General features: G+C 64.0%; 58 protein-coding genes and 1 tRNA gene (2 of these 59 running past the window's edge). 30 read left to right on the forward strand and 29 right to left on the reverse strand.

Annotation, left to right across the window (positions count from 1 at the left end; all coding sequences use genetic code 11):
* The 4 genes from ABIB95_RS29065 to ABIB95_RS29080 form a co-directional block, all read left to right on the forward strand.
* A protein-coding gene (locus ABIB95_RS29065) for an RluA family pseudouridine synthase (RefSeq protein WP_354244380.1) crosses the window boundary here: on the forward strand, positions 1-894 show its 3' portion. The gene continues 114 nt to the left of window position 1, outside the view; 894 of the gene's 1,008 nt are visible here — the last part of the coding sequence; its start codon lies off the left edge, out of view; its stop codon occupies positions 892-894.
* Positions 895-1,110: 216 nt separating this feature from the next.
* The gene (gene rpoH, locus ABIB95_RS29070) at positions 1,111-2,010 is read left to right on the forward strand and encodes an RNA polymerase sigma factor RpoH (RefSeq protein ID WP_254123162.1); all 900 of its coding nucleotides are present in this window, start codon (positions 1,111-1,113) and stop codon (positions 2,008-2,010) included.
* A gap of 390 nt (positions 2,011-2,400) precedes the next feature.
* Entirely contained in the window at positions 2,401-2,742 is a 342-nt protein-coding gene (locus ABIB95_RS29075) for a hypothetical protein (RefSeq protein ID WP_063985480.1), read from the forward strand.
* 288 nt (positions 2,743-3,030) lie between these two features.
* Positions 3,031-3,423, forward strand: coding sequence for a hypothetical protein (locus tag ABIB95_RS29080; RefSeq protein ID WP_028150707.1), 393 nt, complete (start codon positions 3,031-3,033; stop codon positions 3,421-3,423).
* Between the two features lie 87 nt (positions 3,424-3,510).
* On the opposite strand, the gene ABIB95_RS29085 is transcribed toward ABIB95_RS29080, so the two are convergent.
* The 4 genes from ABIB95_RS29085 to ABIB95_RS29100 form a co-directional block, all read right to left on the reverse strand.
* The gene (locus ABIB95_RS29085; protein WP_354244384.1) at positions 3,511-4,137 is read right to left on the reverse strand and encodes a peptidoglycan recognition protein family protein; all 627 of its coding nucleotides are present in this window, start codon (positions 4,135-4,137) and stop codon (positions 3,511-3,513) included.
* 34 nt (positions 4,138-4,171) lie between these two features.
* On the reverse strand, positions 4,172-5,383 hold the full coding sequence (locus tag ABIB95_RS29090; protein ID WP_354244387.1) for a GGDEF domain-containing protein: 1,212 nt from the start codon (positions 5,381-5,383) through the stop codon (positions 4,172-4,174).
* Positions 5,384-6,026: 643 nt separating this feature from the next.
* Positions 6,027-6,638: a LysE family translocator gene (locus ABIB95_RS29095; RefSeq protein WP_354244390.1), complete on the reverse strand. Its 612-nt coding sequence runs from the start codon at positions 6,636-6,638 to the stop codon at positions 6,027-6,029.
* Between the two features lie 55 nt (positions 6,639-6,693).
* The gene (locus tag ABIB95_RS29100; RefSeq protein WP_028150703.1) at positions 6,694-7,068 is read right to left on the reverse strand and encodes a response regulator; all 375 of its coding nucleotides are present in this window, start codon (positions 7,066-7,068) and stop codon (positions 6,694-6,696) included.
* 120 nt (positions 7,069-7,188) lie between these two features.
* On the opposite strand from ABIB95_RS29100, the gene ABIB95_RS29105 reads away from it, so the two are divergent.
* Entirely contained in the window at positions 7,189-8,019 is an 831-nt protein-coding gene (locus ABIB95_RS29105) for an SDR family NAD(P)-dependent oxidoreductase (RefSeq protein ID WP_247315319.1), read from the forward strand.
* A 111-nt stretch (positions 8,020-8,130) separates the two neighbouring features.
* On the opposite strand, the gene ABIB95_RS29110 is transcribed toward ABIB95_RS29105, so the two are convergent.
* Positions 8,131-8,937 carry a lytic murein transglycosylase gene (locus ABIB95_RS29110; RefSeq protein WP_354244393.1) on the reverse strand — a complete coding sequence of 269 codons (807 nt, stop codon included), beginning with the start codon at positions 8,935-8,937 and terminating at the stop codon, positions 8,131-8,133.
* Between the two features lie 167 nt (positions 8,938-9,104).
* Between ABIB95_RS29110 and ABIB95_RS29115 the strand changes: the two genes are divergently transcribed.
* The gene (locus tag ABIB95_RS29115; RefSeq protein ID WP_502917883.1) at positions 9,105-10,037 is read left to right on the forward strand and encodes an OmpA family protein; all 933 of its coding nucleotides are present in this window, start codon (positions 9,105-9,107) and stop codon (positions 10,035-10,037) included.
* 633 nt (positions 10,038-10,670) lie between these two features.
* On the forward strand, positions 10,671-10,907 hold the full coding sequence (locus tag ABIB95_RS29120; protein ID WP_028150700.1) for a hypothetical protein: 237 nt from the start codon (positions 10,671-10,673) through the stop codon (positions 10,905-10,907).
* Positions 10,908-11,016: 109 nt separating this feature from the next.
* Here the strand turns inward: ABIB95_RS29120 and rpoD are convergent, their stop codons facing one another.
* Positions 11,017-13,176 carry an RNA polymerase sigma factor RpoD gene (gene rpoD / locus ABIB95_RS29125; RefSeq protein WP_166349407.1) on the reverse strand — a complete coding sequence of 720 codons (2,160 nt, stop codon included), beginning with the start codon at positions 13,174-13,176 and terminating at the stop codon, positions 11,017-11,019.
* Positions 13,177-13,555: 379 nt separating this feature from the next.
* Positions 13,556-15,574: a DNA primase gene (gene dnaG / locus ABIB95_RS29130; RefSeq protein ID WP_247315324.1), complete on the reverse strand. Its 2,019-nt coding sequence runs from the start codon at positions 15,572-15,574 to the stop codon at positions 13,556-13,558.
* A gap of 203 nt (positions 15,575-15,777) precedes the next feature.
* Here dnaG and ABIB95_RS29135 point away from each other — a divergent pair, with 203 nt between their 5' ends.
* The gene (locus ABIB95_RS29135; protein WP_028150697.1) at positions 15,778-16,341 is read left to right on the forward strand and encodes a chlorite dismutase family protein; all 564 of its coding nucleotides are present in this window, start codon (positions 15,778-15,780) and stop codon (positions 16,339-16,341) included.
* A gap of 76 nt (positions 16,342-16,417) precedes the next feature.
* On the opposite strand, the gene ABIB95_RS29140 is transcribed toward ABIB95_RS29135, so the two are convergent.
* Positions 16,418-16,816, reverse strand: coding sequence for a gamma-glutamylcyclotransferase family protein (locus ABIB95_RS29140; protein WP_028150696.1), 399 nt, complete (start codon positions 16,814-16,816; stop codon positions 16,418-16,420).
* A gap of 205 nt (positions 16,817-17,021) precedes the next feature.
* Here ABIB95_RS29140 and ABIB95_RS29145 point away from each other — a divergent pair, with 205 nt between their 5' ends.
* Positions 17,022-17,828 (forward strand): N-formylglutamate amidohydrolase, encoded by an 807-nt coding sequence (locus tag ABIB95_RS29145; RefSeq protein ID WP_354244399.1) that lies wholly within the window; start codon positions 17,022-17,024, stop codon positions 17,826-17,828.
* On the opposite strand, the gene ABIB95_RS29150 is transcribed toward ABIB95_RS29145, so the two are convergent.
* The 4 genes from ABIB95_RS29150 to ABIB95_RS29165 all read right to left on the reverse strand — a co-directional run bounded on the left by ABIB95_RS29150 (position 17,825) and on the right by ABIB95_RS29165 (position 21,551).
* Positions 17,825-18,808 (reverse strand): DUF3592 domain-containing protein, encoded by a 984-nt coding sequence (locus ABIB95_RS29150; protein ID WP_354244402.1) that lies wholly within the window; start codon positions 18,806-18,808, stop codon positions 17,825-17,827. The genes ABIB95_RS29145 and ABIB95_RS29150 overlap by 4 nt on opposite strands.
* 84 nt (positions 18,809-18,892) lie before the next feature.
* Positions 18,893-19,513 (reverse strand): LysE family translocator, encoded by a 621-nt coding sequence (locus ABIB95_RS29155; protein WP_080586526.1) that lies wholly within the window; start codon positions 19,511-19,513, stop codon positions 18,893-18,895.
* Between the two features lie 45 nt (positions 19,514-19,558).
* Positions 19,559-20,101, reverse strand: a complete 543-nt coding sequence (locus ABIB95_RS29160) for a hypothetical protein (protein ID WP_354244405.1) — start codon at positions 20,099-20,101, stop codon at positions 19,559-19,561.
* Between the two features lies 1 nt (position 20,102).
* Positions 20,103-21,551 carry an LVIVD repeat-containing protein gene (locus ABIB95_RS29165; protein ID WP_354244407.1) on the reverse strand — a complete coding sequence of 483 codons (1,449 nt, stop codon included), beginning with the start codon at positions 21,549-21,551 and terminating at the stop codon, positions 20,103-20,105.
* 116 nt (positions 21,552-21,667) lie between these two features.
* Here ABIB95_RS29165 and ABIB95_RS29170 point away from each other — a divergent pair, with 116 nt between their 5' ends.
* From ABIB95_RS29170 to ABIB95_RS29180, 3 genes are read left to right on the forward strand one after another with little or no spacing between them, the layout of a single operon-like run.
* Positions 21,668-21,982, forward strand: a complete 315-nt coding sequence (locus ABIB95_RS29170; protein WP_354244410.1) for an ArsR/SmtB family transcription factor — start codon at positions 21,668-21,670, stop codon at positions 21,980-21,982.
* Positions 21,975-22,445, forward strand: coding sequence for an SRPBCC family protein (locus ABIB95_RS29175; protein ID WP_085400444.1), 471 nt, complete (start codon positions 21,975-21,977; stop codon positions 22,443-22,445). Before ABIB95_RS29170 ends, ABIB95_RS29175 begins: the two co-directional genes overlap by 8 nt.
* Positions 22,442-22,954, forward strand: coding sequence for an SRPBCC family protein (locus ABIB95_RS29180; protein ID WP_166103299.1), 513 nt, complete (start codon positions 22,442-22,444; stop codon positions 22,952-22,954). Before ABIB95_RS29175 ends, ABIB95_RS29180 begins: the two co-directional genes overlap by 4 nt.
* Before the next feature lie 18 nt (positions 22,955-22,972).
* Here the strand turns inward: ABIB95_RS29180 and ABIB95_RS29185 are convergent, their stop codons facing one another.
* Positions 22,973-23,149 carry a hypothetical protein gene (locus tag ABIB95_RS29185; RefSeq protein ID WP_354121157.1) on the reverse strand — a complete coding sequence of 59 codons (177 nt, stop codon included), beginning with the start codon at positions 23,147-23,149 and terminating at the stop codon, positions 22,973-22,975.
* Between the two features lie 397 nt (positions 23,150-23,546).
* Here ABIB95_RS29185 and ABIB95_RS29190 point away from each other — a divergent pair, with 397 nt between their 5' ends.
* Positions 23,547-24,353, forward strand: a complete 807-nt coding sequence (locus tag ABIB95_RS29190) for a transglutaminase-like domain-containing protein (protein WP_354244414.1) — start codon at positions 23,547-23,549, stop codon at positions 24,351-24,353.
* Positions 24,353-24,538: a hypothetical protein gene (locus tag ABIB95_RS29195; RefSeq protein ID WP_208084766.1), complete on the forward strand. Its 186-nt coding sequence runs from the start codon at positions 24,353-24,355 to the stop codon at positions 24,536-24,538. The genes ABIB95_RS29190 and ABIB95_RS29195 overlap by 1 nt, the downstream gene beginning before the upstream one ends.
* A gap of 28 nt (positions 24,539-24,566) precedes the next feature.
* Here the strand turns inward: ABIB95_RS29195 and ABIB95_RS29200 are convergent, their stop codons facing one another.
* Positions 24,567-25,340, reverse strand: a complete 774-nt coding sequence (locus tag ABIB95_RS29200) for a DUF2189 domain-containing protein (RefSeq protein WP_354244417.1) — start codon at positions 25,338-25,340, stop codon at positions 24,567-24,569.
* 300 nt (positions 25,341-25,640) lie between these two features.
* Here ABIB95_RS29200 and ABIB95_RS29205 point away from each other — a divergent pair, with 300 nt between their 5' ends.
* Positions 25,641-27,872, forward strand: a complete 2,232-nt coding sequence (locus ABIB95_RS29205) for an ATP-binding protein (protein WP_354244419.1) — start codon at positions 25,641-25,643, stop codon at positions 27,870-27,872.
* A gap of 2 nt (positions 27,873-27,874) precedes the next feature.
* Here the strand turns inward: ABIB95_RS29205 and ABIB95_RS29210 are convergent, their stop codons facing one another.
* From ABIB95_RS29210 to ABIB95_RS29240, 7 genes are all read right to left on the reverse strand, one after another.
* Positions 27,875-28,318 carry a hypothetical protein gene (locus tag ABIB95_RS29210; RefSeq protein WP_028159430.1) on the reverse strand — a complete coding sequence of 148 codons (444 nt, stop codon included), beginning with the start codon at positions 28,316-28,318 and terminating at the stop codon, positions 27,875-27,877.
* 2 nt (positions 28,319-28,320) lie between these two features.
* Positions 28,321-28,689, reverse strand: coding sequence for a YybH family protein (locus ABIB95_RS29215; protein WP_354244421.1), 369 nt, complete (start codon positions 28,687-28,689; stop codon positions 28,321-28,323).
* 80 nt (positions 28,690-28,769) lie between these two features.
* Positions 28,770-29,237, reverse strand: a complete 468-nt coding sequence (locus tag ABIB95_RS29220) for a MarR family winged helix-turn-helix transcriptional regulator (RefSeq protein WP_028159428.1) — start codon at positions 29,235-29,237, stop codon at positions 28,770-28,772.
* A 13-nt stretch (positions 29,238-29,250) separates the two neighbouring features.
* Positions 29,251-30,861 carry an acyl-CoA synthetase gene (locus ABIB95_RS29225; RefSeq protein WP_354244424.1) on the reverse strand — a complete coding sequence of 537 codons (1,611 nt, stop codon included), beginning with the start codon at positions 30,859-30,861 and terminating at the stop codon, positions 29,251-29,253.
* A 124-nt stretch (positions 30,862-30,985) separates the two neighbouring features.
* Positions 30,986-32,128, reverse strand: a complete 1,143-nt coding sequence (locus tag ABIB95_RS29230; protein WP_354244427.1) for an epoxide hydrolase family protein — start codon at positions 32,126-32,128, stop codon at positions 30,986-30,988.
* A 228-nt stretch (positions 32,129-32,356) separates the two neighbouring features.
* A complete protein-coding gene (locus tag ABIB95_RS29235; protein ID WP_354244430.1) occupies positions 32,357-32,812 on the reverse strand; it encodes a GatB/YqeY domain-containing protein in 456 nt (151 codons plus the stop codon).
* A gap of 33 nt (positions 32,813-32,845) precedes the next feature.
* Positions 32,846-33,574 carry an alpha/beta fold hydrolase gene (locus ABIB95_RS29240; protein ID WP_354244433.1) on the reverse strand — a complete coding sequence of 243 codons (729 nt, stop codon included), beginning with the start codon at positions 33,572-33,574 and terminating at the stop codon, positions 32,846-32,848.
* Positions 33,575-33,720: 146 nt separating this feature from the next.
* Here ABIB95_RS29240 and carA point away from each other — a divergent pair, with 146 nt between their 5' ends.
* Both carA and ABIB95_RS29250 read left to right on the forward strand, forming a co-directional pair.
* Entirely contained in the window at positions 33,721-34,911 is a 1,191-nt protein-coding gene (gene carA / locus ABIB95_RS29245) for a glutamine-hydrolyzing carbamoyl-phosphate synthase small subunit (RefSeq protein ID WP_354121146.1), read from the forward strand.
* 155 nt (positions 34,912-35,066) lie between these two features.
* On the forward strand, positions 35,067-35,594 hold the full coding sequence (locus ABIB95_RS29250) for a cupin domain-containing protein (protein WP_354244437.1): 528 nt from the start codon (positions 35,067-35,069) through the stop codon (positions 35,592-35,594).
* Between the two features lie 116 nt (positions 35,595-35,710).
* Here ABIB95_RS29250 and ABIB95_RS29255 read toward each other — a convergent pair whose 3' ends face one another.
* Entirely contained in the window at positions 35,711-36,235 is a 525-nt protein-coding gene (locus tag ABIB95_RS29255) for a Dps family protein (protein WP_063985503.1), read from the reverse strand.
* A 115-nt stretch (positions 36,236-36,350) separates the two neighbouring features.
* Here ABIB95_RS29255 and ABIB95_RS29260 point away from each other — a divergent pair, with 115 nt between their 5' ends.
* Positions 36,351-37,052 carry a class I SAM-dependent methyltransferase gene (locus ABIB95_RS29260; RefSeq protein WP_085400422.1) on the forward strand — a complete coding sequence of 234 codons (702 nt, stop codon included), beginning with the start codon at positions 36,351-36,353 and terminating at the stop codon, positions 37,050-37,052.
* Between the two features lie 54 nt (positions 37,053-37,106).
* Positions 37,107-37,182 (forward strand) — tRNA-OTHER (locus ABIB95_RS29265).
* A 136-nt stretch (positions 37,183-37,318) separates the two neighbouring features.
* On the opposite strand, the gene ABIB95_RS29270 is transcribed toward ABIB95_RS29265, so the two are convergent.
* Complete coding sequence (locus ABIB95_RS29270; RefSeq protein WP_354244441.1) at positions 37,319-37,690, reverse strand: ArsR/SmtB family transcription factor; 372 nt, start codon at positions 37,688-37,690, stop codon at positions 37,319-37,321.
* A 112-nt stretch (positions 37,691-37,802) separates the two neighbouring features.
* Here ABIB95_RS29270 and ABIB95_RS29275 point away from each other — a divergent pair, with 112 nt between their 5' ends.
* The 3 genes from ABIB95_RS29275 to greA all read left to right on the forward strand — a co-directional run bounded on the left by ABIB95_RS29275 (position 37,803) and on the right by greA (position 43,264).
* Positions 37,803-38,972 carry an MFS transporter gene (locus tag ABIB95_RS29275; RefSeq protein ID WP_354244444.1) on the forward strand — a complete coding sequence of 390 codons (1,170 nt, stop codon included), beginning with the start codon at positions 37,803-37,805 and terminating at the stop codon, positions 38,970-38,972.
* Positions 38,973-39,116: 144 nt separating this feature from the next.
* Positions 39,117-42,581, forward strand: a complete 3,465-nt coding sequence (carB, locus tag ABIB95_RS29280) for a carbamoyl-phosphate synthase large subunit (RefSeq protein ID WP_038942752.1) — start codon at positions 39,117-39,119, stop codon at positions 42,579-42,581.
* A 209-nt stretch (positions 42,582-42,790) separates the two neighbouring features.
* Positions 42,791-43,264 carry a transcription elongation factor GreA gene (greA, locus tag ABIB95_RS29285; RefSeq protein ID WP_007596674.1) on the forward strand — a complete coding sequence of 158 codons (474 nt, stop codon included), beginning with the start codon at positions 42,791-42,793 and terminating at the stop codon, positions 43,262-43,264.
* A gap of 119 nt (positions 43,265-43,383) precedes the next feature.
* Here greA and ABIB95_RS29290 read toward each other — a convergent pair whose 3' ends face one another.
* Positions 43,384-43,863, reverse strand: a complete 480-nt coding sequence (locus ABIB95_RS29290; protein WP_028150670.1) for an Lrp/AsnC family transcriptional regulator — start codon at positions 43,861-43,863, stop codon at positions 43,384-43,386.
* Between the two features lie 265 nt (positions 43,864-44,128).
* Between ABIB95_RS29290 and trxB the strand changes: the two genes are divergently transcribed.
* From trxB to ABIB95_RS29315, 5 genes are all read left to right on the forward strand, one after another.
* Positions 44,129-45,094, forward strand: coding sequence for a thioredoxin-disulfide reductase (trxB, locus tag ABIB95_RS29295; RefSeq protein ID WP_063985507.1), 966 nt, complete (start codon positions 44,129-44,131; stop codon positions 45,092-45,094).
* Positions 45,095-45,099: 5 nt separating this feature from the next.
* A complete protein-coding gene (locus tag ABIB95_RS29300) occupies positions 45,100-46,023 on the forward strand; it encodes a LysR family transcriptional regulator (RefSeq protein WP_027534296.1) in 924 nt (307 codons plus the stop codon).
* 464 nt (positions 46,024-46,487) lie between these two features.
* Positions 46,488-47,396 (forward strand): 4-hydroxy-tetrahydrodipicolinate synthase family protein, encoded by a 909-nt coding sequence (locus tag ABIB95_RS29305; RefSeq protein ID WP_354244448.1) that lies wholly within the window; start codon positions 46,488-46,490, stop codon positions 47,394-47,396.
* A gap of 115 nt (positions 47,397-47,511) precedes the next feature.
* Complete coding sequence (locus ABIB95_RS29310; RefSeq protein WP_155257868.1) at positions 47,512-47,682, forward strand: hypothetical protein; 171 nt, start codon at positions 47,512-47,514, stop codon at positions 47,680-47,682.
* 343 nt (positions 47,683-48,025) lie between these two features.
* Complete coding sequence (locus ABIB95_RS29315; RefSeq protein ID WP_014492080.1) at positions 48,026-48,172, forward strand: hypothetical protein; 147 nt, start codon at positions 48,026-48,028, stop codon at positions 48,170-48,172.
* Between the two features lie 75 nt (positions 48,173-48,247).
* On the opposite strand, the gene ABIB95_RS29320 is transcribed toward ABIB95_RS29315, so the two are convergent.
* Positions 48,248-48,925, reverse strand: a complete 678-nt coding sequence (locus tag ABIB95_RS29320) for an AAA family ATPase (protein WP_028150667.1) — start codon at positions 48,923-48,925, stop codon at positions 48,248-48,250.
* Between the two features lie 432 nt (positions 48,926-49,357).
* Positions 49,358-49,693: a hypothetical protein gene (locus ABIB95_RS29325; RefSeq protein ID WP_354244451.1), complete on the reverse strand. Its 336-nt coding sequence runs from the start codon at positions 49,691-49,693 to the stop codon at positions 49,358-49,360.
* Between the two features lie 371 nt (positions 49,694-50,064).
* Here ABIB95_RS29325 and ABIB95_RS29330 point away from each other — a divergent pair, with 371 nt between their 5' ends.
* Entirely contained in the window at positions 50,065-51,009 is a 945-nt protein-coding gene (locus ABIB95_RS29330) for an AEC family transporter (RefSeq protein ID WP_354244454.1), read from the forward strand.
* A gap of 20 nt (positions 51,010-51,029) precedes the next feature.
* Here ABIB95_RS29330 and ABIB95_RS29335 read toward each other — a convergent pair whose 3' ends face one another.
* Entirely contained in the window at positions 51,030-51,617 is a 588-nt protein-coding gene (locus ABIB95_RS29335) for a DUF4126 domain-containing protein (RefSeq protein WP_166349334.1), read from the reverse strand.
* Between the two features lie 71 nt (positions 51,618-51,688).
* Between ABIB95_RS29335 and ABIB95_RS29340 the strand changes: the two genes are divergently transcribed.
* Positions 51,689-51,976 carry a hypothetical protein gene (locus tag ABIB95_RS29340; protein ID WP_224516925.1) on the forward strand — a complete coding sequence of 96 codons (288 nt, stop codon included), beginning with the start codon at positions 51,689-51,691 and terminating at the stop codon, positions 51,974-51,976.
* Between the two features lie 229 nt (positions 51,977-52,205).
* A complete protein-coding gene (locus tag ABIB95_RS29345) occupies positions 52,206-52,745 on the forward strand; it encodes a hypothetical protein (protein ID WP_354244458.1) in 540 nt (179 codons plus the stop codon).
* A 76-nt stretch (positions 52,746-52,821) separates the two neighbouring features.
* On the opposite strand, the gene ABIB95_RS29350 is transcribed toward ABIB95_RS29345, so the two are convergent.
* Positions 52,822-54,288 (reverse strand): tetratricopeptide repeat protein, encoded by a 1,467-nt coding sequence (locus tag ABIB95_RS29350; protein WP_354244460.1) that lies wholly within the window; start codon positions 54,286-54,288, stop codon positions 52,822-52,824.
* A gap of 36 nt (positions 54,289-54,324) precedes the next feature.
* Positions 54,325-54,489, reverse strand: partial view of a hypothetical protein gene (locus ABIB95_RS29355; protein WP_135216032.1) — the 3' end only. It continues 273 nt past the right edge of the window; 165 of the gene's 438 nt are visible here — the last part of the coding sequence; its start codon lies beyond the right edge, outside the window — the gene reads right to left on this strand; it ends in the stop codon at positions 54,325-54,327.

Raw genomic sequence — 54,489 nt, forward strand, 5'->3', positions numbered from 1 at the left:
CTGAAAGCCCTGATTTTGGCGGGCGCGGTGAGCCTCAAGGACGCCGCGATCCGCGACCCCGCTTATCACGTCACATCCGGCGATACGATCACAATCGACGTGCCGGAGGCGGCCCCGCCCGAGCCCAAGGGCGAGGATATCGCCCTCGATATCGTGTTCGAGGACGACGACATCGTCGTCCTCAACAAGCCGAAGGGCCTCGTCGTCCACCCCGCGGCCGGCCATGAGACCGGCACGCTGGTCAACGCGCTGATCGCCCATTGCGGCGGCTCGCTCTCCGGCATCGGCGGGGTACGCCGGCCCGGCATCGTGCACCGGCTCGACAAGGACACGACCGGGCTGATGGTAGTCGCCAAGAACGACCTCGCCCATGCCTCGCTCACCGCGCAATTCGCCGACCACGGCCGGACGGGTGCGATGCGCCGCGGCTACATGGCCTTCGCCTGGGGGCTGCCGGGACGCCACCGCGGCACCGTCGATGCGCCGATCGACCGCCACCCGTATGCGCGCGAGAAGATGGCGGTGCGCCAGGGCGGCCGCGAGGCAGTGACGCATTGGGAGCTTCTGGAGAGTTTTGCGGGGCGTGACGGCAAGCCAATCGCCTCGCTGCTCGCCTGCGAGCTCGAGACCGGACGCACCCATCAGATCCGCGTCCACCTCGCCCATATCGGCCACCCCCTGATGGGGGACGCCGTCTATGGCCCGCACTTCAAGACCAAGGCGAGCCACCTCGGCCCGGAGTCGCAGGCGACTCTCGCCACGCTTGGGCGGCAGGCCCTGCATGCCTATTTGCTGGTATTGGAGCACCCGAGAACCGGAGAATTACTCCACTGGGAAGCGCCGCTGCCGAAGGATTTGCTTCTCCTTCAGGGTGCCCTGAAAGCGGCGCTATGACGCAGGCCGCCTTGGAAAAGCGTTACATTACAAAAAGTTATAGCTGCCACACGGGGACGTGACGTCAGCAATCCTTCCCTTTTTGACCCCCCTTGGGGTATATTGCGCTTGCGTTGGAAATGACCAACGGAACATCGCAGCTACGGCCGGCTTTAACACAGCGGTCGTCTGCCTGGCCCGCCGCTATCGGGGGCCTGAACCTTGGAGGGCTTCATCATGGCCCGTACCGCTGCTTTGCCGGTCCTCAATGGAGAATCCGGCCTTTCTCGCTACCTCGCCGAGATCCGCAAGTTCCCGATGCTGGAACCCCAGCAGGAATACATGCTCGCCAAGCGTTGGCGTGAGCATGACGATCGCGACGCGGCGCACCAACTCGTCACCAGCCATCTCCGCCTCGTGGCCAAGATCGCCATGGGCTATCGCGGCTACGGCCTGCCGATCTCCGAGGTCGTCTCGGAAGGCAATGTCGGCCTCATGCAGGCGGTGAAGCGTTTCGAACCCGAAAAGGGGTTCCGTCTCGCCACCTACGCGATGTGGTGGATCAAGGCGTCGATTCAAGAGTACATCCTGCGTTCCTGGTCGCTCGTGAAGATGGGCACCACCGCGAACCAGAAGAAGCTGTTCTTCAACCTGCGCAAGGCGAAGAGCAAGATCAACGCGCTGGACGAGGGCGATCTCCGCCCCGACCAGGTGAAGATCATTGCCAAGCGCCTCGGCGTCACCGATCAGGACGTGATCGACATGAACCGCCGCCTCGGTGGCGACGCGTCGCTCAACGCACCGATCCGCGATGACGGCGAAGCCGGCGAATGGCAGGACTGGCTGGTCGACAACACGCCCAACCAGGAAGCCATGCTGGCCGAGCACGAGGAGTATGATCATCGCCGTGACGCGCTGAACGGCGCCATGGGCGTGCTCAACCCGCGCGAACGCCGCATCTTCGAGGCGCGCCGCCTCGCCGATGAGCCGATGACGCTGGAAGACCTCGCCGCCGAGTTCGGCGTGTCGCGCGAGCGCGTCCGCCAGATCGAAGTCCGCGCCTTCGAAAAGGTGCAGGCCGCGGTCAAGGGCACGATCGCACGGGCGGAACAGGCCGCACTGGAGGCCGCGCATTAAGCGGGCTTTCGCGGTAGATATTGGCGGATCGACAAGAGACAGAAAGCCGGCGGCAACGCCGGCTTTTTTGTTTGTGGCGATGCTCTGTTTGAGTGATCCGCCGTGCCTTCTCTGCGCGATGCGACGCGCGCCGCACTCGCTGTCATGCCCCGGCTTGAACCGGTACCGGCAGCGAGATCTCGAACGCAGGCCTCTGGAATACTGGATCGCCCGGTTGAACCGGGCGATGACAGCGGGGGTTGTGGCGGAGAGCCCTGCCAAGTGAGACCGACCGCCATCACGGTCTCCTTCCCGCGGCCGACGTAGAACCGAGCTTGCCTTGAACCCGCGCGGCCGGTCAACCGACCCAGAATGATCGGGCCGGCGGCCTCAACTGAACGGACACCAACCGTGTCGATCATCCTGCAATCTACCGTCGGCGGCTTCTCCGCCCAGTTCATGCGCAAGCTGCCGCTGGTCGAGCAGGCGATGCGCGAGCACGGGCTCGACCCCGCGGAGTTCGTCATCTCCAAGGACTATGCCTCGACCGCGACGATCCCGCTCATGGGCCCGTTCTTCTATAATTACAGCGTGTTCTTCGGCGACGAGCAATTCACCGTCACCGAGCCGAACGACATGGTGTTCCTGGATTACTTCTTCAAACGCGTGCTGGCGTCGGACGGCCCGCCGGAATTGCCACGGCGGCCGGGATTGATGCGGCGGCTGTTCGGCTGGATGGCGCAGCCGGTTTAGCTCGTCATTCCGGAGCGCGTCATGAATGCTTCCCGCTCAATCGTCCTTGTCGATCACGCTTGCCGCAGGACGCTTGCTGATGTATGTGCTGCCGCCCGGCGCGATATCGCGCCTTTGTTGTTCAGCGCAACCAAGGGAGGCGGCATGAAAAGTAGATCGATACATTCTGACCGCCGACCTCTTTGATCGGCAATCGGTCATAAGCTGAACGCCGCTTCGCGGCTGTTCTCCATTCATTGCATCTGGCTGCGAGGGGCGCGACGCAACAAGGCGTCGCGCCGTGTCGTCATGTATTTGCGGTTCGTTACACCGCTCATCCACCCGCACAGTCGCGTGGAGAGCGGCTTCTTTCGTGCGTCCTGGTATGTCCAGCGAAACAACTGTCCGGACTGGATCCGGCATGAGCTCTCGGACCAGTTCAATTGGTTCGCGCAGCATCTGCCGCTTCCTGGACGCATCGCGCGTCACTTCAAGCGGCGCGATTCGATCTGGGGCATTTGCTGGTTCGATCCTCAAGCCCGCGAGGCTGTCAGCCGCGCGCGCTACTGCGCTTGGCTGCTCGAGGAGGGTGGCCTGCCGGTGCGCACGATTACAACCTCGCGCCAGCGCGAAGTGATCTGGCGCGACGCGCACCAGATCGTCACGAAGCCTTCCGCCGATCTTCCCAAGGCATTCCCCTGAGCCTGGGAAGACCCGGTGGACTTACACTCTCGATGGCCGTCCGGCACCGGAGGTTTCGGCCTTCGGTTTGCCGGACGCGCCTGCCCGTCACTCCCCCCAAATCCGCGCCAGCGTCGCGAGCCAGCAGCCTTCGCAATAGCGGGCGTCCTTGTAGTCGATCCAGTTGTGCGCATAGACGTGGTCGAGCGGGATGCCGTAGCGCGCGCGCAGCACCTTCACGAGGATCTTCCATGCCGCGACCTGCGCCTCGGTCGGGCCCGTGGTGACATCCGGATAGTTGCCGGCGAACTCGACGCCGATCGAGTTGTCGCGCACCACCTGGCGATAGGTCGATCTGTTGTCGATATACTTGTTGTCGTTGCGGTTGGCGCCGTCGCCATGGGTCGGCACCAGGTTCTCGGCGACCGCCCAATAGACCGTGCCGTCGGTCTCGACCCACACGGTGACGCCGCGGCGGGTCGGGTTCTTCGACTGCTCCGCCGCGCCGCCGCGCGCCGAGCCTGTCGGCCCCTCGGTCTGGTGCACGATGATGTTGCGCCAGGGATGGGCGTCGCGGACATCGCCCCATGGCGCGAGCCAGACCATTTTCAGGCCGGGAATGTCAGGCGTGCCGGAGACGCGCGCGATCTTTGCGAGCTCGGCGTCCGTTGCAGCGGCTGGGGTGAGCAGAACAAGGGCGGCGAGAGAAGCGGCGAGCAGGCGGAGGATCATCATACGGGTCCAAGGCGGGCCCAAATCCTAGCAGGCTTCATGCGAATTTGCGCGTGGCCTCGCCGAGCCCGGGCCGCTCAGGCGAGAGCGGCGGAGCCGGATCGTAGACGGCAAAGTCGTTCTTGCCGTTTTTCTTGGCGGCATAGAGGGCGTGGTCGGCATGGGCGATGAGGCGGTCCGGAAACTGGCCGATGCCGCGGTCCCATTCGGCAACGCCGATCGAGATCGCGATCGGGATGTCCCTGGTTGTACAGGCCGCGGCGTCCTGACGGCAGACCTCGAGCACGCGGCGGGCGATCGCGGCAGCCTCGCGCAAGGACGAGGACGGCAGCACGACGCAGAACTCGTCGCCGCCGGTGCGGGCCAGCATGTCGCCCGGCCGCAGCCGCGTTTGCGCCATCAGGGTGAAGTGCCGCAGACAGGCATCGCCCGCGGCATGACCATGGGTGTCGTTGATGGCCTTGAAGCCGTCGAGATCGATCACCATCAGCGAGAACGGCTCGCCGCTGCGCTCAGACCGGGCGCATTCCTCGGACAGGCGCTGCAACAAATGCCGCCGGTTGGCGACGCCAGTGAGATCGTCGAGCAGCGCGAGGTCGGCGACCTCGTTGCGCAGGCGATCCATCGCCATCAGCAGGAAGCCGAAATTGAGCGTCATCGACAGGAACAGGAGGCCCAGCACCATGACGCCATGAGCCTGACCGCCGGCGCGCGCCGAGAAATCGTGGCCGAGCAGATTGCCCAGTGTGCGAACCGCAAGGATCCCGATGATGGTGAGGATGACGATGCCGGACAGCCGCGCGCCCGGGCTGACGCGGCCTTCCGGCGGCGCCAGGAGCAGACGCAGCGCCAGCACCAGCGGCAAGGCCTGGCCGAGCGTGTAGCTCAGCATGCGCAGCTGCATGTGCTCGAAGCCGACCATGAAGAACACGACGCCGGCGAGGCTTAGCACCCCCGTTGCGGTCATGACGCGCCACGAGACCGGCCGGTCATAGAAACGCTGAATGCCCATCGCGGCGAGGCAGCTCGCCGCGATGACGCCGGCAGCGCCGACAAGAAGCGGCAGGGGAGAGGCGACGAACAGGCGGACCAGGGCCGTCATCGCGCCGGCGGCGCCGACGAACGACGATGCCATCCAGAACCGCGCGGCCGCAAATTTCGGATAGGAGCGCGTCACGTAGGCCCAGATCAGGCCAAGCGCCAGGAAGTTGACGACGAAGACCGTCCAGAGTGTCGGTACGTTCAGCATGGCGCGTGCGGCACGCGCAGCGTCGCACCCCCCATCTCTGGCAGCCGTTCGTCCATGACCCTTCCCCGCGTTCTTGCGGAGAAGAATGCGCGGATTGCACTTAACGGAACCTCACTGCGATCTGCGAAAGCTCGCCCTTGGTTTTGGATTCATGAACAGTGCGCCGCGACTATCGGATCATTAGGCATGTCGCGGTCTCCCTGCGCGGCCACGCCGATGCGCATCGCGATGCGGATTCGTGGGCAAAAATCACCCAAAAATGCATCTGAGCTGTGGATAACGTAATGACACAGATGTGACAGCACGGGGCAGCCGCCCGCGAATCTGCTGAGTTTGCGGTCGAGGATGTTGCGAGGCTGGCCCTCCGCCGAGCATCCCTCGTGTCGCGTTTAACCATGAACCCTTGAGAGGATACTATGGCTAAGAAAGCGAAGAAGGCGAAGAAGGCGACGAAGAAAAAGGCCAAGAAGGCCGCGAAGAAGAAGTAGCCAGCATGTTCTTTGCCCGGGTGGAGCCTCGCTCCGCCCGGGCGTCGGGTAAGGGTCGAGAGAGTCTAGGGATGGCGGGCGCAGGGCCCGCTTTTTTATTGCTCCACGCTCAGCTGCGGCCTCTCCCCGCAAGCGGGGAGAGGTGAAGGAGAAGCCTAGCGCTCCGCAAACGCCAGCTTGGCACCAAGCGCGGCAAAGCCGGCGGCAAAGCTGCGGCGCAGCCAGGCCATGACACGCGGGCGGGAGATGACGCGCTCGCGCACCGACGCCGCACAGAGACCGTAGAGGACGAACACCGCAAAGGTCATCGCCATGAAGGCGCCGCTCAATTCCAGCATCCGCGCCAGCACGTGGGCTTCATCCACCGCAATGAACTGCGGCAGGAAGGCCAGGAAGAAGATCGACAGTTTCGGATTGAGGATGTTGATCAGGAAGCCGGTGACGATGACGCGGCGGCTCGACCGCTCCTTGATCTCGCCATCGACCGCCAGCGCTCCGGTCTCGCGCAGCGCCTGCCAGGACATGTAGAGCAGATAGGCGACGCCGCCCCATTTCAGCGCGGCAAAGGCGAGCGCGCTGGTGTGCAGCACCGCGGCAAGCCCGAGCATCGCAGCTATCATGTGCGGCACAATCCCGAGCGTGCAGCCGAAGGCGGCAGCCACGCTCGCGCGTGAGCCGCGCGTCAGCGCCGCAGCCAAGGTGTAGAGCACGCCGGTGCCGGGCGAGGCGACGACGATGAGCGAGGTGAGCAGGAAGGAAAAGGTCATGGGCAGACCCTATCACCGCGCCTCACGGCAAGAAAGCGAGCCCCCGGATCAACCATCAGGACAGCTGCGCGAGCTCGGCCTCGCGGAGCACGTCGAGCGGAGCCCACGGCTTGGCCCAGAATTTCGCGCCATCGGGCAAGGGCTGCGCCAAGGGGCGGCCGGAGGTGACGACGATGTCGAGCTTTGGATTGCGGTCCTTGGCGACGTGCGCGAGCTCGACCCCGGTCATGCGCCCCGCAAGCTGAACGTCCGTCAGCATCAGACAGAGCGCGCCGGCGCTTCTGTCGAGCACCCGTTGGGCAGCCTCGGCGCTATCGCACTGGATGACCTGGTAGCCGCTCTCCTCCAGCAGAAGACTGAGCATCTCCCGTTGCATGACGTCGTCTTCGACGATCAGCGCCGTCGCGCGAAATGGTTCTGCCTGTCCCATGGGGCCGCTCCAGTGCTTGCTTGCGTAACCTATGTTAAGGAGCCAGTTCGCCGGTGGTTCAGTTCCATCATGAAAAATGTAGATCATAGTTCCACACGACCGGCTTGACGGGGGGACATCATGACTGCCATTCGCGGTGCCGCCGCAATCACGGGAGCGGCGAGCGGCATCGGGCGCGCGCTGGCAATCGAGCTCGGAAATCGCGGCTGCGATCTCGCGCTCGCCGATCGCGACGAGGCCGGATTGAAGACGCTCGCCGCCGAGATCGGTGCCGCACGCAAGGTCAGCGTGCATCGCGTCGACGTCAGCGAGCCCGGCGACATCGCGGAGTTCGCGCGTGATGCGATCGCGGCGCATCCCGCGCTCGGCATCGTCATCAACAATGCCGGCGTGGCGTTGATGGGATCGTTCGAGGAGATCGACCAAGCGCAGATGGAGTGGCTGTTCGACATCAATTTCTGGGGCGTGGTGCACGGCACGCGCGCCTTCCTGCCGCATCTGAAGACGCTGGCAGAGGCGCACATCGTCAACGTCTCCTCGATCTTCGGCATCATCGCGCCGCCCGGACAGTCGGCCTATGCCGCCGCCAAGTTCGCGGTGCGCGGCTTTTCCGAGAGCGTGCGGCACGAGCTTGCGGTCGCGGGCAGCCCCGTAAAACTGTCGGTGGTGCATCCCGGCGGCGTCGCCACCGCCATCGCGCGCAATTCGCGCACCGGGGTCGGCGTCACCGACAATGCGCGCCGCGCGCAATCGATCGAGCGGTTCGAGAACGCGGCAAAGACCACGCCGAAAGACGCCGCGCTGCGCATCATCAAGGGCATCGAGAACAACCAGCCCCGCATCCTGATCGGCAACGACGCCCGCTTCATGGACTTGTTGCAGCGCTTCCGCCCGGGCACCTATTGGGCGCCGTTGCAGCGCAAGCTGGAGAAGATGGCGAAGGGGACGTGAGATCGTAGGGTGGGCAAAGCGAAGCGTGCCCACCACTTCCGACGACACGAAGGATGGTGGGCACGGCGCTTCGCGCCTTTGCCCACCCTACAAACGATGTGCCGGCCCACTTCACTGCCCCGCCAGCCGGTCCGCAAAATAGCCGATCGTCTTGCGGTAGATCACCGCCCTGTTCCACTCCCGCATCGCCTCGAAATTGGCGGTGCCTTCGCCGTAGGGCTGGCCCATCTTGAAGCCGCTGGTGTGAAGCAGGTTCGCGGTCGAGGCGAGTACGTCGGGCACGCTGTGGCGCAGATCGACGTGGCCATCGCCGTCGAAATCGACGCCGTATTTGATGTAGGACGACGGCAGAAACTGGGTCTGGCCGATCTCGCCGGCATAGGCGCCGATCAGGTCGCGCAGCGGCAGGTCGCCGCGCTGCACGATCTTGAGCGCGGCGAGCAGCTCGCCCTGGAACAGCTCGGTGCGGCGGCAATCATGCGCGAGCGTGGCGAGCGTGCGGATCACCGGCAGCTTGCCGATGTCACCCTTGCCGAAATCGCTTTCGAGCCCCCAGATCGCGACCAGGATGTAGCGGGGCACGCCGAACTGCTGCTCGATGCGCGAGAGCAGCGCCGCGTGACGCCGCAACAGTGCCTTGCCGCCATTGATGCGGCCGGGGCCGACGCGAGTCGAGACATACTGCTCGAAGCTCTTGTTGAAGGTGTAGCGCTGGCGCCGGTCGAAGGCGAGCACGGCGCCGTCCTGGGCGATCCCGCTGAAGGCCGCGCTGGTCACGCTCGCCGAGACGCCGGCTCCTTGCGCCTCCGAGGTCATGCTGGCGACGAAGCTGTTGAAGTCGCCGCCGCAGCGCGCGGCCTGCGCCGATCCGCCGGCCAGACAGAGGATGAAGGCGGTGGCCAGGGCGAGTCTCGACATGCGGGAAAATCCTTTGAAGAATGAACGCGGAAGCGCGCGATCATGCCCGGGAACCGGATTCGCGTCAAAGCGGCAGATCCTCGCCAGAACCGATCGTCAGAACCGATCGTATCTTGGGCGCGACAAATGAATTGCGCTCGCCCCGTCCCCAACCGATCGAGATGACCATGCCCATTCCGCACCGGATGCTCGCTGTCCTCGCCCTGCTCTCCTTCACCGCCACGGCCGCCGCCGCGCAGACCCGCGATGTCGCAGGCAGCCGCGACTATCCCGGCATCGGCCGCTTCGCCGGCAGCATCATCACCGGCTACGTGATGAAGGATTTCGACGCGGCACGGATGCAGGCGGCCGCCTTTAGGGACGGCCAGCCGTCCGATGCGCGGCGACTCGAAGGCCGCATCTTCCGCATCGCCTATCGCACCAATCCCGGCCCCTCGATCCTGGAAGTGTCGCGCAATTTCGAGACGCAGCTTGCGAAAGCCGGCTTCGAGACCTTGCTCGCCTGCGACACCGACGCCTGCGGCGCGATTCCCTTCACGGAAAGCATCGACACGCTGCCGGTGCCGCAGATGTGGGTCGACGGTTTCAACTACCGCTATTTTTCCGGCCGCAAGACCGAAGGCGGGCGCGAGACCTATGCCAGCGTCATCGTCAGCCAGAACAACCAGGACATTTATGCGCAGGTCACGGTCGCCGAGCTCGGCGCGATCGCGAACAAGATGGTCGATGCCGCCGCGATGGCGAAGGGTCTTGGCGAGACCGGTCACATCGCGCTCTACGGCATCTATTTCGATACCGACAAGGCGGTGCTGAAGCCGGAGAGCCGCCCGACGCTGGAGCAGATCGCAAAGCTGCTGACGAGCCAGCCGCAGCTCAACGTCTTCATCGTCGGCCACACCGACAGTCAGGGCGCTTACGAATACAATCTCGATCTCTCGAAGCGCCGCGCCGAAGCGGTCGCAGCCGAGCTCGTGAAAAGCTTTCGGATCGCGCAGACGCGGCTGCGCACCGCCGGTGTCGGATTGCTGGCTCCCGTCGGTTCCAACGCAACGGACGCCGGCCGCGCGCTCAACCGGCGCGTAGAGCTGGTGGCACCGTGACGGCCTCACTCATCTTCCCACCTGCGCTCTGAGCATCTCTTGAATCGCATTGTTGTGGAGAAGTGGCTCGTCGTAGCGGAACTCGTCACGTGTACGCAGTGAGATGTGCAACCACGGACATGGAACTCGTTCGCACAATGGAACACAACCTGTGCACGCGGACGGAAGACGTGCAGGCGAACGCGCATTTTTACAAAGCACGCACCTCTCGTTGCGTTGCGAGAGCAGGAAATATGAACAAAGTGATTTGGCCATCCAAACAATTGCTTTGATGCGCATCAAAACCAGACATCGCGACCAGCGCATATCTGACGCGCTCGATGCGACATCACGGCGTCAACGATTTGCCTTGCCACGCTATGGCGCAAGTTATAGTATTCTATTCTAGGTTGTCGCCCCGCCAGCCCCGGGCGACGCTGAAGACCAAAAATAAACGGCGGGCTTTGCGGCCCGCCGTTTGTTGAGCGAAGGGTCGCATCGGATTTTACGAAGCGCCGGACGCATCCGAACATCCAGCAAACGGACTTCATCGATCGATTGCGCAGCCGATACCGCCGCGACAGGTCCGTGTGACCACCGGAAAACCCGCCAAAGTCATTTGACTATAGCGCCCTGATCGACGACAAGCCCGCCATGGCCAAAAAACCTGGAACCAATCCCAAGGGCGAGTTCGCCTTTTTCAACGTCTTCTACGAAGACGGCTCCCAACGCTCCAACCGGCGCGTGCCTGCGGAGCTGCTCGGAGGCCTGGACGGCGACGAGCCCGCGCGCGGTTTCATCATGGAGCAGGACCGCGAGATCGCGGAAAAGTCCGGCCGCCCGCCGCTGGCAATCAAGACCCTCGACCGGGTCGGCGCGAAGAAGAAGTAGGCTCCGCCCGACTCGCGAAGCGTCGGCACAAATAGAAAACGGCGGGCTTTCGGCCCGCCGTTTTCGTTTGGATGAATGCCCGGGACTGGCCCGGGCACGACGATCCGAATTAGTTGTCCAGGAACGACCGCAGCTTCCGGCTCCGCGACGGATGCTTCAGCTTGCGCAGCGCCTTCGCTTCGATCTGGCGAATACGTTCGCGGGTCACCGAGAACTGCTGGCCGACTTCTTCCAGCGTGTGGTCGGTGTTCATGCCGATGCCGAAGCGCATGCGCAGCACGCGCTCTTCGCGCGGCGTCAGGGACGCCAGGACGCGCGTCGTGGTCTCGCGCAGGTTCGACTGGATCGCGGCGTCGATCGGCAGGATCGCGTTCTTGTCCTCGATGAAATCGCCGAGATGTGAATCCTCTTCGTCACCGACCGGGGTCTCGAGCGACAGCGGCTCCTTGGCGATCTTGAGGACCTTGCGGACCTTCTCCAGGGGCATGCCGAGCTTCTCGGCGAGCTCTTCCGGGGTCGGCTCGCGGCCGATCTCGTTGAGCATCTGGCGCGAGGTGCGCACGATCTTGTTGATCGTCTCGATCATGTGCACGGGGATGCGGATGGTGCGCGCCTGGTCGGCGATCGAGCGGGTGATCGCCTGCCGGATCCACCACGTGGCGTAGGTCGAGAACTTGTAGCCGCGGCGGTACTCGAACTTGTCGACCGCCTTCATCAGGCCGATGTTGCCTTCCTGGATCAGGTCGAGGAACTGCAGGCCGCGGTTGGTGTACTTCTTGGCGATCGAGATCACGAGACGGAGGTTGGCTTCCACCATCTCCTTCTTGGCTTGGCGTGCCTCGCGCTCGCCCTTCTGCACGGAGTGCACGATCTTGCGGAACTCGACGATCTCGAGGCCGGTGAGCGCGGCGAGCTGATGCACCTCGTGACGGAGGTCCTTGATGCGGTCCTTCTCGATATGGACGAAGTTCTTCCAGCCCTTGGCCGAGAGCTTCGAGACGCGGTTGAGCCAGCGCGGATCGAGCTCCGAGCCGGTGTAGTTGCGCAGGAAGTCCTCACGCGCGACGCCATGGCTGTCGGCAAGGCGCATCAGGCGGCCCTCGTGCGACACGAGGCGCTTGTTGATGTCGTAGAGCTGCTCGACCAGTGAGTCGATACGCGCCTGGTTCAGGCGCAGCGACTTCACCTCGACGATGATCTCGTCCTTCAGCTTGCGGTATTTGCGCTCCTGGTGCGGCGACAGCGAGGGCCCGTGCGAGGTGCTCTCGAGCTGGTTCTGGATGTCCTGCTCCTGAAGCTTGCGCAGCTTCTTGTAGCTGTCGGCGATCTTGTCGAAGATCTCGACGACCTTCGGCTTGAGCTCGGCCTCGATGGCCGCGAGCGACATCTGGTTCTCGAACTCGTCGTCCTCGTCCATGTCGGCTTCGGCGGCGGCTTCGCCCGGATCCTTCTCGCCTTCGCCGGCATTGCCGGGCGCAGGCGCGGCGCGGAACGGGGTCGGCGACGGCGGCGCGGCGGGCGGCGCGACATGCGCCGGCGCAGCTCCGTTCACGACAGCGGCTTCGCCGCCTTCGGCGGACGCTTCGCCGTTCTCGCCGGTCGGACCGCCGATCATCGCGGTGTTCATGCCGCCCTTGGCGTCGGGCCCGGCATAGGTCGCTTCGAGATCGATAATGTCGCGAAGGAAGATCTTGCCTTCGTTGAGCTCGTCACGCCAGATGATGATGGCCTGGAAGGTCAGCGGGCTTTCGCAGAGGCCTGCGATCATGGCCTCGCGGCCGGCCTCGATGCGCTTCGCAATCGCGATTTCGCCTTCGCGGGACAGGAGCTCGACCGTGCCCATCTCGCGCAGATACATGCGCACGGGGTCGTCGGTGCGCTCGCCCGGCTCGCTCTTCTTGACCTCGGTGACGGCCTTCTGGGTGACTTCGACGAGCTCGTTGTCGGTCTCGTCCTCGCCGCCCTCGTCCTTGTCCTCCTCGCCGTCGCTATCGTCGGCTTCGGTGACGTTGATGCCCATGTCCGAGAGCATGGACATGATGTCCTCTATCTGCTCGGGGGAGGTCTGGTCGGACGGCAAAACTTCGTTGAGCTGATCGAAGGTCACGAAGCCGCGCTTCTTGGCCTGCTTGATCATCTTCTTCACGGCCGCGTCGGACAGATCGAGCAACGGCGACGGCGCGTCCTGGGAGTCCTTCTCCGGCGTGTCCGCTGCCTTGTCGTCTTTCTCTTTGTCCTTCGCCTGCAGCGTCTTTGCCTTGGTGGCCATCCATTGCTCCTAAACGCGCTTCATGCAGAAGGCCGAACGGCCCGCCCGCCTGAATTCACTTGAACCTGTTGTTCGACGCTCTCGCTTCGTCAGATCGCGACACGGAAAGGGCGGCGCGGATATCTCTCGCCACCCCGACCTTCTCTCTCGCCGGATTTGCCTAACGCTTCGTGAGCCTCTTTGTCGCAGCGGATGCAGGTGTAGTGCCAACAGCGATTGCGCGGATTCATTCCTGACGCGTCTGTTCTGCCTGCGGCCGCCTGGTGGCCAAAGTGCTATAAGACCGTTAAGCCTCGATTAACCCTGTTTTTGCCGCCAAACCTTGGATTTGGCGAGTCTTTTAGCGGTTCCGGTCCCGGCCGTCCGCATGATTCTTTCATCACACGCTCTTCTGGAACCGGCCCGACAGCTCGCCAAAACCCTCGATCAGGGCCTCGGTACCGTCGACTTCTCCTATCCGAGCCTTGACGTCACGCAGCCACGCCAAATTGGCCTCGCTGGGGTCCTCCCCCAAGGCCAGCTCGGCGTCCTTCAGTTCTCTAAGTAGTGAATGGTATTGCCGATGCAAGGCAACGAGCTGGTGCCAAGTGGAGAGAACGTCGTCCCGGGCGGCGCCCTCGCGGGCACCCCACACCGCCGCGGTGGTGATGCCATTCTCAACCCTTTGAAGGAGCTGTGAAAATCCGCCCTTCTCGATGTCGGCTCGCATCTTCTCTGCCAGCTCGCCGGGGTCCGGCGAGTGGTGGTGGTCGTTGGCGAAGGCGGCGATGATGCCGGCCCGGAGCTTATGGGCCTCGGGATGGGCCAGCTCCAGGGCGGCGACCTCCTCCAGGTGGTCGTGCAGCAGCCAGGGGTGGTTGATCAGGATTTGCAGGATCAGGGCTTCGCGCCGGGATATGGCGCTGCGCTGGCCCTTCATGATCGGGCTGGCCGCCAGCTGGGGGCTCGCCGCCTGGTAGGGGCCGGAGGGAATAAAGGCGGGACCGGGGGCCCCACGCCGCCCCTGGCTGCCGAATCCCTGCCCCCCGAATCGATTCGCCTGTCCCCCGTTGCGCGGCTGGAAGGAGCGGCCAGAATTGCCTTGGAAATTGCCCCGGCCGGCAAAGCCGCCGCGGCCGCCTTCAGGCGCGAAGGTACGCCGAAGCCGCTCGGCAAAATCGTCGCGATAATAGCGCCGCACCACCTCGTCGCGGATGCCGTTGGACAGCTCCTTGACGCGCGCTTCGAGCGCAGCACGGCGTTCGGGCGTGGCAAAGTTGCCGCCTTCGAGCTCGCGCGACCAGATCATCTCGGCGAGCGGCTTCGCCGCCGCGATGACATCCTCGATCGCGCCGCGGCCGCCCGAGCGGGCGAGATCGTCGGGGTCCTGCCCTTCCGGCAGCAGCGCAAAGCGCAGGCTCTTGCCCGGCGCAAGAAATGGCAAGGCAAGGTCGGCGGCACGATAAGCCGCCTTCTGCCCGGCCCTGTCGCCGTCGAAGCAGAGGATCGGTTCGTCCGCCATCTTCCAGAGCAGCGCGAGCTGGTTTTCGGTCAGCGCAGTGCCGAGCGGCGCCACAGCACCGGCAAAGCCTGCCGTCACCATGGCGATGACGTCGACATAGCCTTCGACCACGATCAGCGCGCTGCCATCGTGGGTAGCTTTGCGCGCGGTCTGGTGATTGTAGAGATTGTCGCCCTTGTGGAAGAGCGGCGTCTCCGGCGAGTTCAGGTATTTTGCCGGAACGTCCTTTTCCAGCGCACGTCCGCCGAAGGCGATGACGCGGCCGCGCAGATCCGTGATCGGAAACATCACGCGGTCGCGGAAGCGATCGTAGGGCACGGGAATGTCGTTGCCGGCAACGAGCAGGCCGGTCTCGATCATGTCCTCGACGGAGACGCCGAGCTTGCCGAGATGCTCCTTCAGCGCGAAGCGCTCGGGCGGCGGCGGCGCATAGCCGAGGCGGAACTGCACTTGCGTCGCCGGCGAGATCGCGCGATCGGCGAGATAGCCGCGCGCCTTGGCGCCGACGCGCGAGGCCAGCGTCTCGGCGAAGAATTTTGCGGCGAGCTCCATGACGTCATGCAGCGTGCGGCGCCGCTGCTCGTGCCGCGCCGCATCCGGCGTCACCGCCGGCAGCGGCAGGCCCGCCATGTTGGCGAGCCGCTCCACAGCCTCCGCGAACGGCAGGCCGTCGGTCTCCATCACGAAGGTGATGATGTCGCCGTGCTTGCCGGAGGAGAAGTCGTGGTAAAATCCCTTCTGGTCGTTGACGTAGAAGGACGGCGTCTTCTCCTGCTGGAACGGCGACAGCCCCTTCCATTCCCGCCCCGCCTTCTTCAGCTTCACGCGCTTGCCCACGACTTCGGATACCGAAAGCCGGGCACGAAGCTCGTCGAGGAACTGGGGCGTGAAGCGCATGGGCTCTGGGTCTGGCGCGAATCAACGTGAGTCGGGCGAAGGGTTACGGATATAGGCGCGGCCTGCCCAAAAGTCAGGTTTGTCCGGCTTATCCGGGTTATTCGACCTATGCACAGGCGTCATTCCGGGGCGATGCGAAGCATCGAGCCCGGAATGACCGCGGAAAGACTTGAACCCGGACCGGTTCCGCGCTTCCATGGGCCATGTTCAGGATGTTTCGCGGCGGCCACAGCGGGGGCTGGCGTGTGACCTCGATTTCACCCGTGGTGGGCGAGCCCCTGCCCTTCGTGCCGGCGCTGTCGGTGACCGACAGCGAGGCGATTTCATTGCCCCTGGTGCCCTCTCGCAATGCGTGGCGGCTGGTCGGCGTTGCGAGCACGCCGCGCTACACTGAGCGCGCCGAGAAGCAGCAGCTCACCGCGGTGCAGGCCGAGCTCGGCCGGTTAGAGGCCACTTCCGCGGCGCTGATTCCGATCCGCAAATCGGAGGCGTGGTGGGAGCTGACGCAGGAAGAGCGCCGCAAGATCTTCGAGGACAAGTCGCACCACATCGCCAGCACTCTTCGTTTCCTGCCCGCCATCGCGCGGCAGCTCTATCACAGCCGCGATCTCGGCGGTCCCTTCGACTTCCTGACATGGTTCGAGTTCGCGCCCCCCGATGCCTCGCTGTTCGAGGAGCTGGTGGCGATGCTGAGGCAGACCGAGGAGTGGAGCTACGTCGAGCACGAGATCGACGTGCGCCTGGTGAAGGAAGTGCTGTCGGCTTAGTGATCGAACGCCGGCCACGATGAAGGTGCGATCCCTCGCTCCGCTTGCGCGGGAGAGGTGAAGTCCGCATCCGCGCCTAGTGCTCGAGAAAGCGCCCGGACTCGATGCGCGGCAGATCGGTGACGGGCCAATTGTAGACGTAAGTCCAGGCCTTCTCCGTGGTGCCATCAGGCAGCGTCACGTCGATCAGCTTGCGCAGATATTCGGTCGGCTCCGGAAAGCCCTCGCCGCAGGCCTCGTACATGTCGAGCTCGCGCAGGAGCTCGTCGGGCACGCGCAATTGAAAAAGCTCACCATGGACGACATCGGAGGCCGCGTTCGACAGCAGCAATCCGGGATAATGCTTCACGAGAACGAGCCGGCCGCGACACGTCGCGTCACCCAAAAAGTCCGCATGTCCTGCAAGCAGCCGCGCCATCGGATGGTCGAAGCCGCGCATCAGGGTGCCGTAGACGAAAAGACGATCGGAGGTCATGGGGTGTCTATAGCCGTCAATCGAGCGAAACGACAGCCGCACGTTTCCTCGTCCCAGCGAAGTCCCGGGGGCAAGCGAGATTTGGTCTTGTGATGAATCGCCGGCAACGGCATCGTCTGGCGATCATGATGATTTTGGGTGGACCGACCTGCAAGCGATTGCTGCCCAATTCAGACGGTAGCTGCTTTTTCCATAGGCAATCAGGATGGACTTGAACACGGCCGACGCGACCGATCAACTGCTCGGCGCGGGGGACATTCCGCCGGTGCATGAGGTCAATGCGGATGGGGCATCGCCTTTCCTGCTCACCTCGGATCATTACGGACGGATTCTGCCGCGCGCGCTCGGCGACCTCGGCGTCGCGGAAAGCGAGCTGACGCGACACATCGCCTGGGACATCGGTATTGCCGGCGTCGCCGAGCGGCTGGCAAAAATGCTCGATGCGCATCTGATCGCGCAGCGCTATTCGCGGCTCGTAATCGACTGCAACCGCTCGCCCGACGTAGCAAGCTCGGTCCCCGTGATATCCGAGGCGACTGCGATCCCGCGCAACGAGGGCATCTCCGAGGGCGAGCGCGCGGCGCGGCGGCGCGAGATCTTCGAGCCCTATCACCGCCGCATCGATACAGCGATCGACCGCCGCCTGCACGACACGCGGCCGACGGTGCTGGTGTCGCTGCACAGCTTCACGCCGGTTTATGCCGGCGTCGCCCGGCCCTGGCACATCGCCGCGCTGTATAACCGCGACACGGTGCTGCCGCAGCTGCTGCTGAAGCATTTGCGCGCTGAAGGCGATCTCGTCGTCGGCGACAACGAGCCCTATGCGGTGAGCGACCTCAGCGACTACACCATCCCCGTCCACGGCGAAGCCCGCGGCCTCGTCAACACCGGCATCGAGATCCGCCAGGATCTGATCGCGGATCAGTCCGGCCAGCAGCAATGGGCGGAGCGGCTGGCGAGGATTTTTGCGGAGATCGAGCTGGAGTTGCGCAGGGAGAGGCTGGTCGACTAGCTGCCCCGCGTCGCGACGAACACCGCGAGCGCAGCGAAAATCGCCGCGATACCCCACAGCAGCCAGGCGATGCGGACGGGACCGCTTGTATCGAGCGTTGCCTCGGCCGGGTTGTCGGGATTGACGCGCACCTCGACGGTCGCGCCGTGCTTGTAGCGCGACATCAGCTTCTTCACCATCTCGTCGGACCCCGACTGCGTCCCGGCCGCGACGCGCGCGCATTCATTGGTGTAGCTGATATTCTGATAGCGATAGGTGTAGGTCACGCGCTTGCCGAACATCTCGGTGCCGCGGCGCTCGCCCGGCTCGCTGGCCTCGTGATATTGCTCGATCCCCGACAGCTTGATCGTGCCCGGCACCACCGGCCAGCGCGCCGCCTTCAACGCCTGCCGCCGCACCCCATACCCCATCAGCGCGATGACGAGGCCGAACGCGCCGAAGCCGACGACGAGGCCGGCGAGATCGGGCCGCCCGATGTGGTGCGCAAGGTAGGCATAAGTCTGGTTGAGCCCGAACGCCGAGCCGAACACGATGCCAAACGCGATCGCCGTGCCGATGCCGAGACAGCCCCACAATCCCTTGGGCAGGTCGCGCTCGAGCACGGCCTGATCGGGATGGCGCGGATTGTAATAGACGGTGACGACACTGCCGGCTGGATATTTTGCGAGCTTCTCGGCGACCTCGAAATTGCCGAGGTCCTCGCCGATCGAGATGCGGTTACAGCTCAGCTTGCGGCTGCCGACCGGATATTCGTAAGTCACGTTCGCAAAATTGCGGCTCTCGAGCCGATAGCCTTCCTCGCGGTCGCTGTCGGACACCCTGACCTCGCGCACCTCGGCGACCGAGCGGACGACCTTGCCCGATGCCTGCGGCCAGCTTCGCGCCTCGCGCACCTGCCAGGTCTTCACAACGGAGGCGACCAGTAACAGCCCGAGCGGTGCGAACAGCATCGCATAGACGAACCAGGGCAGATCGGGCACGGCCAAATTCCTTCGTCAGCGGCAATGCCCGATTGGACGCATCGCCGCCGCGAAGGGTTCAAGCGCGAACCGGTACGAGGGAGGTTATTTTGCCCGTGTCAGCGCCAGCCAGATACCGCCGCCGATCATGAAGCCGCCGGAGATGCGCGACATCAGCCGCGTCCGGCGGGCCGAGAAGAACTTTCGGGCACGCCCCGCGGCGAGAGCGTAGAGCGCATCCGTCATCGCCGCGGTGACCATGAACGTGGCGCCCAGCACCGCGACTTGCGGGAAGTGGTCGCGGTTCATGTCCATGAACTGCGGAATGAAGGCGCCAAAGAAGATTAGCACTTTCGGGTTCGACAGCAGCACAAGGAAACCTTGCAGGAAGAACCCGCCGCGCGGCGGCGCCGGCGGCTCGTCGACATTGAGGCCTTCGACCGGCGCCCAGATCAGCTTGATGCCGAGCCAGATCAGGTAGGCGGCGCCGGCAAAGCGCACCCAGTCGAACCAGTAACCCATGGTCGCCATCAGCGAGGTCAGGCCGACCGCGACGATGCCGATGACGATGGCAAGCCCGGCCTGCGCGCCCGCGACATTGGTCAACGCCGCGCGCGTGCCGTGACGCAGGCCGTTGGCGACGACGAGGGTGACGATCGGCCCCGGCAGCAAGGCCAGCGCAATGCAGGCGGCGACGAAGGCGAAATAGGCTTGCATGGACATCATGGGGAGGACTCGCTGAGAGCGGTTTGGCGCATTAATGCATGACGCTCACTGTCCGTCCAGCGCCGCGGTCGCCCATACCTTCATCTCCGGCGTCTCCAGGAACGCCAGCGCCGCACGCTGCACGACGCCTGCTTCGCCACGCCCCTGGGCCGCAGCTACGAAGAGATCGCAGCGGCGCGAGACGGCGATGCCGATCGCGGCATGACGGACGCCGTCGGCCATATCGAGATCATAGCGCCTGGCACGGCCACGCATCTCGCCAAGTCCCACTTCCTCACCCGGCGCGACGGCGGCAAAGCGCGGGCTGATCAGATCGATGTCGGCAACGCGATCGACCTCATCATCGTCGGCGACGCCGCGGTCGCAATTGCAGAAGCCGCGCTTGGCGCGCACGTAAAGCTCGGTGCCCGCGCAGGCACCGTCGCAGCGGAACGCGCGGCCGGAGGGCCAGCCGTCGCGCGGGAACGGCCATGCGATTTCGCGCCAGCCCGCCGATTCCGCCGCCGGCGCCGGCGCAAGTCGATAGGCCCCGACGCCGGATACACCGAGCGCGATGGCCACAGCCGCAATCGCCGCCCCGCGCCGCACGTCAGTTCCTCGGCAGGCCGGCGGCCGCGCGCGCCGGTCCGGTCAGCTCGAGGATATGCAGACCGGTGTTGGCGCGGTCGACGATGTAGATGTAGCCGCGATCGTCCGTCTCGACATTGTTGGTCTGGATCGCGACCTTGCAGCGCTCGCCGCCCTCGACGGGAATGCAGCGCTTGTCGGTGGCCTGCGTGATCGCCGGGATGAAATAGCCGACCTCCTTCGGGTGATAGGGATCGCGGATGTCGAGCGCGCGCACGCCGGCATTGAAGAAGGCGATGAAGGCCATCTTCTTGTAATAGACCGGCGCCATGCTCTCGTTCGAGGAGTGCGAGCCGAAGCGGCCGCCGCGCTGGCAGAACTGTCCGCCCGCCTCCGGCACGGTGTAGCTCGAGATCATCATCGGCCGCGTCTCGGTGGTGACGTCGGCGAACCACACCATCTGCCTCGCCTCGCCGCATTCGTTCAAGATCGCCTCGTCGACGATCATGACGATGTCGCGGGTCTTGCCGTCCTTGTCCTCGGCGAATTCGGCGACGGGCATGTCGAGCATCGGGAACGTCGTATGCGCGCCGTTGAAGGCGGACATCGGCATGCGCGAAATCTCGGGATAGCGCAGATTGTCCGGCGTCGGCTCCTTCGGCCCGTTCAGCAACTTGTCGCGATCGACGATCTGCAGGATGCCGCCCTTGTTGGTGCCGTAGCCGAAGAACACGCGATTGCCGTCGGGTCCGGTCGAGATCGGCCCGTGCAATTCGGTCGGCACGGCGCCGGTCGAGCCGGGCTCCTGGCCGGGCAGGCCAAAGTCGCGGATTTTCTGCGGATGGGCGGGATCGCTGAGGTCGTAGACCTGCGTCATGCGCCGCGTGCGCCAGTCCGGCGCGCCGGAGACGAGAAAGGCGATGCCGGTGTCGCACTCCCACCAGCTCTTGTGGGTGTCCTTCAGGCCGCCGATGCGGGTAACGAGCACGGGATTTGCGGGATCGGCGACGTTCCAGATCTCATGCGCCTCGCTACCGAAGGTGCGGAGCATGTAGACCGCATTGGGATCGCCCTTCGGCAGCGACTTGCCGTCGCAAACCCGTACCATCTGCGCGCCGCCGGATTCGTACTTGCCTTCCTGTCCCGGCAAATGCCGCAGATATTTTGGACGCGCGGGATCGGTGACGTCGACGATGGACGTTCCGTTCGGTTCGGCCTGCCCCGTCATCGGGTTGACGGGCGCGGGCACGTCGTCGGTGCCGCCGTGATGGCCGATATAGGCGATCCAGCGATCGCCCTGGTGATGGATGGTCGGCTGGTACGCACTGCGCGCCTGCAGGTCGTTGGTGCCGACCAGCTTCATGTTGGACGCTTCCGGCGGCGCGCCGATGGTCTGCTTCTGTTGTGCCTGGGCCGTGGTGCTGCAGGCGAAAAGGACAAGACCTGCAGCGAGTGAGATGCAACGGAACATCAAAGCTCTCCCGGAACCAATCTGCGTTGGCTGAGCTTCAAGGCTAGCACAGCCATTTCCAGGCGCCAAAGACACCATCTTGACATGCAACCATTTGGTTGCCTATTATCGCCGCCATGGATGAGGTCTTCAGAGCGCTCGCCGATGCGTCACGACGGTCACTGCTGGACAGGCTTCACGCCAGGAACGGCCAGACGCTGAACGAACTCTGCGAGGGCCTCGCGATGACGCGCCAGGCCGTGACCAAGCACCTTGTCATTCTCGAAGAGGCCAACCTGGTCACGACCATCAGGCATGGCCGCGAGAAGCTGCATTACCTCAATCCGGTGCCGATCCATCAGATCGGCGAACGCTGGATCAGGAAATTCGAGCGCGGCAAGCTCGCAGCGCTCAGCGAGTTGAAACGTCAGTTGGAGAAGCGCGATGAGTAAGCCCCAATTCGTCTATGTGAGCTATATCGAGACCACGCCGGAGAGGCTGTGGGAGGCGCTGACGTCGAGCGAGTTCACCAGGCAATACTGGTTCGGCGCCGAGGTCCGGTCGGACTGGAAGGTCGGCTCACCCTTCGCGCTCACGCTCGACGGCGAGGTCACCGATTCCGGCGAGATTCTGGAGGCCGATCCGCCGCGCCGCCTGTCCTACAGCTTCAAGCACCAGAAGTTCGAAGAGCTGCGCGGCGAGCCGATATCGCGCGTCGTCTTCACGATCGAACCGTTCGGCTCGCTCGTGCGTTTGACCGTGTTGCATGACGGCTTCGTCGAGGGCGGCAAATATCTCGGCGCCGTCTCCAACGGCTGGCCGGCGATCCTGTCCCAGCTCAAGAGCCTGCTCGAGACCGGCAAGCTGCTCGGCATTCCACGCGCCGCGCTCAACAAGGGATTCGACGCAAAATGAACCTCGATCAGTTCAAACCGCTGACGGTCTACACCATCTACATCGTCTCCACGCCGGAGAAGGTGTGGGAAGCGCTGACCTCGGCCGAGTTCAGCAGGAAGTACTTTTCCGGCTTTGCGGTGGAGATGGAACGGAGGCTCGGCGGCAGTTTCACCGTGCGGGCGCCTGACGGTTCGGAGCACATCTCGGGTGAAGTCTTCGAATACGATCCGCCGAACAAGCTGACGGTGACGTGGAACGTCAACTGGCCCGACCTCGTCGCAAAGCTCGGCACGACACTCGTCACCTACGAGATCGAGCAAGCCGGCGAGGCCGTCCGTCTCACCATGAGCGAACGCCACGACCGCCCGCTCAGCGACGACATCCTCTCCGGCGGCCGCACCGGCTGGCCCGCGATCCTGTCGGGACTGAAGAGTTTGCTGGAAACCGGCAAGGCGCCGCAGATCAAAATGACACCGCCAGCGCAGATGCTGGCGGCGTTGAAGGCGATGGGGATCAAGACGCCGTAGCGGCCGAAATCGGCGCTGTTATCGCTTCTTCTTCACCGGCGGTTGAATCTCGTCGATCTTGCGACGGCAATCCCCTTCCGAGTCGTGCGGGCCCGAGACGAAGGTCCCGCTGACCTTGATCGCGTACCAGCCTGACTCCACGCCGAGCCGGAGCGCTTCGTCTGTCTTGACGTGCCGTGGGGAGAGAGTTTGCATCAGATGCTTTCGGTTGGCGTTCGATCTCGTATCGAGCCGCGGTGGAATCTTTCAGGCGTCCGCGGCACGCCTGCTGCGTCCGGCTCGCCCGCGGGAAGTCGCAATAAGCGCGACGATCGCCGTTACGACGTCGCGATGAGAAGGCTCCGCCGGTGCGAAGAATGAGTCGTTTCAAGTCGCGCGCAGATCGTCGTGACGCAGCGCGTGCGCAGAGACGACCGCTCTTTCCGACATTGGCGCACCGTGCGCGCAATCGCCGCAATTAGCTATCGTTTTCTCGCCCGCGCCGCGCTTTTGAAGCGCCAAATGCCGCTCTCGATCGAATAAGGCCGTGAATGCCTTGTGTTCGATCGCTTCGTAGCCATGTTGGGAGCTTAGCCAAGAGAAAGAAGTTCGTATGAAGCTCCGCGTCGGGTTCGAGATGCTGTACGAGTTCCCGCAGCCGACGCCTATGATCATGGTGTTGGGCACGCACTTCACGCGCGCCTCAGATATCGTCGTGCCCGACCTGCTGACCACCCGACCTTCGGTGGCGATCAATCCCTATCGCGACCTCTTCGGCAATTGGTGCAGCCGCATCGTTGCGCCGGCCGGCACCTTCCGTCTTGCCGGCGATGGCGTCGTTCGCGACAGCGGCCTGCCCGACCCGGTGTTTCCGAACGCGTTTCAGCACGCCGTCGAAGCACTGCCGGCCGACACGCTCGTCTATCTGCTCGGCAGTCGCTACTGCGAGACCGATCGCCTGTCGGATATCGCATGGAAGTTGTTCGAACAGACGCCGCCGGGCTGGGCGCGGGTCCAGGCCATCTGCGATTTTGTTCATCGCCACATCACGTTCGGCCATGAGCACGCGCGTGCGACCAAGACAGCCCGGGAAGCCTACGACGAAGGCAAGGGCGTGTGCCGTGACTATGCCCATCTCGCCATCGCGTTCTGCCGCAGCATGAACATTCCGGCGCGCTACTGCACCGGCTACCTCAGCGACATCGGCACCCCACAACCGTGGCCTGCCGGAGATTTCGCCGCCTGGTTCGAGGCTTTCGTCGGTGGAAGCTGGCACATGTTCGATCCGCGCAACAATACGCCGCGGATCGGCCGCGTGCTGATTGCGCAGGGGCGCGATGCCGCAGACGTCCCGATCGTCCAGACCTTCGGTCCGAATACCCTGCTCAATTTCAAGGTATGGACCGACGAGGTTGCCTGATGACAGACAGCACCCCAGCGCTCACCGCCGATGAATTTGCGTCCTTGGCCCTGGTCGGCAAGGGTCAAGACGACATTCCGCACGCGCACGGCGAACGTCTGGCCAATTTGGGTTATGCGATCAGGCGGCTCGGCGAACTCGAGCTGACTTCATCCGGCGCTCGCCGCCTGGCAACGGGCGAATAGCTCGCTCCCGTTGCGTCCGGCTTCCCATTTACGTCACCGGCACCACCAGCCGCCGATAGAGATGCCACGTCGCATGCCCGAGCACGGGCAGCGTCACGACCAGTCCGAGAAAATACGGCAGCGCCGAGACGATCAGCAGCATCACGATCACCGCGGCCCACGAGATCATCGGCAGCGGGCTGGTCACCACCGCGCGCACGCTCGTCACCATGGCGGTGACGAAATCGACCTCGCGGTCGAGCAGCAGTGGAAACGACACCACCGTCAGCGAGAACAGAATCAGCGACAGCGCGGCGCCGACCGCGTTGCCGATAGCGAGGAACAGCAGGCCCTCATTCGTGGTCAGCACCACCGTCATGAATTCCTGAAGACTCGAGAACGAGGCGTGCAGGCCGAGCAGCAGCGCGATGAGCAGCCGCACCTGGTACATCCAGATCACGAACATGAACAGCGTGACGAAGGCCATCCAGCCGATCTCGCTGCGCGCGCGTATCGCCGACCAGATCGCGCCGAAGGAGACCGGCTCGCCGCGCTCGCGGCGGCGGCTGACCTCGTACAGACCGATCGCCACGAACGGCCCGATCAGCGCAAAGCCGGCCGCAAGGGGATAGACGAGATAGACCATGCCGAAGGCCGTGAGGCAGAGCATGATGGCGATGCCGCCGCCTGCGTAGAGCGCGCCGAAGCAGAGCCCGTAGAGCGGCAGCGCCTGGAAATCGCGCAAACCCTCGACCAGCGCCTCGGCGATATCGGTCACCGCCACGGGACGCACCACCGGATCGACTTTGCCCGATATCGACATGCGGCTCCTCTCCTCATCACCGGCACGATCTCCGTCGCGCGCGATCCCGATATTAGCGCCCTCGTGACCTGCGCGCACGCGCGCGTTGATCGCGCGATGACGGTATCCCGGGAGGCCCGACACCCGCCCAACAGAGCCTCGCGGGCGAACTTTCCGGGGGACTCATTAGTGACGTGCGCGGCCGAAATTTTCCCCGCGGGGGCTTTTTCGGCGCGATGCCTATGGACTGAGCGGAGGGTGGTGCCGCAGATTGCATCTTCGAACCAGCACGCGCGACGACCAAATTGGACCGCCCGACCGATGAGCTTGCGTACCCGGCTACTGATACTCGTCATTGCGGCCATGCTGGTGCCGGCCATCCTCGTCGGCTTACGTTTCGTGCAAAATCGCAGCAGCGAAATCAACGCGGCCCTAGCCAATCTGACCGCGACAGCCGACGACATTGCGAGCGACCTGGACGAGAAGATCCAGGGCACCGCCCAGCTTCACTATGGTCTCGCCCGTGCACGCGACCTCGACACGCGCGACAAGGCGGCGTGCTCGGCGTTCCTGTCGGAAGTGCGCGAGGAATACCCACAGTTCACCGGGATATTGACCATCGATCCCGACGGTAGCCTGTTCTGCGATTCGCTGCGGACCAACCGCACCCTCGACCTCCGGGATCGCGCCTATTTCAAGCAGGCCCTGGTGTCGCGCGGCGTCGCGCTCGAGCCGGTATTCGGCCGGCTGACCGGCCTATCGGTGCTCCAGATCGCCTATCCGGTGCGATCGGAGACGGGCGCCTTGAAGCTGATCCTGCTCGCCTCCTTCAACCTGCGCAAATTCGCGGAGTTTCACGACAAGCGGCTGCTCGGCCAGAAGGAGATCCTGCTCCTCGACAGCAAGGGAACGGTTCTGGTCGCCCCCTCCCGCGGAGGATGGACCGAGCCGGTCGGCACGTCGATCGCGGGATCCGACCTGCTCCGCTTCGCCGCAATGCCCGACCGGAAGGTGTATCAGGAGGTGACCGATCGCGACGGCCGGACGCAGGTCTGGGCTGTCGCCGCGCGCTCGCCTTCGACCCGCGATGCCGGCCTCTACATCATGGTCGGACGGTCCAAGGACGGACTGGTCGCCGCGGCGAATCGCCGGCTCTACGAGGATGTGGCGATACTCGCGGTGGCCTCGCTGCTGCTGCTCGCGGCCGTCTGGATCCTTGCGACCGTGAGCGTCGGGCGCCAGGTCGGACGTCTCGCCACCATGGCGAAGAAACTTGGGCTCGGAGATCTCAGCGCGCGAATTCCGCCTCCCCACCCGGGCGGCGAGCTGGGCGGATTGATGACCCTGCTCAACGACACCGCCGAGTCGCTCGAGCAGCAACGCGCCGCCATCGCCGACCTCAGCCACAAGCTCAGCCAATCCCAGAAGATGGAAGCCATGGGCCAGCTCACCGGCGGCGTGGCGCACGATTTCAACAACCTCTTGACCGTCATTCTCGGCAACTCCGAGCATCTTGCCGACAGGCTGGCCGGCAACAAGGAATTGCACCGGATCGCCAACGACATCGCGACCGCCGCCGAGCGCGGCTCCGACCTGACGCGGAGCCTGCTCGCCTTCGCGCGCAAGCAGCCCCTGAGGCCGCGAGACATCGACATCGCCGTGAAGATTCACGAGATGGAGCAGCTGTTGCGCCGGCCCCTGGGCGAGCACATCGAATGCACCTTCGCGCTCGAACCGGATGTGTGGCTGACCAGCGTCGATCCCGGCGAGCTGACAACTGCGCTGCTCAATCTCGTGCTCAACGCGCGCGACGTCATGCCGCTCGGCGGCAAGCTGACGATCGAGGCGCGCAACACCTCGCTCGGTGAATCCGACCTGGACGTCAATGGCGAGCCGCGGCCGGGCGACTACGTCATGGTGGCCGTGACCGACACCGGCAGCGGCATGACCGCCGAGGTGGCGAGCCGGGCGTTCGAGCCGTTCTTCACCACCAAGGAGGTCGGCAAGGGCACCGGTCTCGGCCTGAGCATGGTCTACGGCTTTGTGCGGCAATCCGGCGGCGTTGTGCAGATGCAGTCCGAACCGGGACAAGGCAGCGTCGTCAGGCTGTTCTTTCCCCGCCTTGCAACGCCACCGAACGAGCAGCCGTCACCCGCGGAACGGATCGTCGCCCCCGACGGAAGCGAGACCATTCTCGTCGTCGAGGACGACGACATGGTTCGGGCCTATGTCGAGAGCGAGCTGAAGACCCTCGGCTATCGCGTCATCGCGGCGTCGAACGGTCCCGCGGCTCTCGAACTGTTGCGCCGCCCCGGCGACATCGACCTGCTCCTCACCGACGTCGTGATGCCCGGCGGCATGTTCGGGCCGGAGCTCGCCAGGCAAGCGACCGGCTTGCGGCCCGGGCTCAAGGTGCTCTTCACCTCGGGCTACACCCAAAATCCCGTCAAGACGCCCGACGGGGTCGGCGACGCCCGCATCCTGACAAAACCGTTCCGGCGGAAGGATCTTGCCGCGATGCTGCGGTCCGCCCTGTCCGCGTCGCCGCGCTGAAATCAGGAAGAGAACGCCAGCCGGAGCGCTACGCCGAGATTGGCTACGAACAGAGCCGCGTCGATGACGAAGATCCTGAGCATCGGACCTTTCAGCACGGGCCAGTAGGCCACCCCGACGCGCCCTCCGCGCATCAGGACCGGAAGGTTATAGGCGAACTGGCTGAAGTGGCAGGCGGCAAAGAACAGGAACAGCGCGAGCTGCGCCTCGATCGGCTGGAAGAAAGCCGGACGAGCGGCCAAAAGATAGAACGACAAAAGCCCGATCGGCAGATTCATCCCGCCCAGGAACGCCACGCTGGCCGCCAGGGTCGGCGCGATCGGATTGCTGCGCTCTTCGCGCGGCAAGAGTATCTTCAGCGTGTTGCCCTGGGCGACGCTGAACTGGATGAAGGCGCCGCCGAACCAGAGTGTGTTGAGGAGCAGGACGAAATCCGAAAGGTGCATGATCATTTTCCGTAGAAGGCTTCGCTGCGCACCACACGGCCCGCATCGTCGAAATCCATGAACTCGCTGGCGCGCGTGTCGCCGAGCTGCCACCACACCGTCAGGCGCGCGATCGCCTCGTCCCAGCTCCAGCTCAGGATCTTCAGGTCGGCGCTTTCGATGTGGCCATAAGCCTCGCGCCAATAAGCGCGGATGTTCTCGGCGCCGGTGACGACCGGAGAACCGGTCAATGATAGTGCCAGAGGGCTGCGCATCTGCGCATCGTCGGCGAAATGCGCGACGACCGCGTCGATATCGACCCGGCGCCAGCTCGCGCACCATGCCGCGACGAAGCGCTCGGCGGCTGCGCGATCCTTTTTCCGTCCGCTCATGGCGGAGCCCTCCCCTGGCTCGTTGCCGGGAAAGTGGCAAAGCTCGCGCCTCATGTCAACTATATTGACTTGAGGAATCGTCAGTTGTTGTCGGCGATCGCCCCCATGACGGCCATCCATGCCGCCGCACCCGACGCCCCGGCACGGTCGAACGCTTCGCGCAGCACCTTGCGCTCGTGGTCCGATGCTTTTTGCTCGATACGTCGCCCGGCCTCCGTCAGGCGCAGCAGCTTGGAGCGATGCTGCTCGGGCGCCCGCTTCGACGTCAGGAGCTTGCGCTCCAGCAGCAGGTTGAGCGGCCGGTTCAGGGCCTGCTTGGAGATGCCGAGGATCTCGATCAGCGAGCCGATCGCGATATCGGGACGGCGCGCCACCACGTAGAGGATGCGGTGGTGTGGACGCGACAGGCCCTGCTTCGCAAGATATTCGTCGGCCTCCAGCGTCATCCCGCGCCAGCCGTAATACATCAGCTCCAGCGCCGCATCGAGATCGTGCAGCTTCGGAAGTGAGGCGCGGTGAAGCCCCGCAGCTTGAGACGTCTTTGCCATTGTCTGAAAGAGCCTAACCCCGCGCCCGCAGCTCGCGCCGCAGCACCTTGCCCGTAGCCGTCATCGGCAGCGTCTCCGCGAACTCGACGAAGCGCGGATATTCGTGCGCGGCGAGTTGCACCTTCACGAACTCCTGGATCTCGCGCGCGAGCGTGTCGCTTGCCGCGAAGCCGGGACGCAGCACGATCCAGGCCTTGATCGATTCGGTGCGGATCGGATCGGGGATGCCGACCACCGCCGCCATCGCCACCGACGGATGCTTCATCAGCGTGTGCTCGATCTCGGACGGGCCGACGCGATAGCCGGCGGTGGTGATCACGTCGTCCTCGCGGCTGACATACCAGAAATAGCCGTCCTCATCCCGGGTACCGAGATCGCCGGTCAGCAGGAATTCGCCGGCATATTTCTTCGCCGTCGCGTCTGGATTGCGCCAGTATTCGAGCATCGTGCACGGGCATGGCTGGCGCACGCCGATGATGCCGCGCTGCCCCGTGGGCAGCTCCTCGCCCTTGTCGTTGACGATGCGGACGTCGAAGCCCGGCGTCGCCTTGCCCATCGACCCCGGGCGGATCGGAAACAGGTTGGAGTTGCTGCCGATCACGAGGTTGCACTCGGTCTGGCCGAACACTTCATGCGCATCGATGCCAAACGTCTCGCGCACCCAGCCGAGCAGCTCGCCGCCGAGCGATTCACCGCCAGTGAAAATGCTGCGCAGCTTGACGCCCGGATGCTTCACGCCGGCCTGCCGCATCAGCTTCAGCGCGGTGGGCGGCAGGAAGACGTTGCGGACACCGAGGTCGGCCATCATCTGCATCGCCGCCTGCGGCTCGAACTTTCTCGCACGGTGACCGACCAGGGGGATGCCGTGATACCAGAACGCGAACAGGCCGTTGACGAGGCCGCCGATCCACGCCCAATCCGCCGGCGTCCACATCAGATCGCCGGGGCGCGGCAGGAAGTTGTGGCACATCTCGACATTCGGCAGGTGGCCGAGCACGACGCGATGCGCATGCAGCGCGCCCTTCGGATTGCCTGTCGTGCCTGACGTGTAGATGATCAGGGCGGGGTCATCGGCGGAGGTGTCGACGGTCGCAAAGTCCTCGGACGCGGTTTCGATCGCCGGCCAGAACGGTTTTGCGCCGGCGTGGACGGCGCCGCTCGTGACATAGATGTCCTGCAGATAGGGCAGCCGATCGCGGATCTTCGTGAGCTTCTCCCAGCCCGCTTCGTCAGTGATGATGGCTCTTGCTTGCGAATTCGACAGGCGGAATTCCAGCGCGTCCTCGCCGAACAGCGCGAACAGCGGGATCGAGATCAGCCCGGAGCGGAACGCGGCCATATGCGCGATCGGCAGTTCCAGCGACTGCGACAGGAACACCGCGACACGGTCGCCGCGCACGAGCCCATCGGCCTTCAGCACATTGGCGAAGCGGCGCGACATCTCCGCGACCTCGTCGAACGAGGTGCGCGTGGTTGCGCCGTTCTCGTCGACATAGAGCAGCGCGAGGCGGCCCGTGCCGTCGGCATGGCGGTCGCAGCACGCTTCCGCCATGTTGAAGCGCGCCGGGACGTCCCAGCGGAAGTTACGATAGAGCTCGTCGTAGGTTGCGGCTTCGGTCAGCATGGTCGTTTCCCGGCAGCGTCGTCACAGCCGGGCGTGTCCCGGCCATCCACGTTCTTGTTTCGACCTGAGTTTAAGCGCGTGGGAGCCCGGGACAAGCCCGGGCATGACGATGCGGAGGCATCCCCTAACGGCGCACCGTCTGGAAGAATTTCCTGACGTCGCCAACATACAGCTCCGGCTGCTCGAATGCGGCGAAATGCCCGCCCTTCTCCATCTCGCTCCAGTGCGTGATGTTGGGAAAGTTCGGCTCCATCCAGCGCCTGACCGGCGTGATGATCTCCTTCGGGAACACGGCGACGCCGGTCGGCACCTTTACGACCGGGGTCGTTCGGCGCTTTCCAAAACTCTCCCAGTAGAGCCGCGCGGAGGAGGTCGCCGTCTCCGTCGCCCAATAGAGCATGACGTTGTCGAGCAGCTCGTCCTTGTCAAAAATGTTCTCGGGATGGCCGTCGCAATCGGTCCAGGCCCAGAATTTTTCCAAAATCCAGGCCGCCTGCCCGCTCGGCGAATCCGTCAGGCCATAGCCGAGCGTCTGCGGCCGCGTCGATTGCTGCTTGGAATAGCCGGAATCGAGATCGACATAATGCTTCAGGCCGGCGAGCGCGCGCTTCTCTTCCGCCGTCGGCTCGCCCTCGACCTTCGGCGCCGCGTTGAAGGCGAGCGTGATGTGGATGCCGGCGCAGTGCTCGGCGTCCTGCGCGCCGAGCGATGTTGTCACTGCCGAGCCCCAGTCGCCGCCCTGCGCGCCGTAACGCGCGTAGCCGAGCCGATCCATCAGCTTCGCCCAGGTCGCGGCGATGCGGTCGACGCCCCAGCCGGTGGTCTTTGGCTTGGCGGAGAAGCCAAAGCCCGGCAGCGACGGACACACCACATGAAACGCATCCGCGGGATTACCGCCATGCGCGGCCGGATCGACCAGCGGCGCGATCAATTTCTGGAATTCGACGATCGACCCCGGCCAGCCATGGGTGATGATCAGCGGCAGCGCCGACGGCTCCCTCGAGCGCGCATGCAGGAAGTGGATGTCGAGCCCGTCGATCTCGGTGATGAACTGGTCGAAGCGGTTGAGCTTTGCCTCGCGGGCGCGCCAGTCATAGCCATTGGCCCAGTAGGCGCAGATCTCCTGGATCCATTTCAGCGGCGCGCCCTGGCTCCAGTCGTCGACCAGCTCCGCCTCCGGCCAGCGCGTGCGGGCGAGGCGCGATTTGAGGTCGGTGAGAATGTCGTCGCTGATGGCGATGCGAAACGGTTTGATGGCGCCGGTCATCGGTTGCCCCCGATTTGTCTATCGGGAGAGAGTAGACCGAACTGACGCGGCATCAAAGGTGCCCATCCTCCCCTGGAGGGGGAGGATCGGTTTGCATGGAGCAAAGCGACATGCGAACCGAGGTGGGGTGACAGTCGCTCCACACAAGCGGTACCCGAGTGGAGAGATCACCCCACCCCGCTCGCGCTACGCGCGATCGACCCTCCCCCTCCAGGGGAGGGTAAGAGCTCAGCCCGTCAGCGCGGCCTTCACCAGGCCACTGGCCCTGCCGAAATCCATCTGGCCGGCGTACTTCGCGCGCAACACCGCGATCACCTTGCCCATGTCCTTCATGCCGGCAGCGCCCGTCTCCGCGATCGCATCCGCGATCGCCTTCTTCACCTCGTCGTCCGACATCTGCTTCGGCAGGTAGGCCGAGATCACCGCGATTTCCTCGCGCTCTTGGGCAGCGAGCTCGGCGCGGCCGCCCTTGTCGTAAAGCTCGACCGACTCCTGGCGCTGCTTGATCATCTTCTGGAAGACGCCGAGCAGGTCGGCATCCGACAGCGGCGGCTTGCCGTTGCCGCGCGCCTCGATGTCGGCGTTCTTGATGGTCGAGTTGACCATGCGCAGGGTGGACAGCTTGCGCTCCTCCTTGGCCTTCATGGCCTCCTTGACCGCGTTGTTGATGTCGTCGCGCAGCATGATCGTGATCCCTTCGAATATCCGACGCCTGATCTAGGCCGTTCGCGGCCCTGAGACAACCGGTGCTCCCATCCATTCGACCAGCGCCCGCGTCGTCGCCTCGGGCTGCTCCGGCTGCGGCAGGTGCCCGCAACGCTCGAGGATCACCAGTCTCGCGCCCGCTATGCCCTCCGCCATCTCCTTGGAGAACGCGTTCGGAATCGTGTTGTCCTGATCGCCCGTCAGCACCAGCGTCGGGCATTTGATCGTCGCCAGCGTCGGCCGTGAATCCACCCGCGCAATGATCGCGGTCTGCTGCCGCAGATAGCCTTCGACGCCGACGTCCTCGCCCTGCTCATGCACGAGCTTTCGAATGCCGGCATCGTCGCGGCGCGAGGGATGCACCAGCTCCGGAAACATCTCCTCGCGCGCCGCGCTCAGCTCGCCGCGCCTCGCCCGTTCCATCAGGCCGCGGCGGCGCGCGGTCGCTTCCGGTGTATCGGGCCGGGCCTGGGTGTTGATCAGCGCGAGCTTCAAAACCCGCTCGGGCGCCTGGCGCATGATCTCGAGCGCGATATAGCCGCCCATGGAGTGGCCGGCGAGCGCGAAGCGCGGCGGGGCCTCGCTCAGCACGCGCCGGGCGATCGCCGCCATGCTGTCGTCGCGGATATGATTGGCAATCATCACCGGGCCGAACCGCCAGAGTGCCGGGACCACCGGGGCGTAGATCCGGGCCGAGGAGGCCAATCCCGGAACCAGCAGAAGCGGGGTGGTCTGGTCCATTATTGCCTCGCAAGCCCGGGAAATTGGCGGAAATTATTCTGCCAAGCTTAAGTGCCTGAGGAGACCTGTCAAATATGCAAAAACGCATGTGAATCGGCGCTCGTCCGCTTTGACGGCGGCGCCGGCCCGGACTATGAACCGGGCTCATGACACAACATGACAACGATACCGCCTGGCCGGACCATAAACCGACCGCGCTCCTCGTGCTCGCCGATGGCACGGTGCTCGAAGGCTTCGGTCTCGGCGCCGAAGGCCATGCCGTCGGTGAAGTCTGCTTCAACACCGCGATGACCGGCTATGAGGAGATCCTCACCGATCCCTCCTATGCCGGCCAGCTCATCACCTTCACCTTCCCGCATATCGGCAATGTCGGTACCAACGAGGAAGACATCGAGACGGTGAACATGGCCGCGACGCCCGGCGCGCGCGGCGTGATCCTGCGCACCGCGATCACCGATCCCTCGAACTACCGCGCCACCAAGCATCTCGACGCCTGGCTCAAGGCCCGCGGCATCATCGGCCTGTCCGGCATCGACACCCGCGCATTGACCGCGCTGATCCGCAGCAAGGGCATGCCCAACGCCGTGATCGCGCATTCCAAGAACGGCGAGTTCGACCTGCATGGCATGAAGGAAGAAGCGCGCGAATGGCCGGGCCTCGAGGGCATGGACCTCGTGCCGATGGTCACCTCGGGCCAGCGCTTCACCTGGGACGAGACGCCCTGGCTGTGGGACAAGGGTTTTGGCCGCCAGGACAAGCCCGAGTTCAACGTCGTCGCCATCGACTACGGCATCAAGCGCAACATCCTGCGCCTGCTCGCCGGCGTCGGCTGCAAGGTGACGGTGGTGCCGGCGACGACCTCATCGGAAGACATTCTGGCGATGAAGCCGGACGGCGTGTTCCTGTCCAACGGCCCCGGCGATCCGGCCGCGACGGGCAAATACGCGGTGCCGGTGATCCGGGACGTGATCAAGTCGGGCACACCGACCTTCGGCATCTGCCTCGGTCACCAGATGCTCGGCCTTGCCGTCGGCGCCAAGACCAAGAAGATGCATCAGGGCCATCACGGCGCCAATCATCCCGTGAAGGACGAGACCACCGGCAAGGTCGAGATCACCTCGATGAACCATGGTTTTGCGGTGGACGAGGCGACGCTGCCGAAGGGCGCGACGCAGACCCACATCTCGCTGTTCGACGGATCCAATTGCGGCATCCAGCTCGACGGCAAGCCGGTGTTCTCGGTGCAGTACCACCCCGAGGCCTCTCCGGGCCCGCGCGACTCGCACTATCTGTTCCAGCGCTTCGCGGACCTGATGCGGCAGAAGAAGAGCGCGTAACGCTGGCCCTCCTGCAGTTGCCTTGACGACATCGAGCCCGGGCCTTGACCCGGGCTCTTGTCATTCCGGGCTCGACGCTGCGGTTCGCCTGGACGCAAGGAACGTCGTCTCACGCCCCTCGTTGATTCCTGCTACGCTCACGCAGGAGCCCTGCCATGTCCGCTGTCTGCGACAATGCCGAGCCACTCGCCATCGTGTTCGAAGATGACGGGCTCGTGCCGAACAACATCCTTCCCTTCCTGGTCTATCAGGGTGCGGTGAAGCTCGATTCCAGGCGTCCCGAGGAGACCATCGAAAACCTGTTCGAAGCGAACAACTGGGGCGGCACGTGGCGCAACGGCGTCTACGACTATCTGCACTATCACGCGACGGTGCATGAGGTGCTCGGCGTCGCGCGTGGCAGTGCCCGCGTGCGCTTCGGCGGCGATCATGGCCAGGAGCTGGAGATCAAGGCAGGCGACGTCGCGATCCTTCCGGCCGGCACGGGGCATCAGTGCATCAGCGCGAGCAGTGATTTCTGCATCATCGGCGCCTATCCGCCGGGATCGAAGATGGTGGTGACGCGGGCAACTCCGGAGAACCACGCCAGGGCACTGAAGACGATTCCCGAGGTCGCGCTGCCGCCGGCCGATCCGGTGACGGGCAAGAACGGGGCGTTGATGAGGCTGTGGAGCCGGCCATAAGCGCGACGCCGTAAGGTGGGCAAAGCGGAGCGTGCCCACCAATCAGTTCAAGCCGCAAGGATGGATGGTGGGCACGGCGCGCAAGAAGCGCGCCTTTGCCCACCTTACGCAATTCCTTACGCCTCGTTGCCGCCTTCCTGGCGGGTGGCCTCGAACAGGAACCAGGTCCGGCGCTCGGTCTCGTCGATGAAGTTTTCGAGGATGCTGGCGCTGGCGACATCCCCAGCGTCGTCGCAGACCTCGTGTGCCTTACGCATCGCGCTCGCGACGTGCTTGTTGTCCTGCATCAGCTCGCGCAGCATCTCGCGTGGCGGGACGTAGTCCTCGTTGTTGTCCTTGATGGTCTGGAGCTTGGCGACCTGGCCGATCGACTTCAGCGTGGTGCCGCCGATCTTGCGGACACGTTCGGCGAGCTGGTCGGTGGTGGCGAAGATCTGGTCGGACTGCTCGTCGAGCAGCAGATGATAGTCGCGGAAATGCCGGCCGCTGATGTGCCAGTGGAAATTCTTGGTCTTCAGATAGAGCGCGAAAGCATCGGCCAGAAGCACGTTGAGCGCCTCAGAGACCTTCTTGACCCCATCGGGCGACAGATCGGTGGGGGTATCGAGATCGGGCGAGACCTTGGTGGGGGCTTTGCTCACGGGGAACCTTCCTGTTAGGACGCGGACATTGACGGCGCGCCGTCGCACCCCTAACGCAAGGCGGGCAGCGCCGGTTCCTTGACAGGAACCGTTTGGCCGGGACCTACGAAATACCATGGACGATTGGATCGATTATTACGACTCCACGCATACGATCTATGTCAGCAAGCTGCATCGCGACTTGCACTTCCAGATCATCGCGCGGGACATCATCGGCTACATCTCATCGCCCGAGGCGACCGTGCTCGACTATGCCTGCGGCGAGGCGCTGTCGGCGAGCCAGGTCGCCGCGGCCTGCGGCAAGCTGATTCTCGCCGAGCCCGCCCCCGGCGTGCGTGGCCGGCTGATCGCGCGATTTGCCCCGAACACCAAGATCCGCGTCCGCTCCCTCGACGACGTCCGCAAAATGCAGGACCAGTCGATCGACCTCGCGGTGATGAACTCGGTCGCGCAATACATGACGCCGGACGAGCTCGATGCCGCGCTTGTGAACATCCGGCGATTGCTGACCCCGTCCGGCAAGCTCGTGCTCGGAGATATCTTGCAGCCCAATGTCGGCATGTTCAGGGATGTGATGGCGCTGCTCAGCTTCGGCCTGCGTCACGGCTTCCTGAAGGACGCGCTGATCGGGCTGATCAGCACCGCGCTGTCAGATTACCGTCATCTGCGCACGCGCATCGGGCTTCAGCGCTATGGCGAGGACGAGATCGTCGCCAAGCTGACCGCGGCGGGCTTCTCTGTCCAGCGCGCCCACACCAATATCGGCCATAATCGCTGGCGCATGACCTTCATCGCGCGGCCGCCTCTGGTCCGTTAAGCATAATGACTGCCCGAGGTGGCTTGTCACACGCCGATAGGTAAAGATCGTCGCGGCCCGGTGGCGGAAGCGTCTACGCGAGGGCGGTGCAACGCTCTTCATCCTGGTTCAAATCCAGGCCGGGTCTCCACGCTTCGCCCCTGCGGGGCTACGCGTGGCGCAGCCACGCAAGGCCCGAAGGGGCGCAGCGTGTCCGGCGTAGCTGTAGCGAAGCGAAAGCGAAGACGGACGGGATCTCAGCTGTCTGCGCGCAACCCTCTCAAACTTCAATCCATTTCAACCGTTTCGCACTCCGATAGGAGCTGCAGCCGGTCGGCATCCTTGGCTGCGGAGCTGAGGACAGCATCGAGCAGCCCCGGAAAGCGCGCGTCCAGATCTTCGCGGCGGAGCCGCATGAAGCGGTTGGTGCCCGCCACGCGCGTCAGCATCAGGCCGCATTCGCGCAGCTTGGCGAAGTGGTAGGCGAGGTTGGATTTGCCGGAAAGGCCGCTGAAGTCGCCACAGCAGAGTTCGCTGCTGACACGTTCCTGCCGGGCGAGCTGATAGACGATGGCCAACCGGATCGGATCGCTCAGGCAATCCAGAACCATCGGCAGCTCGATCTGCTCGCGGGTGGGATGAAGGGGCGTGCGGCTCATGGTTCGGAATCATAGCAAACTGGGCGCGATGTTCAATAGTTCTTGAACCAATTGACATCTTAGCCTTTGCATTCAATAGTTCAACAAACGTTGAACATAGGGATATTGTCCAATGAGCGTGTTCTGGCTGGCTCTCGCGGCCTTCGCGATTGGTACCGAAGGCTTTGTCATTGCAGGGCTTTTGCCGTCGATCGCCGCCGATCTTTCGATTTCCGTCCCGGCCGCCGGCCAATTGGTCACCGCCTACGCCCTCACCTATGCGGTGGGTTCGCCCATTCTGGCGGTGACGCTGAACAATATCGACCGCCGCACCGTGCTGGCCCTGGCGCTGACGACCTTCATCGCCGGAAATCTCGTCGCGACGGTGGCTTCCAGCTACGCCCTGCTGCTCGCCTCCCGCATGCTGATGGCGCTGGGCTCCGGACTGTGCATGCCGACGGCACTCGCCGTATCGGTGGCCGTCGCCGCGCCCGAACGGCGCGGCCGCGCGGTGGCGCTGGTCACCTCGGGCCTCACGGTTGCGACCGTCATCGGCGTCCCGCTCGGCAATCTCGTCGGCAGCCTGCTCGGCTGGCGCGCGACTTTTGCCATGGTGGCCCTGATCGGCGCGGTTGCGCTTGCCGGCCTGCTGCTTGGCTTGCCCCGCGGCCTGCCGCGCAACACCGCCTCGCTCAGCGAACGGCTGGCGGTGGCGCGTCACAGCAATGTCGTGATCGCGCTTCTGATCACGATCTTATGGGCGGTCGGCGGCTTCACCGTGTTCACCTATTTCGCGGTCCCGTTGCACGGCCTCGGCTTCGACGCCGCGCAGATCAGCCTCGCGCTGCTGGTGTTCGGCGGCGCCGCCGCCATCGGGAACATGATGGGCGGTGTCCTGGCCGACCGGCTCGGGACGCTCGCCACCGCGGGCCTCGGGCTCGCCGGCATGGCGAGCGCCCTGATCCTGCATTCGCTGGTCCTGAAGTTGATGCCTGGACAGGCGCATTATGCGGTGCTGGGCGCGATCTTCCTCTGGGGCATCTCGGGCTGGGCGTTCTATCCGGCCCAGGTCGCTAGCATCATCCGGATCGAGCCGCAGGCCTCGATGATCGCACTCTCGCTCAACGCCTCCGCCATGTATCTCGGCTTTGCCATCGGCGGGGCCCTGGGTGGCGCGGTGCTGGCCACCCTCTCGCCGACCGACCTTGGCTGGATCGGCGGATCGAGCGTTGCGGCCTCGCTGCTGGTGCATCTCGCCCGTGGCTGGCAGGCACGGCCAAAACCCGTCAAAATTGCCGGTTGATGGGCGTTTTTCGGGGTTTCGCCGCCCCGAAAACTGGTCTAAGACCCACCCGCGCGCGAGGGGAGACCCCGCGCTCTCGGCTCAAGGGGACGCGCGGCAAGCGCGCCCTTTTTTTGTGCCCAAATTCCACTTCGGCGAGAGTTGATGCCCAAACGTACAGACATCACCACCATCCTGATCATCGGCGCCGGTCCCATCGTGATCGGCCAGGCCTGCGAGTTCGACTATTCGGGCACGCAAGCGGTGAAGACGTTGAAGGAAGAGGGCTATCGCATCGTCCTCGTCAATTCCAACCCGGCCACCATCATGACCGACCCGGAATTGGCCGACGCCACCTATATCGAGCCGATCACGCCCGAGATCGTCGCCAAGATCATCGAGAAGGAACGTCACGTCATTCCCGGCGGCTTCGCGCTGCTGCCGACCATGGGCGGACAGACCGCGCTGAACTGCGCGCTGTCGCTGCGCCGGCAGGGCACGCTGGAAAAGTTCGACGTCGAGATGATCGGCGCGACCGCGGATGCGATCGACAAGGCGGAAGACCGTCAGCTGTTCCGCGAGGCCATGACCAAGATCGGGCTTGAGACGCCAAAGTCGCGGCTCGCCAATGCGTCCGAGTTGAAGAAGTCCTTCCGCGACAAGCACCGGGCCGAACGCGAGAAGCTGTCGGGTGCCGCCCTCGAGGAACACGAACGGCAATGGGTGCTCGGCGAAAGCGACCGCCGCAAGCGCTACCAGGAATATGCGCTCGGCCAGGCGCTGATGGCGCTGTCCGAGATCGGCCTGCCCGCGATCATCCGTCCCTCCTTCACGATGGGCGGCACCGGCGGCGGCATCGCCTACAACAAGGAAGAATTCCTCGACATCATCGAGCGCGGCCTCGATGCGTCTCCGACCAACGAAGTGCTGATCGAAGAATCCGTGCTCGGTTGGAAGGAGTACGAGATGGAGGTCGTGCGCGACAAGAAAGACAATTGCATCATCGTCTGCTCGATCGAGAACCTCGATCCGATGGGCGTGCACACGGGCGACTCCATCACGGTCGCGCCGGCGCTGACGCTGACCGACAAGGAATACCAGATCATGCGCGACGCTTCGCTGGCGGTGCTGCGCGAGATCGGCGTCGAGACCGGCGGCTCCAACGTGCAGTTCGGCGTCAATCCCGAAGACGGCCGCATGGTCGTGATCGAGATGAACCCGCGCGTGTCGCGGTCGTCCGCACTGGCCTCCAAGGCCACCGGCTTTCCGATCGCAAAGGTCGCCGCCAAGCTCGCGGTCGGCTACACGCTGGACGAAATCGCCAACGACATCACCGGCGGCGCGACGCCGGCCTCATTCGAGCCGACTATCGACTACGTCGTCACCAAGATTCCGCGCTTCGCCTTCGAGAAATTCCCCGGCGCTTCCACCACGCTGACCACATCAATGAAGTCGGTCGGCGAAGTGATGGCGATCGGCCGTACCTTCCAGGAGAGCCTGCAGAAGGCGCTGCGCGGACTCGAGACCGGCCTGACCGGGCTCGACGAGATCGAGATCGAGGGGCTAGGCCAGCACGACGACAAGAACGCGATCCGCGCCGCGCTCGGCACGCCGACGCCGAACCGGCTGCTCCAGGTCGCCCAGGCCATGCGGCTCGGCTGGTCGAACGAGGACATCTTCAACTCCTGCAAGATCGATCCGTGGTTCCTCAGCGAGATGCGCGGCATCGTCGACATGGAGGAGAAGGTCCGGAAGAACGGCCTGCCGGGCAACGCCTTCGGCATGCGCACGCTCAAGGCCATGGGCTTCTCCGATGCGCGGCTCGCTGTGCTCGCCGAGACGACGGAAGCTGACGTGACGGCGAAGCGCCACGCGCTCGGTGTCCGCCCTGTCTACAAGCGCATCGACACCTGCGCGGCCGAGTTCGCGTCGCCGACCGCCTACATGTATTCGACCTATGAGGCGCTGTTTGCGGGCGCGCCCGCGGACGAGAGCTCGCCGTCGGACAAGAAGAAGGTCATCATTCTCGGCGGCGGGCCCAATCGTATCGGCCAGGGCATCGAGTTCGACTATTGCTGCTGTCACGCCTGCTTCGCACTGCATGACGCTGGCTACGAATCCATCATGGTCAACTGCAACCCCGAGACGGTGTCGACCGACTACGACACCGCCGACCGGCTCTATTTCGAGCCGCTCACCGCCGAGGACGTGCTGGAGATCATCGCGAAGGAACGCACCAACGGCACGCTGCACGGCGTGATCGTGCAGTTCGGCGGCCAGACCCCGCTGAAGCTGGCGCGCGCGCTGGAAGCTGCCGAAGTGCCGATCCTCGGCACCTCGCCCGACGCCATCGACCTTGCCGAAGACCGCGATCGCTTCAAGCGCGTGCTCGACAAGCTCCGGCTGAAGCAGCCGAAGAACGGCATCGCCTATTCGGTCGAGCAGGCGCGCCTGGTCGCAACCGATCTCGGCCTGCCGCTGGTGGTGCGCCCGTCCTACGTGCTCGGCGGCCGCGCGATGCAGATCATCCGCGAGGAGAACCAGCTCAGCGACTATTTGCTCGGCACGCTGCCGGAGCTGGTGCCGGCCGACGTCAAGGCACGCTACCCGAACGACAAGACCGGGCAGATCAACACCGTGCTCGGCAAGAACCCGCTGCTGTTCGACCGCTATCTCTCAGATGCAACGGAGATCGACGTCGACTGCCTCTGCGACGGCAAGGACACCTTCATCGTCGGCATCATGGAGCACATCGAGGAAGCCGGCATCCATTCCGGCGACAGCGCCTGCTCGCTGCCGCCGCACTCGCTCGATGCCAGGATGATCGAGGAGCTGGAGCGGCAGACGCGTGAGCTGGCGCTCGGCCTCGACGTCGTCGGCCTGATGAATGTGCAGTACGCGATCAAGGACGGCGAGATCTACGTGCTCGAAGTCAACCCGCGCGCCTCGCGCACGGTGCCCTTCGTCGCCAAGGTGGTCGGCACGCCGGTCGCCAAGATCGCAGCGCGCATCATGGCCGGCGAGAAGCTCGCCGACTTCAAGCTGAAGAAGGCGGACTTCAAGCATGTCGGCGTGAAGGAATCGGTGTTTCCGTTCGCCCGCTTCCCCGGCGTCGACACGGTGCTCGGCCCCGAGATGCGCTCGACCGGCGAGGTCATGGGCATCGACAGCTCCTTCGCGATAGCCTTTGCCAAGAGTCAGCTCGGCGGCGGCACGCGGGTGCCGCGCAAGGGCACGGTGTTCGTCTCGGTTCGCGAGAGCGACAAGACGCGCATCGCCGAGGCCGTTCGCGAATTGCATTCGCTCGGCTTCAAGGTGCTGGCGACATCGGGCACGGCGCGCTTCCTGACCGATCAGGGCATCCCGACCGAGAGGGTCAACAAGGTGCTTGAGGGACGGCCGCACATCGTCGATGCCATCACCAATGGCGACGTCCAGCTCGTCCTCAACACCACCGAAGGCCCGCAGGCGCTCGCCGACAGCCGCTCGCTGCGGCGCGCGGCCCTCTTGCATAAAGTGCCGTATTACACCACTCTTTCCGGGGCCGTGGCGGCCGCGCAGGGCATCCGCGCCTATCTGGGCGGGGACCTTGAGGTTCGTACCCTGCAGAGCTACTTTTCGGAAACCTGATCGCTAGCAACGGCGACGCTTCCGCTAAGTGACTGGCAATGAAGCCACAATGGCCGGAGGAACTGTCCGGCCGTTGTGGTTGTTCTGTTCCGGCGCCAGACCCACATAACCGTTCCGGTGGCCGTATGTTCAGCCCCGGAAGTACTGACGAATCAAGGTTGCCGCGCCCTCTGTTTTCGTGGGCGCGCGATCGAAGGACGAGAGAAGAGATGGAAAAGGTTCCGATGACAGCGGGCGGCTTTGCCGCGCTCGGGGAAGAATTGAAGAAGCGCCAGTCCGAGGACCGTCCGCGCATCATCGAGCATATTGCGGAAGCGCGCTCGCACGGCGACCTGTCGGAGAACGCGGAATATCATGCCGCGAAGGAAGAGCAGTCCCACAATGAGGGCCGCATCGCCGAGCTCGAGGACAAGCTCGCGCGCGCCGATATCATCGATATTTCCAAGCTGTCCGGCGACACCATCAAGTTCGGCGCCACTGTGACGCTGGTCGACGAGGACACCGAGAAGAAGACGGTGTGGCAGATCGTCGGCGAGGTCGAGGCCGACGCCAAGAAGGGCCGCATCTCCATCACCTCGCCGCTCGCGCGCGCGCTGATCGGCAAGAAGAAAGGTTCGACCGTCGAGGTCAACGCCCCCGGCGGCGCCAAGGCGTATGAGATCACCAAGGTGGAGTGGCGGTAAGCATTTGCCGCCAGGCGCGATGATGTTTCGAAAAGGCCGCGCACTGCGCGGCCTTTTTGTTTCGGGGTATTGCGAGGGCCGTGTGCCTCTCCCCGCAAGAACCGGGAGAGGGAGAAGGCTTACCTTCTTCCCTTCACATCAAGCGGCACGGCCGCCTCGTATTTCGAATTATGCAGCACCAGCGACGTCCGCACGTTGCGGACATGCGGCGCCGCGGTCAGGTGGGTGACGAAATCCTGGAAGGTGGCCATGTCGGGCGCGACGCATTTCAGGATGAAATCGACTTCGCCCGACAGCATCCAGCATTCCCGCACCAGGGGCTCGGCGCGGACGAACTCCTCGAAGGCGCGCAAATCCGCCTCGGCCTGGCTGGACAGGTGCACCGCGGCGAACACGGTGACGTCGAAGCCGAGCTTGCGGGCGTCGAGCAGGCCACGATAGCCGTGGATATACCCCTCCTCCTCCAGCGCGCGGACGCGGCGGAGGCAGGGTGGCGGCGAGATGCCGACGCGCTTGGCCAGCTCGACATTCGTGATTCGACCGTCGGCCTGGACCTCGGTGAGAATTTTCAGGTCGATCTCGTCTAGGTTCCGCGACACGTGATTGGAACTCCTGGCCTTTGCGGCTGTATTGGTGGATTTAACGCAATCCTCATAGCCAGTCCGCAGCAATTGCGCAATTTTATTGCGCGTGCAGCGCAATCGACTTTTGTTCCCTGTTGGAAAAATCCGCCGACAGGGAATGCAATTCTTGCATAGCTCACCAGAAGGCTTAGATTAGCTCTGATATTTCAGCGCTTCCGCGAGGCCTCCCGGCACGTTCCGCACCCGCGCTGCAGATCCCCCGTGAAAGGCGTCCGTCAAAATGTCTGCCACTGTTCATGCAAAGGTCGTCATTATTGGCTCCGGCCCCGCCGGCTACACGGCGGCGATCTACGCCGCGCGCGCAATGCTCGAGCCGATCCTGATCCAGGGCATCCAGGCGGGCGGCCAGCTCACCATCACCACCGACGTCGAGAACTATCCGGGCTTCGCCGACGTGATCCAGGGCCCCTGGCTGATGGAGCAGATGGAGAAGCAGGCGGTCCATGTCGGCACCAAGATCGTCTCCGACCTGGTCACCAAGCTGGAGACTATGCAGCGGCCGTTCCGCCTCACCTGCGACAGCGGCGACGTCTATCTCGCCGACAGCGTCATCCTCGCCACCGGCGCGCAGGCGCGCTGGCTCGGGCTCCCGTCGGAAACGAAATTCCAGGGCGGTGGCGTGTCGGCCTGCGCCACCTGCGACGGCTTCTTCTACCGCAACAAGGAAGTCGTGGTGGTCGGCGGCGGCAATACCGCGGTCGAGGAAGCCCTTTACCTCACCAACCATGCCTCGCAGGTCACCATCGTGCATCGTCGCGATCATTTCCGCGCCGAACGCATCCTGCAGGAGCGTCTGTTCAAGCATCCGAAGATCAAGGTGGTCTGGGACTCAGCTGTCGACGAGATCTGCGGCACCGAGAACCCGAACAAGGTCACCCATGTCCGCCTCAAGAACGTCAAGACCGGCGCGCTCACGAACGTGAAGACCGACGGTGTCTTCATCGCCATTGGACACGCGCCGGCGACCGAGCTCGTGAAGGACCAAGTCAAGCTGAAACGGTCGGGCTATGTCGAGGTCGCCCCTAACTCGACCGCCACCTCGGTGCCTGGCCTGTTCGCCGCCGGCGACGTCGCCGACGAGACCTATCGTCAGGCCGTGACGGCTGCCGGCCTCGGCTGCATGGCAGCTCTCGAAGCCGAACGTTTCCTGGCCCTGCGCGCCAGCGAGCGCGCTGCAGCGGAATAAAGATCATGCCTCGAACACGCGACGGATTTACGGATATGGATTGGGACAAGCTGAAGGTGTTTCACGCGGCGGCGGAAGCGGGCAGCTTCACGCATGCGGGCGAGCAGCTCGGCCTGTCGCAATCGGCGGTGTCCCGCCAGGTCTCGGCACTGGAGCAGGAGCTCTCGGTCTCACTGTTCCACCGCCATGCCCGCGGCTTGATCCTCACCGAGCAGGGCGACCTGCTCTTCCGCACCGCGCATGACGTGTTCATGCAGCTGCAGGCAGCGCGCGCCAAGCTGACCGACAGCCGCGAGCGGCCGAGCGGCGACCTCAAGATCACCACCACGCCCGGCGTCGGCATCAACTGGCTGATCCCGCGGCTCGGCGAATTCACTGCGCTCTATCCGGAGATCCGGATCTCGCTGATCGTCACCGACGAGGAGCTCGACCTGTCGATGCGCGAGGCGGACGTCGCGATCCGCACCCGCAAGCCGACGCAGCCGGATCTCATCCAGCGCAAGTTGTTCGCGATGGGCTTCCACGCCTATTGCTCGCCGGATTATATCAAGCGCTTCGGCACGCCGCGCACGCTCGAGGAGCTCGACTCCCACCGCATCATCACGCTCTCCGACGGCAACTTCGCGCCGCATCTTCAGAACCGCAACTGGCTGGTCGAAGCCGGCCGCAACGGCTCTGGTCCGCGCGAGGCCTACTTCAGGGTGAACAACATCCTCGGTCTCGTCCGCGCCTGTCAGCAAGGCCTCGGCATCGCGGCTCTGCCGGACTATCTGATCGAGGAACAGAGCCGCCTGGTGCAGCTGTTCGGAGAATCGGATTCGATCCAGCTCGACACTTATTTCGTCTATCCCGAGGAGTTGAAGACGGTCGCGCGCGTGCAGGTGTTCCGCGACTTCGTGGTGAGCAAGGCGCAGCGCTGGCCTTCCTGATTTCCGCATGTCTGACATGCGACCTGAACGGTTGCTGCATGGCGCTCGTCGAGCCCATAATGTTTCCACGCTGAGCCTTCGCGTTGCGCATTTGTCCCCCTCCTCCAGTGGCGCGGGAGTTCAGTAATCCCTCTTGGAAGGTGATTGTGTCGGCCTCACGTGGCCAATACCTTAAGCCGGGCTCGCTTGAGCCCGGCTTTTTTTCTGTCCCATTCGGGTTTCACGTTCCGCGTGTATTGACAGTTCCACGTACACCCCGCATCATTTGCGAATGATCACGAAGTCGTGCGCAATCTCGTTCAAGGCAGTCGCCTCGAAAAAAGGCCCCCATCCGGGGACCTCGGATTTTTGCGCGCGCTAACACAGCTTCGTCATCGCAAGCAAATCCCGAAACCCCGCCGCCTGGACGGGGTTTTTTCATGTGCCCTCCGTCTCAGGTTTTTTTCCCGAGAAGGAGATGGAACATGACCGGTCTACAAGATCATTTGCACGGACTCTGGCTGCCGCTGGTGACGCCGTTTCGCGACGGTGCTCTCGACGAGAGGTCGCTGCGACGGCTGACGCGACATTACAGCGGGCAGGCCGTCGACGGCTTCATCCTGGGGGCGACCTCAGGCGAAGGCATGACGCTGCGCGCGGCCGAGCTCGAGCGCCTCGTCGCCATCGTGCGCGACGAGATGGCGGCGGGGCGCCGCACGCTGCCGATCTGCCTCGGACTGTCGGGCGCGGACACATCGCGGCTGAAGGAACGCCTCGACGAGACCGCCGACTGGCCGATCGACGGTTATCTGATCGCGAGTCCCTATTATGTGCGGCCCTCGCAGCGCGGGCTGCTGGCTCATTTCGAAGCCCTTGCCGATCACGCGGCGTGGCCGATCGCGCTCTACAACATCCCCTATCGCACCTCGGTCAACATCACCAACCAGACGCTGCTTCGGCTTGCCGAGCATCGGAACATCGTCGGGCTGAAGGATTGCGGCGCGAACCGCGAGCAATCCATCGCGCTCCTGCGCGACAGGCCGAAGGGCTTTCGCGTGCTCACCGGCGAGGACGCGAACTACCTTGAGGCGCTCACCGACGGCGCCGACGGCGGCATCGTGCTGTCCGCCCATGTCGAGACCGCGACGTTTGCGGCCGTGTATGCCGAGGTGAAGCGAGGCAACCACGACGCCGCGCGGGCGCGCTGGCACGAGGTCGCCGAGCTGACGCGCCTGTTGTTCGCCGAGCCGAGCCCGGCGCCGGCGAAGTACTGGCTGTGGCGGTGCGGCCTCATCGACAGCCCCGAAGTGCGCCTGCCGATGGTCGAAGTGAGCAGCGAACTCGCCGCCCAGATCGACCGCGAAATCGAGCGGCGGATGAAAGTCGCCGCGTAGCGCTTCCGCTTCCTCTCTTCACACGCACGCCGCCACCCCCTTCTCCCCGTGCGGGAGAGGGAAGGCAGCGTCGTGTCCGCTCGACACCATCTCAATCCGGAAAAGAGATCGACCTATGGACATTCGTCAGTGGCGCGATGCGCTGAAGGCGGCATGGCAACGCGTTTCATATGCGAGCGAGTTATCCGACTGGCTGCGGCGCGATATCGGATTGACCGCGGATGAGGTGAAATCGCGCGCGGACTACATCGACGAGATCCGAAGGAAATACAGCGAGTGGGTTTAGCGGCGGCGCGAGTCCTTCACCCTCCCCTGGAGGGGGAGGGTCGATCGCGCGCAGCGCGAGCGGGGTGGGGTGATCTCTCCACTCGGGCACTGTTCGATGCGGAGAGACTGTCACCCCACCCCGCTACGCATTTCGCTTCGCAGCAATGCGTAGCGACCCTCCCCCTCCAGGGGAGGGTAAGAACGTGCCCCGTAGTTACCCCCGCGCGAACGCGCGCACCGCGCCGGCATGGTTAATCCGTGGTAGCACCTGTGTTCGAATGCGCCCGAAATTGCGATCCGGATTCTTAAAACATCGCGGCTATCACTGGCGCCCATAAGCGAAGAAATCGCGGGGGCGTTTTGTGAATATCCAGAATGAAGTGGCGTCGCATTACGACGCCGGACAGCAGAGCTTTACCACCGAGGACATTCTCTGGGCCGCCGGCATCTGGTCGGTGATCCTGACGCTGTCGCCGGTCATCGTGTTCTACATGCTGATGGTGGCGTAACGCATCTCCACCGGGCCAAAACGCAAAACGCGCGGACTTCCGCGCGCTTTCCGTCCGGGGAATGATTAATGAAAATTATGCCGCCTGCTTGTGCATTGCGCCGGATGCCGACGCCGTGCCGCGAATAGCCTTCACTGAACGCTCGATCGCCGCCCACAGCCTTGCGATTTCCTGGGCCGCACGGCTCTCGGCCTGATACTCGCGCGCGCCTTCGCCGTGGCTGAGCGCCATCAGCAAATCCGAACGGTTGGTGATCTGGCCGCCCCACACCGGCGCGCGGAATTTCGCCAGCGCCTCGCGGGCGATGGTGACGATCGGGCTTTCGGACTCGTCGCGGCGCGCCGGCGCACCGTTGAGCACGACCGCGTAGGGCTTGCGCGCCGCGCGGCACATCTGGATGGTTTCCTGCACCGCGTTGACGTCGAACACGCCGGGACGTGCCGGAATGACCACCATGGTCGCGTTCTTGATCGCGTCGTCGACGACGGCCGACAGGTTCGGCGGCGTGTCGATCAACACCCATTCATAACCGTCGCGCTTGGCAGCGGAGACGATGCCGCTGACCGAGTTCACCGCAGCCTTGATCGGCGGCTCGTTGGTGCCGCGCAGCTTGTGCCACAGCGTGAGCGAGCCCTGCGGATCCGCGTCCACGAGCATGACCTGCTTGCTCGCCTTGATCTGCGCGGCGAGATGTGCGGCCAGGGTACTCTTGCCCGAGCCGCCTTTACGCGATGCAAAAACAATTACGTTCATACCTCTGGCCTCCAGATTGACCCCAGATCACGAAAATGAATCACCGCGCTGATTCGGGAAAGAAAAATTTACCGGCAGTTGCCTCAGAGCCACGAAATAACAAGACGTGTTGGCTTTTGAGTCACACTGCTTCGCGCGACCAGGATACCAATCGCAACGAAACGCCCTTCACGCCGGCAATCCCACGCTTTTTCGGCAGCAACGCGGGAAAAACGGAATGCAACCTCGCCGCGCAAACCCTCTCGCGACTCTTTTCCGTCGAACGCGCTGGTAATTGTCGCAGGCGTCCGCACGGCGAGGCGAACAAAAGGAGTCCGGAGGCTGGCGCGCAGCTGATGCCGGCAACACACATGCAGGGGACACCGACGCGAAGACGCTTCGCGCTGTTGCCCTGACGCGACGAGCTTCAAAGAAAGAACGCTAGCCCCGCGCTCAGCTTTCGCTGGATTTCTTCTTCTTGGCCGCCTTCTGCGAAGGCTTGGTGCTCTTCTTGGCCGTCGGCTTGCCGGCGCGGGCTTCGCCGGGCTCGGGTCCCTGGCGGAAGAACACTTTGCACTGCGGCGAGAGCTGCGCCTTCTTCTGGATCATGCAGGCGGTGATGGCATCGACGTTCGGAACGAACTCGCCGCACAGCCGCATCGCGTCCGGCGAGCAGGCCTGCTGCTCCTCCGGCGTGTAGGCGAAGCCGGCGCCGGGATGGACCAGGACGGCCAGAGCAATGCCCGAGATCGCAGCAGCCATGGATTTTTTAAAGCGGAGCGCCGGCATCGATCCCCCCAAATGTCGAGTCGGAGGGAATAGTGGGTGAACGGCCGTTCGTTGGCAACGAGGCCTGAAGCGAAAACGGCCACCTGTGCGCTCCGGGCAACAGGCCGGTCGGTCCGGCGCGGGCCCATCCCGGCACGACGTCGCGCTATCAGGCTAAGCCTTTGGCAGGGCTGGCGAGATCGGGTCCGCGCGCGGCTTCAGCTTCGGTCCAACAAAAAAACGCGAAAACAACCCCATGCACAGTAGCCAGGCCACGGCGGCCATTTACGGATTTTACGAACTCGATTTGACTCGTCGGGCAAAACAGCGGCATGATGGCATGATCGAGAACGTGGGGTGGTCGTGTGATGTCCCCGTGAGATGAGGGGCGCATGGCCACAGTGTTGATCGTCGCGCCGGTGTTTGCCCTGATCGCGGCCGGCTATGCGTCGGTACTGTTTCGCTTCGTCTCCGAGACCGCGCACAAGGGCATCTCCGAATTCGCCTTCAGCATCGCGATTCCCGCGCTGCTGTTCCGCACCATCGTCGTGTCGGAATTCCCCGATGTCAGCCCCTACAGGATGTGGGGCGCCTATTACGGCGCGCTCGCCATCACCTGGATCGCGGCGCTGGCGCTCTCGGCATGCTTGCGCGAACGGCGCGAGGACCGCGAGGACGGCGTCGTGTTCGCGATCGGCTCGGTCTACGGCAACATCGTGATGCTCGGCATTCCGCTGGTGCTCTCGGCGCTCGGCAACGAGGCCGCAGGCCCGATGTCGCTGATCCTGTCGGTGAACACGCCGCTGCTCTGGCTCTGCGGCATCCTGCAGATGGAGCTTGTCAGCCGCAAGCGGACAGGCTCGGTCCTGTCGGTCATCCGTCCCGTGCTCGCGGACCTCGCGCGCAATCCGCTGATGCTGGCGATCGGCTTCGGCGTGGTCTGGCGTTTTACGGGGCTCGGCCTCAATCCGGTCGTCGACAGAACGATCGAGCTGCTCGCGCAGGCGGGATCGCCGGCGGCGCTGATCGCGCTCGGCATCAACCTGTTCCGGTTCGAGGTGAAGGGCGAGATGCTGAGCGTCGTGGTGATGAGCGCGCTCAAGCTCGCAGCGATGCCGGCGGCCGCGTTCGTGCTGGCCAAGCTGCTCGGTTTGCCGCCGGTCGCAGCCGGCGTGATCGTGCTGTTCGCGGCGATGCCGACCGGCGCCAACGCGTACATCTTCGCGGCCCAGTATCAGCGGCTGGTGAACCCGGTCTCGGGCGCAGTGGCGCTGGGGACGCTGCTGGCGGCGGTGACGTTGCCGGTGGTGGTGATGCTGGTGGCGGGGGTGAGGTAGCTGCACGAGCGGTCACGCGATCATCCCGGTGCATCCGTGCGAGGAGCTGACCTCCGCAAGCGCCGGATCAGACGTAGCGCCAGCCAGAGCATCAGAACGACGAGCACGAAGGCGGCAACCGGCGCAGCCAGGGCAAGAAGCGATACGAGGAGTGCACCGCCCAGTTCGGCGGTCGCAACGGTTGAGTTGCCGAGGCCAGCCGTCAGGACCGTCGATTTGGCCCGCACCGCCGCGGTGACGCCATGCACGATGCCGGCGGCGCCGCCACCCGCGACGATGGCGGCCGTCCATTTCATCATCGGCGGAAGGTCTGCCATGGTCGCCGCTGACAGGATGGCTCCGGCGATCACCGCGACAGGCGCGGCGATGACATCGAGCACATTATCCACGCCGGGAATGAAATACGCACCAACCTCCAGGAGCGCGGCCACGCCGAGCATCAGCATTGCAGCAGGTGTTCCAAGCCAAGCGAATCCGTCGCCCAAAGGAAGCGAACCCGAGTAAGCGGCCACGCTGGCAACCAGCATCGGCAGGAACACCCGGAAGCCCGTCGCGGCCGCAAGACCGACACCGAGCGCAATCGACAACGCGAGATCGGAGTTCGACATGAGATCCCCAACGATTGTTGCGCTCGAATTTCCTCGGGAAGGCCAGACGTGATGCGGCCGAGGTCATTGGGATGAGTACGGCCATCGACGCAGATCGCAATGCGCAATCAGGCTACATCGCCGAGGATGAGCAAACCAAGCCAGAAATGTTGACGCAGCCGATCACTCTGCGCATTTCTTCCGGCGCGAGATCAAAGACGAGAAGCATCTCAGTGATGGGCGCGCTCAAGCCTCTTGCGACGCCCGGTGGTCGCGTTCGTGCTGGTCAAACTGTTAAACCCACCGCCGACCGCAGCCGGCGCGATCGAGCGTTCGCGGCGATGCCGACCGGCGCGAACGCGTACATCTTCGCGGCCTAGTATCAGCGGCGGGTGAACCCGGTGTCGGGCGCGGTGGCGCTGGGGACGCTGTTGGCGGCGGTGACGTTGCTGGTGGTGGTGATTGTGCTGCACTAGCTTTGGCAGAGCCTTCGGGCAAGCTGCGGACGCACTCTCAGACATCCGTAGAATTTGCACTACGCGCACAACCGGGGATTGCCAAATAAGTTCGCCTGCACCAAGCTATCCAAATTCACCTTTGGAGGTCACCATGCCCGACGTGCAGGCGCCGCTATGGGAAGCAATTCGAGACCTAGTTCCTGAATTGACAAAATGGTGGACGGACCGCCCCAAGAGACGGGTGGCCAGCGCAGCGGCAGACCTGATGTTTTGGCCAGATGGAATGTTGGCAGAACTTGAAAAGATCGCCCAAGGGAATGCCACGAAGAAAGATATAACGGCGCTCAGGCGAAAGCTTACAGAGTCCCAAAGCCGTGTGGACGAGATAATTCGTGATCTCAATGATAGCCGCGACGTACTTCGCGATCGCCCAGATGGGCTTGCGGTCATTGCTCAGATAAACGGACTTCTCCACGAAAGTCGCGGCAACACAAAGCTCGTGCTGCGACAGGACATCTTGTCCCTGCTAGATGCCTACGCAAGCAGATCAAAGCCTCGAAAGAAAAAGAAGACGAAGAAGGAGTTGCAGGAACAGGAAAGCCTCGCAACCCGAGCCTTAGTAATCTGCAACAGCATCGAAGCGTTCAATGCCGCCGTTCGACGCTTACACCGCTTTGTTTTTGAACCCTGATCAACCGCATAAGCTTCACGACCATCTAATAGGGAAGGCACTTGCCTGCTGTGCTCCGGCTCCCAGAGCTTCTTCTCTATTCTGGCAGCCCTGCCTGCCGTAGCGCGCTGTTCATCTTCTCGATGTATTCGGGCTGAAAGCAGAACATTCGATAATAACTGTCGGCCTCGCGAATGGTGAAATCTGGGCGCAATTTCAGCAGCTTTCCGACCTCCGCCTTGGCCTCATCGAACCGACCGAGAAACGGCAGCGCGTACGCCTGATCGAGATGACTGAGCCAAAAACCCTCAAGGTAGGCGTGCCGGAAATCCTCAAGCGCCTGTTGATATTCGCCTTTCCACCAGTGTCGCTTTGCGGGCGCTAACCACCAAGCAAACGAGGCATTGGGACCCGCCAAGCGAATGGCCTTTTCGGCCATTGCGGTCCCGTCATCCCAGTCCCCCATGAAGGCGAGCCACATACCTCCTGAGAGGGTTCGCGCATCGTTGGAATTGAGCGCGAGGGCCTTTTCCAATTCTTGTCGGTACAGGTGGATTTGACATTTGGTACTCATCGCCAGAGCGTAGGTTCTTTGAGCGAACGCATCGTCGGGTGCAAGCTCAACGGCCCGTGTCGCGCCCCGTAAGATTTCCTCGTTCAAATACAGACGCTTATCGGTGTGTTGAATTTGGTCGGAAGGTAGACCGATCCCCATGCTTCTTTGGTTAAAAAGAACAGTGGCGCGTGCTGACCACGCGAATGCGTTATTCGGCTGTCGCTCGGTAAGTCGCTTGGAGCACTCTAACGCTTTCAGAATTGCGGATGACAATCCACGTACAGACCCGACTACCGCATGAACAATACATTCATATGGACTGAGTTCGAAGACCGGCTTGTTCTGGGATTGCGAGTAATCTGCGTTCATAATTGCGCCGGGGTAGCCACCAATCTGCACGGCGGCGGCGTCGCCAATTTCGTACGCGGACGTTTCCGTTTGCACGCCTTCGGCATTCGCATCGAAGGACTTCGACCAAATCTCTGTACCAGTGCGCAGGTCCGAAACGTGGATATTCGCGCGAGCACCGCCGCCCAATGGGTGAACCTCACCGCTCACCAGATAGTCGACTTGCGCCTTCCGGGCCGCTTTGGTGGCATCATCACCTTCCTTTAGAAAGTTTGCAGCGGTTGCGCGCGGTATCACTCGCAAAGTGCTGAACCTCCCGAGGGAGGATGCAAGTTGTTGGGTTACCCTGTCGGCAAACGAACCAAGCCCCGGCGCGGCAATGGGGCTCGAAACAGGCAATACAGCTACTGAAGGCCCCTTCGAGACGATCAGACCGGTGGACGCGGCAGTCGTGGTCGTGGTCGTATCTCTGCCGACGTGGCTGTGCAAAATGTCCCACGCGTGCCAGTAGCCCGCGAGCCCGCCGACCACAGCACCAACCGCAGCAACGGACGCAATGATCGCGCCGAGTTTCCCAAGGCGAAGACGCAGACGAGTGGAGAACGATGCGGATTTGCTATCGTTCAACTTCGGAGCGTCGTTTAGGGGCGTGTCTGCCACCGTCCACCGTTCCTCCGAACGTCAACCTTTGGAAAGTTACAACCAGGTTGCAAAGCTGTCCATATAAGGGCCTTCGTGGTAGCTATCGGGCGCCTCGGGGTAGATGACCTTCCACACGAGATGGTCACCGAACTCCCGCCAGTATTTCGCGGGACCAGGATTGGCCTCGTGCTGCTTCACGAACCAAACGTACCAGCGCCC

Source organism: Bradyrhizobium sp. LA2.1, assembly GCF_040547725.1.
GTDB lineage: Bacteria > Pseudomonadota > Alphaproteobacteria > Rhizobiales > Xanthobacteraceae > Bradyrhizobium > Bradyrhizobium barranii.

Excerpts from the sequence above, each read along its gene's own strand:
- rpoH (WP_254123162.1), top strand. The coding sequence starts at position 1,111 with ATGGCCCGTACCGCTGCTTTGCCGGTCCTCAATGGAGAATCCGGCCTT.
- ABIB95_RS29080 (WP_028150707.1), top strand. The coding sequence starts at position 3,031 with ATGTATTTGCGGTTCGTTACACCGCTCATCCACCCGCACAGTCGCGTG.
- ABIB95_RS29085 (WP_354244384.1), bottom strand. The coding sequence starts at position 4,137 with ATGATGATCCTCCGCCTGCTCGCCGCTTCTCTCGCCGCCCTTGTTCTG.
- ABIB95_RS29090 (WP_354244387.1), bottom strand. The coding sequence starts at position 5,383 with ATGCTGAACGTACCGACACTCTGGACGGTCTTCGTCGTCAACTTCCTG.
- ABIB95_RS29095 (WP_354244390.1), bottom strand. The coding sequence starts at position 6,638 with ATGACCTTTTCCTTCCTGCTCACCTCGCTCATCGTCGTCGCCTCGCCC.
- ABIB95_RS29100 (WP_028150703.1), bottom strand. The coding sequence starts at position 7,068 with ATGGGACAGGCAGAACCATTTCGCGCGACGGCGCTGATCGTCGAAGAC.
- ABIB95_RS29105 (WP_247315319.1), top strand. The coding sequence starts at position 7,189 with ATGACTGCCATTCGCGGTGCCGCCGCAATCACGGGAGCGGCGAGCGGC.
- ABIB95_RS29110 (WP_354244393.1), bottom strand. The coding sequence starts at position 8,937 with ATGTCGAGACTCGCCCTGGCCACCGCCTTCATCCTCTGTCTGGCCGGC.
- ABIB95_RS29115 (WP_502917883.1), top strand. The coding sequence starts at position 9,105 with ATGCCCATTCCGCACCGGATGCTCGCTGTCCTCGCCCTGCTCTCCTTC.
- ABIB95_RS29120 (WP_028150700.1), top strand. The coding sequence starts at position 10,671 with ATGGCCAAAAAACCTGGAACCAATCCCAAGGGCGAGTTCGCCTTTTTC.
- rpoD (WP_166349407.1), bottom strand. The coding sequence starts at position 13,176 with ATGGCCACCAAGGCAAAGACGCTGCAGGCGAAGGACAAAGAGAAAGAC.
- dnaG (WP_247315324.1), bottom strand. The coding sequence starts at position 15,574 with ATGCGCTTCACGCCCCAGTTCCTCGACGAGCTTCGTGCCCGGCTTTCG.
- ABIB95_RS29135 (WP_028150697.1), top strand. The coding sequence starts at position 15,778 with ATGTTCAGGATGTTTCGCGGCGGCCACAGCGGGGGCTGGCGTGTGACC.
- ABIB95_RS29140 (WP_028150696.1), bottom strand. The coding sequence starts at position 16,816 with ATGACCTCCGATCGTCTTTTCGTCTACGGCACCCTGATGCGCGGCTTC.
- ABIB95_RS29145 (WP_354244399.1), top strand. The coding sequence starts at position 17,022 with ATGGACTTGAACACGGCCGACGCGACCGATCAACTGCTCGGCGCGGGG.
- ABIB95_RS29155 (WP_080586526.1), bottom strand. The coding sequence starts at position 19,513 with ATGATGTCCATGCAAGCCTATTTCGCCTTCGTCGCCGCCTGCATTGCG.
- ABIB95_RS29165 (WP_354244407.1), bottom strand. The coding sequence starts at position 21,551 with ATGTTCCGTTGCATCTCACTCGCTGCAGGTCTTGTCCTTTTCGCCTGC.
- ABIB95_RS29170 (WP_354244410.1), top strand. The coding sequence starts at position 21,668 with ATGGATGAGGTCTTCAGAGCGCTCGCCGATGCGTCACGACGGTCACTG.
- ABIB95_RS29175 (WP_085400444.1), top strand. The coding sequence starts at position 21,975 with ATGAGTAAGCCCCAATTCGTCTATGTGAGCTATATCGAGACCACGCCG.
- ABIB95_RS29180 (WP_166103299.1), top strand. The coding sequence starts at position 22,442 with ATGAACCTCGATCAGTTCAAACCGCTGACGGTCTACACCATCTACATC.
- ABIB95_RS29185 (WP_354121157.1), bottom strand. The coding sequence starts at position 23,149 with ATGCAAACTCTCTCCCCACGGCACGTCAAGACAGACGAAGCGCTCCGG.
- ABIB95_RS29190 (WP_354244414.1), top strand. The coding sequence starts at position 23,547 with ATGAAGCTCCGCGTCGGGTTCGAGATGCTGTACGAGTTCCCGCAGCCG.
- ABIB95_RS29195 (WP_208084766.1), top strand. The coding sequence starts at position 24,353 with ATGACAGACAGCACCCCAGCGCTCACCGCCGATGAATTTGCGTCCTTG.
- ABIB95_RS29200 (WP_354244417.1), bottom strand. The coding sequence starts at position 25,340 with ATGTCGATATCGGGCAAAGTCGATCCGGTGGTGCGTCCCGTGGCGGTG.
- ABIB95_RS29205 (WP_354244419.1), top strand. The coding sequence starts at position 25,641 with ATGAGCTTGCGTACCCGGCTACTGATACTCGTCATTGCGGCCATGCTG.
- ABIB95_RS29210 (WP_028159430.1), bottom strand. The coding sequence starts at position 28,318 with ATGCACCTTTCGGATTTCGTCCTGCTCCTCAACACACTCTGGTTCGGC.
- ABIB95_RS29215 (WP_354244421.1), bottom strand. The coding sequence starts at position 28,689 with ATGAGCGGACGGAAAAAGGATCGCGCAGCCGCCGAGCGCTTCGTCGCG.
- ABIB95_RS29220 (WP_028159428.1), bottom strand. The coding sequence starts at position 29,237 with ATGGCAAAGACGTCTCAAGCTGCGGGGCTTCACCGCGCCTCACTTCCG.
- ABIB95_RS29225 (WP_354244424.1), bottom strand. The coding sequence starts at position 30,861 with ATGCTGACCGAAGCCGCAACCTACGACGAGCTCTATCGTAACTTCCGC.
- ABIB95_RS29230 (WP_354244427.1), bottom strand. The coding sequence starts at position 32,128 with ATGACCGGCGCCATCAAACCGTTTCGCATCGCCATCAGCGACGACATT.
- ABIB95_RS29235 (WP_354244430.1), bottom strand. The coding sequence starts at position 32,812 with ATGCTGCGCGACGACATCAACAACGCGGTCAAGGAGGCCATGAAGGCC.
- ABIB95_RS29240 (WP_354244433.1), bottom strand. The coding sequence starts at position 33,574 with ATGGACCAGACCACCCCGCTTCTGCTGGTTCCGGGATTGGCCTCCTCG.
- carA (WP_354121146.1), top strand. The coding sequence starts at position 33,721 with ATGACACAACATGACAACGATACCGCCTGGCCGGACCATAAACCGACC.
- ABIB95_RS29250 (WP_354244437.1), top strand. The coding sequence starts at position 35,067 with ATGTCCGCTGTCTGCGACAATGCCGAGCCACTCGCCATCGTGTTCGAA.
- ABIB95_RS29260 (WP_085400422.1), top strand. The coding sequence starts at position 36,351 with ATGGACGATTGGATCGATTATTACGACTCCACGCATACGATCTATGTC.
- ABIB95_RS29270 (WP_354244441.1), bottom strand. The coding sequence starts at position 37,690 with ATGAGCCGCACGCCCCTTCATCCCACCCGCGAGCAGATCGAGCTGCCG.
- ABIB95_RS29275 (WP_354244444.1), top strand. The coding sequence starts at position 37,803 with ATGAGCGTGTTCTGGCTGGCTCTCGCGGCCTTCGCGATTGGTACCGAA.
- carB (WP_038942752.1), top strand. The coding sequence starts at position 39,117 with ATGCCCAAACGTACAGACATCACCACCATCCTGATCATCGGCGCCGGT.
- greA (WP_007596674.1), top strand. The coding sequence starts at position 42,791 with ATGGAAAAGGTTCCGATGACAGCGGGCGGCTTTGCCGCGCTCGGGGAA.
- trxB (WP_063985507.1), top strand. The coding sequence starts at position 44,129 with ATGTCTGCCACTGTTCATGCAAAGGTCGTCATTATTGGCTCCGGCCCC.
- ABIB95_RS29300 (WP_027534296.1), top strand. The coding sequence starts at position 45,100 with ATGCCTCGAACACGCGACGGATTTACGGATATGGATTGGGACAAGCTG.
- ABIB95_RS29305 (WP_354244448.1), top strand. The coding sequence starts at position 46,488 with ATGACCGGTCTACAAGATCATTTGCACGGACTCTGGCTGCCGCTGGTG.
- ABIB95_RS29310 (WP_155257868.1), top strand. The coding sequence starts at position 47,512 with ATGGACATTCGTCAGTGGCGCGATGCGCTGAAGGCGGCATGGCAACGC.
- ABIB95_RS29320 (WP_028150667.1), bottom strand. The coding sequence starts at position 48,925 with ATGAACGTAATTGTTTTTGCATCGCGTAAAGGCGGCTCGGGCAAGAGT.
- ABIB95_RS29325 (WP_354244451.1), bottom strand. The coding sequence starts at position 49,693 with ATGCCGGCGCTCCGCTTTAAAAAATCCATGGCTGCTGCGATCTCGGGC.
- ABIB95_RS29330 (WP_354244454.1), top strand. The coding sequence starts at position 50,065 with ATGGCCACAGTGTTGATCGTCGCGCCGGTGTTTGCCCTGATCGCGGCC.
- ABIB95_RS29335 (WP_166349334.1), bottom strand. The coding sequence starts at position 51,617 with ATGTCGAACTCCGATCTCGCGTTGTCGATTGCGCTCGGTGTCGGTCTT.
- ABIB95_RS29340 (WP_224516925.1), top strand. The coding sequence starts at position 51,689 with ATGAGTACGGCCATCGACGCAGATCGCAATGCGCAATCAGGCTACATC.
- ABIB95_RS29345 (WP_354244458.1), top strand. The coding sequence starts at position 52,206 with ATGCCCGACGTGCAGGCGCCGCTATGGGAAGCAATTCGAGACCTAGTT.